The sequence below is a fragment of the Micromonospora sp. PTRAS2 genome, from assembly GCF_054052245.1.
This window is the reverse complement of record NZ_JBSWBU010000001.1, coordinates 227,836-282,330: the sequence shown is the minus strand read 5'-3', so window position 1 is coordinate 282,330 and position 54,495 is coordinate 227,836. Positions and strand designations below refer to the sequence as shown.

Annotated in this window: 56 protein-coding genes, 1 pseudogene and 1 riboswitch (1 of these 58 only partly in view); of the genes and pseudogenes, 33 read left to right on the top strand and 24 right to left on the bottom strand. The window is 75.4% G+C overall.

Going from position 1 to position 54,495, the window contains the following annotated elements; translation table 11 throughout:
* Window positions 1-110 precede the first annotated feature (110 nt).
* Window positions 111-794 (top strand): dienelactone hydrolase family protein, encoded by a 684-nt coding sequence (locus tag ACVMYR_RS01340; RefSeq protein ID WP_363629514.1) that lies wholly within the window; start codon window positions 111-113, stop codon window positions 792-794.
* 48 nt (window positions 795-842) lie between these two features.
* Here ACVMYR_RS01340 and ACVMYR_RS01335 read toward each other — a convergent pair whose 3' ends face one another.
* Window positions 843-2,093 carry an AI-2E family transporter gene (locus ACVMYR_RS01335; protein WP_457120914.1) on the bottom strand — a complete coding sequence of 417 codons (1,251 nt, stop codon included), beginning with the start codon at window positions 2,091-2,093 and terminating at the stop codon, window positions 843-845.
* Between the two features lie 187 nt (window positions 2,094-2,280).
* On the opposite strand from ACVMYR_RS01335, the gene ACVMYR_RS01330 reads away from it, so the two are divergent.
* The 3 genes from ACVMYR_RS01330 (at window position 2,281) to ACVMYR_RS01320 (ending at window position 4,217) form a co-directional block, all read left to right on the top strand.
* Entirely contained in the window at window positions 2,281-2,466 is a 186-nt protein-coding gene (locus ACVMYR_RS01330; RefSeq protein ID WP_077935818.1) for an antitoxin, read from the top strand.
* 286 nt (window positions 2,467-2,752) lie between these two features.
* Window positions 2,753-3,955, top strand: a complete 1,203-nt coding sequence (locus ACVMYR_RS01325; RefSeq protein WP_396788867.1) for a cytochrome P450 — start codon at window positions 2,753-2,755, stop codon at window positions 3,953-3,955.
* A gap of 19 nt (window positions 3,956-3,974) precedes the next feature.
* Window positions 3,975-4,217, top strand: a complete 243-nt coding sequence (locus ACVMYR_RS01320; RefSeq protein ID WP_077935820.1) for a ferredoxin — start codon at window positions 3,975-3,977, stop codon at window positions 4,215-4,217.
* Between the two features lie 97 nt (window positions 4,218-4,314).
* Here the strand turns inward: ACVMYR_RS01320 and ACVMYR_RS01315 are convergent, their stop codons facing one another.
* From ACVMYR_RS01315 to ACVMYR_RS01305, 3 genes are all read right to left on the bottom strand, one after another.
* Complete coding sequence (locus ACVMYR_RS01315; RefSeq protein ID WP_457120913.1) at window positions 4,315-4,938, bottom strand: hemerythrin domain-containing protein; 624 nt, start codon at window positions 4,936-4,938, stop codon at window positions 4,315-4,317.
* Window positions 4,939-5,009: 71 nt separating this feature from the next.
* On the bottom strand, window positions 5,010-5,417 hold the full coding sequence (locus tag ACVMYR_RS01310) for a pyridoxamine 5'-phosphate oxidase family protein (RefSeq protein WP_043961593.1): 408 nt from the start codon (window positions 5,415-5,417) through the stop codon (window positions 5,010-5,012).
* 87 nt (window positions 5,418-5,504) lie between these two features.
* Entirely contained in the window at window positions 5,505-5,837 is a 333-nt protein-coding gene (locus ACVMYR_RS01305) for a YkvA family protein (protein ID WP_457120912.1), read from the bottom strand.
* A 121-nt stretch (window positions 5,838-5,958) separates the two neighbouring features.
* On the opposite strand from ACVMYR_RS01305, the gene ACVMYR_RS01300 reads away from it, so the two are divergent.
* The gene (locus ACVMYR_RS01300) at window positions 5,959-7,122 is read left to right on the top strand and encodes an FG-GAP repeat domain-containing protein (protein WP_457120911.1); all 1,164 of its coding nucleotides are present in this window, start codon (window positions 5,959-5,961) and stop codon (window positions 7,120-7,122) included.
* Between the two features lie 88 nt (window positions 7,123-7,210).
* Here ACVMYR_RS01300 and ACVMYR_RS01295 read toward each other — a convergent pair whose 3' ends face one another.
* The gene (locus ACVMYR_RS01295; protein ID WP_353899737.1) at window positions 7,211-8,029 is read right to left on the bottom strand and encodes a hypothetical protein; all 819 of its coding nucleotides are present in this window, start codon (window positions 8,027-8,029) and stop codon (window positions 7,211-7,213) included.
* 241 nt (window positions 8,030-8,270) lie between these two features.
* Entirely contained in the window at window positions 8,271-8,693 is a 423-nt protein-coding gene (locus tag ACVMYR_RS01290; RefSeq protein ID WP_457120910.1) for a hypothetical protein, read from the bottom strand.
* A gap of 259 nt (window positions 8,694-8,952) precedes the next feature.
* On the opposite strand from ACVMYR_RS01290, the gene ACVMYR_RS01285 reads away from it, so the two are divergent.
* Window positions 8,953-9,564: a lipocalin family protein gene (locus ACVMYR_RS01285; protein WP_457120909.1), complete on the top strand. Its 612-nt coding sequence runs from the start codon at window positions 8,953-8,955 to the stop codon at window positions 9,562-9,564.
* A gap of 97 nt (window positions 9,565-9,661) precedes the next feature.
* On the opposite strand, the gene ACVMYR_RS01280 is transcribed toward ACVMYR_RS01285, so the two are convergent.
* From ACVMYR_RS01280 to eccB, 6 genes are all read right to left on the bottom strand, one after another.
* Window positions 9,662-11,959, bottom strand: coding sequence for an FtsX-like permease family protein (locus ACVMYR_RS01280; protein ID WP_457120908.1), 2,298 nt, complete (start codon window positions 11,957-11,959; stop codon window positions 9,662-9,664).
* Window positions 11,956-12,726, bottom strand: a complete 771-nt coding sequence (locus tag ACVMYR_RS01275; RefSeq protein WP_457120907.1) for an ABC transporter ATP-binding protein — start codon at window positions 12,724-12,726, stop codon at window positions 11,956-11,958. The genes ACVMYR_RS01280 and ACVMYR_RS01275 overlap by 4 nt, the downstream gene beginning before the upstream one ends.
* On the bottom strand, window positions 12,723-13,247 hold the full coding sequence (locus ACVMYR_RS01270) for a PadR family transcriptional regulator (protein ID WP_091283060.1): 525 nt from the start codon (window positions 13,245-13,247) through the stop codon (window positions 12,723-12,725). Before ACVMYR_RS01270 ends, ACVMYR_RS01275 begins: the two co-directional genes overlap by 4 nt.
* 103 nt (window positions 13,248-13,350) lie before the next feature.
* Window positions 13,351-14,562 (bottom strand): WXG100 family type VII secretion target, encoded by a 1,212-nt coding sequence (locus ACVMYR_RS01265; RefSeq protein ID WP_457120906.1) that lies wholly within the window; start codon window positions 14,560-14,562, stop codon window positions 13,351-13,353.
* Window positions 14,555-14,923 carry a hypothetical protein gene (locus ACVMYR_RS01260; RefSeq protein ID WP_077935833.1) on the bottom strand — a complete coding sequence of 123 codons (369 nt, stop codon included), beginning with the start codon at window positions 14,921-14,923 and terminating at the stop codon, window positions 14,555-14,557. The genes ACVMYR_RS01265 and ACVMYR_RS01260 overlap by 8 nt, the downstream gene beginning before the upstream one ends.
* 139 nt (window positions 14,924-15,062) lie before the next feature.
* Window positions 15,063-16,475, bottom strand: coding sequence for a type VII secretion protein EccB (gene eccB / locus ACVMYR_RS01255; protein WP_077935834.1), 1,413 nt, complete (start codon window positions 16,473-16,475; stop codon window positions 15,063-15,065).
* A gap of 185 nt (window positions 16,476-16,660) precedes the next feature.
* Here eccB and ACVMYR_RS01250 point away from each other — a divergent pair, with 185 nt between their 5' ends.
* The gene (locus ACVMYR_RS01250; protein WP_457120905.1) at window positions 16,661-17,845 is read left to right on the top strand and encodes a type VII secretion protein EccE; all 1,185 of its coding nucleotides are present in this window, start codon (window positions 16,661-16,663) and stop codon (window positions 17,843-17,845) included.
* Window positions 17,846-17,865: 20 nt separating this feature from the next.
* On the opposite strand, the gene eccD is transcribed toward ACVMYR_RS01250, so the two are convergent.
* The gene (gene eccD, locus ACVMYR_RS01245; RefSeq protein WP_396788875.1) at window positions 17,866-19,263 is read right to left on the bottom strand and encodes a type VII secretion integral membrane protein EccD; all 1,398 of its coding nucleotides are present in this window, start codon (window positions 19,261-19,263) and stop codon (window positions 17,866-17,868) included.
* A gap of 200 nt (window positions 19,264-19,463) precedes the next feature.
* On the opposite strand from eccD, the gene eccCa reads away from it, so the two are divergent.
* From eccCa to ACVMYR_RS01195, 10 genes are all read left to right on the top strand, one after another.
* Complete coding sequence (gene eccCa, locus ACVMYR_RS01240; protein WP_396788876.1) at window positions 19,464-23,426, top strand: type VII secretion protein EccCa; 3,963 nt, start codon at window positions 19,464-19,466, stop codon at window positions 23,424-23,426.
* Between the two features lie 84 nt (window positions 23,427-23,510).
* Complete coding sequence (locus tag ACVMYR_RS01235) at window positions 23,511-23,930, top strand: YbaB/EbfC family nucleoid-associated protein (protein WP_228986355.1); 420 nt, start codon at window positions 23,511-23,513, stop codon at window positions 23,928-23,930.
* 19 nt (window positions 23,931-23,949) lie between these two features.
* Entirely contained in the window at window positions 23,950-24,243 is a 294-nt protein-coding gene (locus ACVMYR_RS01230; protein WP_077935838.1) for a hypothetical protein, read from the top strand.
* 31 nt (window positions 24,244-24,274) lie between these two features.
* Entirely contained in the window at window positions 24,275-25,000 is a 726-nt protein-coding gene (locus tag ACVMYR_RS01225; RefSeq protein ID WP_091283072.1) for a hypothetical protein, read from the top strand.
* 12 nt (window positions 25,001-25,012) lie between these two features.
* Window positions 25,013-25,270: a hypothetical protein gene (locus tag ACVMYR_RS01220; protein ID WP_396788878.1), complete on the top strand. Its 258-nt coding sequence runs from the start codon at window positions 25,013-25,015 to the stop codon at window positions 25,268-25,270.
* Between the two features lie 205 nt (window positions 25,271-25,475).
* Window positions 25,476-25,784: a WXG100 family type VII secretion target gene (locus tag ACVMYR_RS01215; RefSeq protein ID WP_043961610.1), complete on the top strand. Its 309-nt coding sequence runs from the start codon at window positions 25,476-25,478 to the stop codon at window positions 25,782-25,784.
* A gap of 28 nt (window positions 25,785-25,812) precedes the next feature.
* On the top strand, window positions 25,813-26,094 hold the full coding sequence (locus tag ACVMYR_RS01210) for a WXG100 family type VII secretion target (RefSeq protein WP_043961611.1): 282 nt from the start codon (window positions 25,813-25,815) through the stop codon (window positions 26,092-26,094).
* Window positions 26,095-26,175: 81 nt separating this feature from the next.
* Window positions 26,176-27,552: a type VII secretion-associated serine protease mycosin gene (gene mycP / locus ACVMYR_RS01205; protein WP_457120904.1), complete on the top strand. Its 1,377-nt coding sequence runs from the start codon at window positions 26,176-26,178 to the stop codon at window positions 27,550-27,552.
* A gap of 37 nt (window positions 27,553-27,589) precedes the next feature.
* Window positions 27,590-28,129, top strand: a complete 540-nt coding sequence (locus tag ACVMYR_RS01200; RefSeq protein WP_077935842.1) for a hypothetical protein — start codon at window positions 27,590-27,592, stop codon at window positions 28,127-28,129.
* A gap of 17 nt (window positions 28,130-28,146) precedes the next feature.
* Window positions 28,147-29,460 (top strand): WXG100 family type VII secretion target, encoded by a 1,314-nt coding sequence (locus ACVMYR_RS01195; protein ID WP_457120903.1) that lies wholly within the window; start codon window positions 28,147-28,149, stop codon window positions 29,458-29,460.
* A 22-nt stretch (window positions 29,461-29,482) separates the two neighbouring features.
* On the opposite strand, the gene mycP (ACVMYR_RS01190) is transcribed toward ACVMYR_RS01195, so the two are convergent.
* Together mycP (ACVMYR_RS01190) and ACVMYR_RS01185 are read right to left on the bottom strand one after the other, a co-directional pair.
* The gene (gene mycP, locus ACVMYR_RS01190) at window positions 29,483-30,679 is read right to left on the bottom strand and encodes a type VII secretion-associated serine protease mycosin (protein WP_228986356.1); all 1,197 of its coding nucleotides are present in this window, start codon (window positions 30,677-30,679) and stop codon (window positions 29,483-29,485) included.
* A gap of 110 nt (window positions 30,680-30,789) precedes the next feature.
* Window positions 30,790-31,098, bottom strand: a pseudogene (locus tag ACVMYR_RS01185) (helix-turn-helix transcriptional regulator); the annotation flags it as partial.
* A gap of 193 nt (window positions 31,099-31,291) precedes the next feature.
* On the opposite strand from ACVMYR_RS01185, the gene ACVMYR_RS01180 reads away from it, so the two are divergent.
* Window positions 31,292-32,002, top strand: coding sequence for a carbonic anhydrase (locus ACVMYR_RS01180; RefSeq protein WP_091283118.1), 711 nt, complete (start codon window positions 31,292-31,294; stop codon window positions 32,000-32,002).
* Window positions 32,003-32,120: 118 nt separating this feature from the next.
* Here the strand turns inward: ACVMYR_RS01180 and ACVMYR_RS01175 are convergent, their stop codons facing one another.
* Window positions 32,121-33,146 carry a coiled-coil domain-containing protein gene (locus ACVMYR_RS01175; protein WP_043961613.1) on the bottom strand — a complete coding sequence of 342 codons (1,026 nt, stop codon included), beginning with the start codon at window positions 33,144-33,146 and terminating at the stop codon, window positions 32,121-32,123.
* A gap of 4 nt (window positions 33,147-33,150) precedes the next feature.
* Window positions 33,151-33,281: riboswitch (cyclic di-AMP (ydaO/yuaA leader) on the bottom strand.
* Between the two features lie 166 nt (window positions 33,282-33,447).
* Window positions 33,448-34,887 carry a YibE/F family protein gene (locus ACVMYR_RS01170; RefSeq protein WP_457120902.1) on the bottom strand — a complete coding sequence of 480 codons (1,440 nt, stop codon included), beginning with the start codon at window positions 34,885-34,887 and terminating at the stop codon, window positions 33,448-33,450.
* Between the two features lie 359 nt (window positions 34,888-35,246).
* Between ACVMYR_RS01170 and ACVMYR_RS01165 the strand changes: the two genes are divergently transcribed.
* The 3 genes from ACVMYR_RS01165 (at window position 35,247) to ACVMYR_RS01155 (ending at window position 38,797) form a co-directional block, all read left to right on the top strand.
* Window positions 35,247-37,268, top strand: coding sequence for a heavy metal translocating P-type ATPase (locus tag ACVMYR_RS01165; protein ID WP_457120901.1), 2,022 nt, complete (start codon window positions 35,247-35,249; stop codon window positions 37,266-37,268).
* Window positions 37,269-37,372: 104 nt separating this feature from the next.
* The gene (locus ACVMYR_RS01160; protein ID WP_396788882.1) at window positions 37,373-38,056 is read left to right on the top strand and encodes a hypothetical protein; all 684 of its coding nucleotides are present in this window, start codon (window positions 37,373-37,375) and stop codon (window positions 38,054-38,056) included.
* A gap of 84 nt (window positions 38,057-38,140) precedes the next feature.
* The gene (locus ACVMYR_RS01155) at window positions 38,141-38,797 is read left to right on the top strand and encodes a DUF305 domain-containing protein (RefSeq protein ID WP_396788883.1); all 657 of its coding nucleotides are present in this window, start codon (window positions 38,141-38,143) and stop codon (window positions 38,795-38,797) included.
* 226 nt (window positions 38,798-39,023) lie between these two features.
* On the opposite strand, the gene ACVMYR_RS01150 is transcribed toward ACVMYR_RS01155, so the two are convergent.
* Window positions 39,024-39,326 (bottom strand): metal-sensitive transcriptional regulator, encoded by a 303-nt coding sequence (locus ACVMYR_RS01150; RefSeq protein ID WP_091283084.1) that lies wholly within the window; start codon window positions 39,324-39,326, stop codon window positions 39,024-39,026.
* 148 nt (window positions 39,327-39,474) lie between these two features.
* Between ACVMYR_RS01150 and ACVMYR_RS01145 the strand changes: the two genes are divergently transcribed.
* From ACVMYR_RS01145 to ACVMYR_RS01105, 9 genes are all read left to right on the top strand, one after another.
* Window positions 39,475-39,684, top strand: coding sequence for a heavy-metal-associated domain-containing protein (locus tag ACVMYR_RS01145; RefSeq protein WP_043961619.1), 210 nt, complete (start codon window positions 39,475-39,477; stop codon window positions 39,682-39,684).
* Between the two features lie 31 nt (window positions 39,685-39,715).
* Window positions 39,716-40,729, top strand: a complete 1,014-nt coding sequence (locus tag ACVMYR_RS01140; protein WP_457120900.1) for a hypothetical protein — start codon at window positions 39,716-39,718, stop codon at window positions 40,727-40,729.
* Between the two features lie 12 nt (window positions 40,730-40,741).
* On the top strand, window positions 40,742-43,015 hold the full coding sequence (locus ACVMYR_RS01135; protein ID WP_091283088.1) for a heavy metal translocating P-type ATPase: 2,274 nt from the start codon (window positions 40,742-40,744) through the stop codon (window positions 43,013-43,015).
* A gap of 74 nt (window positions 43,016-43,089) precedes the next feature.
* Window positions 43,090-43,263: a CsbD family protein gene (locus tag ACVMYR_RS01130; protein ID WP_457121280.1), complete on the top strand. Its 174-nt coding sequence runs from the start codon at window positions 43,090-43,092 to the stop codon at window positions 43,261-43,263.
* 168 nt (window positions 43,264-43,431) lie between these two features.
* Window positions 43,432-43,953: a hypothetical protein gene (locus ACVMYR_RS01125; RefSeq protein ID WP_457120899.1), complete on the top strand. Its 522-nt coding sequence runs from the start codon at window positions 43,432-43,434 to the stop codon at window positions 43,951-43,953.
* Window positions 43,954-44,102: 149 nt separating this feature from the next.
* Window positions 44,103-44,357 (top strand): hypothetical protein, encoded by a 255-nt coding sequence (locus tag ACVMYR_RS01120; protein ID WP_431891874.1) that lies wholly within the window; start codon window positions 44,103-44,105, stop codon window positions 44,355-44,357.
* 49 nt (window positions 44,358-44,406) lie between these two features.
* A complete protein-coding gene (locus tag ACVMYR_RS01115; RefSeq protein WP_091283488.1) occupies window positions 44,407-44,745 on the top strand; it encodes an ArsR/SmtB family transcription factor in 339 nt (112 codons plus the stop codon).
* A complete protein-coding gene (locus ACVMYR_RS01110; protein ID WP_431891877.1) occupies window positions 44,742-45,020 on the top strand; it encodes a hypothetical protein in 279 nt (92 codons plus the stop codon). The genes ACVMYR_RS01115 and ACVMYR_RS01110 overlap by 4 nt, the downstream gene beginning before the upstream one ends.
* A 125-nt stretch (window positions 45,021-45,145) precedes the next feature.
* Window positions 45,146-46,672 (top strand): alpha/beta fold hydrolase, encoded by a 1,527-nt coding sequence (locus ACVMYR_RS01105; RefSeq protein WP_457120898.1) that lies wholly within the window; start codon window positions 45,146-45,148, stop codon window positions 46,670-46,672.
* A 7-nt stretch (window positions 46,673-46,679) separates the two neighbouring features.
* Here the strand turns inward: ACVMYR_RS01105 and ACVMYR_RS01100 are convergent, their stop codons facing one another.
* The 3 genes from ACVMYR_RS01100 to ACVMYR_RS01090 all read right to left on the bottom strand — a co-directional run bounded on the left by ACVMYR_RS01100 (window position 46,680) and on the right by ACVMYR_RS01090 (window position 49,628).
* Entirely contained in the window at window positions 46,680-47,891 is a 1,212-nt protein-coding gene (locus ACVMYR_RS01100) for an RNA polymerase sigma factor (protein ID WP_457121279.1), read from the bottom strand.
* Between the two features lie 68 nt (window positions 47,892-47,959).
* Window positions 47,960-48,319 (bottom strand): YciI family protein, encoded by a 360-nt coding sequence (locus ACVMYR_RS01095; protein WP_457121278.1) that lies wholly within the window; start codon window positions 48,317-48,319, stop codon window positions 47,960-47,962.
* 19 nt (window positions 48,320-48,338) lie between these two features.
* Window positions 48,339-49,628 (bottom strand): DUF2786 domain-containing protein, encoded by a 1,290-nt coding sequence (locus tag ACVMYR_RS01090; protein WP_457120897.1) that lies wholly within the window; start codon window positions 49,626-49,628, stop codon window positions 48,339-48,341.
* Window positions 49,629-49,813: 185 nt separating this feature from the next.
* Here ACVMYR_RS01090 and ACVMYR_RS01085 point away from each other — a divergent pair, with 185 nt between their 5' ends.
* Window positions 49,814-50,725 (top strand): DUF3152 domain-containing protein, encoded by a 912-nt coding sequence (locus ACVMYR_RS01085; RefSeq protein ID WP_457120896.1) that lies wholly within the window; start codon window positions 49,814-49,816, stop codon window positions 50,723-50,725.
* 248 nt (window positions 50,726-50,973) lie between these two features.
* Window positions 50,974-51,276: an STAS domain-containing protein gene (locus ACVMYR_RS01080; protein ID WP_457120895.1), complete on the top strand. Its 303-nt coding sequence runs from the start codon at window positions 50,974-50,976 to the stop codon at window positions 51,274-51,276.
* Window positions 51,277-51,370: 94 nt separating this feature from the next.
* On the opposite strand, the gene ACVMYR_RS01075 is transcribed toward ACVMYR_RS01080, so the two are convergent.
* The 3 genes from ACVMYR_RS01075 to ACVMYR_RS01065 all read right to left on the bottom strand — a co-directional run bounded on the left by ACVMYR_RS01075 (window position 51,371) and on the right by ACVMYR_RS01065 (window position 53,728).
* Complete coding sequence (locus tag ACVMYR_RS01075) at window positions 51,371-52,138, bottom strand: GAF and ANTAR domain-containing protein (RefSeq protein ID WP_396788893.1); 768 nt, start codon at window positions 52,136-52,138, stop codon at window positions 51,371-51,373.
* 148 nt (window positions 52,139-52,286) lie between these two features.
* The gene (locus ACVMYR_RS01070) at window positions 52,287-52,742 is read right to left on the bottom strand and encodes an ATP-binding protein (RefSeq protein WP_396788894.1); all 456 of its coding nucleotides are present in this window, start codon (window positions 52,740-52,742) and stop codon (window positions 52,287-52,289) included.
* Between the two features lie 86 nt (window positions 52,743-52,828).
* Window positions 52,829-53,728, bottom strand: a complete 900-nt coding sequence (locus ACVMYR_RS01065; RefSeq protein ID WP_396788895.1) for an SDR family oxidoreductase — start codon at window positions 53,726-53,728, stop codon at window positions 52,829-52,831.
* A gap of 326 nt (window positions 53,729-54,054) precedes the next feature.
* Between ACVMYR_RS01065 and ACVMYR_RS01060 the strand changes: the two genes are divergently transcribed.
* A protein-coding gene (locus ACVMYR_RS01060) for a glycosyltransferase family 2 protein (RefSeq protein WP_077935870.1) crosses the window boundary here: on the top strand, window positions 54,055-54,495 show its start. It continues 1,101 nt past the right edge of the window; the window shows 441 of its 1,542 coding nt (coding positions 1-441); the start codon lies at window positions 54,055-54,057; the stop codon falls past the right edge of the window.

The following is a 54,495-nucleotide window of genomic DNA, read 5'->3' as shown; positions in this document are numbered from 1 at the left end:
ACCGACCGCAACGCTAGACCTTGCCGCCGATGTCAAGGCAACGGCGAATCCCGGCCGCCGGGGCGGGTAAGCGACGCCGGACGAGGCGGAAGCCGTGGGGAGGATGTGCGATGGCGGCACGGGGACAGGTGGGCACGACGACCCGGGGTGGCGAGGTCACGATCCCGGCGGGTGACGCCGGGCTGCCGGCCGACGTCCTGGTCCCGGCCGGGGCCACGGGGGTCGTGCTCTTCGCGCACGGCAGCGGCAGCTCCCGGCACAGCCCCCGCAACACGGCGGTGGCGGGGGTGCTGAACGGGCGGGCGCTCGGCACGGTGCTGGTGGACCTGCTCACGCCGGAGGAGGACCGGGTCGACGCCCGTACGGCCGAACTCCGGTTCGACATCGGGCTGCTCGCCGACCGGCTGGCCGCGATCGTCGACTGGATGGCCGTCGAGCCGACGCTGGCCCGGTTGCCGGTGGGCCTGTTCGGCGCGAGCACCGGTGCCGCCGCCGCGCTGGTCGCCGCGGCGGCCCGCCCCGAGCGGGTGCGGGCCGTGGTCTCCCGGGGCGGCCGACCGGACCTGGCCGGCGCCGCCCTGCCCCGGGTGGCCGCCCCGACGCTGCTGCTGGTGGGCGGGCTGGACGAGCAGGTGATCACGCTCAACGAGCAGGCGAAGGCGGAGCTGGGCGACGTCGGCGAGCTGCGGGTGGTGCCCGGCGCGACCCACCTGTTCGAGGAGCCGGGCGCGCTGGAGCAGGTAGCCGACGCGGCGGCCGACTGGTTCGCCACCCACCTGCGCCCGCCCACCTGACCGCGCCCGCGCCCCGGGCCCGCCGGGTCCGAGCGGGGTAGGCGGGTCTCAGGCCGGTGCGGGCGGTCGGGCGGCGGCGGCCTGCCGGTGCCGCTGCACGGTGTCGATCACCCGGTACACGACCGCCGTGATCGGCACCGAGACGAACGCCCCGGCGATGCCGGCGATCAGCGTGCCGGCCGTCACCGCCACCAGGACCACCGCCGGATGCAGCTGGACCTGCCGCTTCATCACCAGCGGCTCCAGCAGGTTGCCCTCGATCTGCTGGACGGCGATCACGGCGGCCAGCGTGAGCAGCGCGACGGTCGGCCCCTTCGCGGCGAGCGCCACCAGCACCGCCACCGCCCCGGCCACGGTGGCCCCGATGATGGGGACGAACCCGCCGAGGAAGGTGATCAGGGCCAGCGGCAGGGCGAGCGGCACCCGGAGCAGCACCAGGGCCAGGCCGATCCCGAGCGCGTCGATCGCCGCGATGATCATCGTCCCCCGGCTGTACGCGCCGAGCGTCCGCCAGCCCACCCGGCCGGCCTCGGCGGCGACGTCCCGGTTGGGGCCGGCCGTGCGGCGCAGCACCCAGTGCCACATGGACCGGCCGTCCTTGAGCAGGAAGAAGAGCAGCACCAGGGAGAGCAGGACGGAACCGGCGACCTCGGCGGCCGTCCGCGCCCCGCCGACCGGGTCGGGGGCGCCGCCCAGCCCGTCCCGGGTCTGCCGGATCAGCTTGTCGAGCTGGTCGTCGGTCACCGGGAGGGTGGAGGTGACGAAGTCCCGCGTCCGCTGGAGACCCTGGTCCAGCTCCTGGCTCAGCTCGCTGAACTGGCTGGCGGTCAGGTTCCACACCAGCACCCCGACGCCGACCAGGATGCCGAGCAGGAACAGCACGGTGAGCAGGGCGGCCAGCGCCGCCGGCAGCCGGAGCCGGCGCAGCAGGAGCAGCACCGGGTCGAGCAGGGCGGTGAGGAAGAGCGTCGCGGCCAGCGCGATCGCCAGCGGGGCCAGCAACACGGCGATCTTCCCGACCAGGTACAGCCCGGCGACAACCACCACCAGGCAGGCGCTCCACAGCACGGCCGAGCGGACCAGCCACGGCAGCCCGGCCCACGCCTGGCGCGGCCACGCGCCGCTGGCGTCGACCGCGACCCGCCGGGCGAGCTGCCCGTCGTCCGTCGTCGGCGGGGTGTCTCGCTCGTCTCCCGTCGCCGACTGGCTGTGTCGCCCGTCGTCCGTCGTACCCCCGGCACCGTCGTCGACCACGTCACCCTCCCACTTCTCGGCGAGTCCCCCGTACCCGAACCTCACCTCCCCGACACCCGCCCCACCTCGTACCAATCTTGACGGTTGTCGTTCGGGCGGAACGCGAACTGTCCAAGGTCGGCGGGCGCGGCCGACCCGGCGGCGGTTTGTGCGGGTGGGGGGAGGGAACGCTTCGGTCAGGACCCCAGCGGAGGGATCCAGCAGAGGGATCCAGCCCGAGGAGGAGAAGCGCGTGAGTGACTTCATGGACAAGGCCAAGGACCTCGCCGACAAGCACGACAAGCAGGTCGACCAGGGCATCGAGAAGGCCGGCGACATGGCCGACCAGCGCAGCGGCGGCAAGTACGACAAGCAGATCGACAAGGGTGTCGACATGGCCCAGCGGCGCACCGGCGAGGGCGACACCTCGCCGCGCTGACCCCGACCCGCCTCCGGTCCCGGGCCGCCACGCCAGGCGCCCCGGGACCGTCGTGTCGGAGCAGCCGTCGCGCCGGGGCGGCCGTCGCGTCGGAGCGGCCCACCGCGCCGGGGCGGGCCAGGGGGAACTCTCGTCAAGGCGACCCGGGCCGGAAATCCGGCCCCGCTCACTGGCCGATCATCGAACTCTCTCGCTACGATCCGTATTCGGGGCATGACTCCAGGTGGGTCGCCCCGGCGGACCGGGCGGCCCGACGGCGGGGCCGCGGACGAGAGGGAGTCATCCGGTGACCGACACATCCGAGGCGACGATCCAGCGCTACCCGTTCGGCGATCCCGACCGGCTCAACCTCGATCCGCGCTACGCCCGGTTGCGCCGGGACGAGCCGCTGATCCGGGTCCGCCTGCCGTACGGCGAACCGGCGTGGCTGGCCACCCGGCACGCCGACGTTCGTACCGTGCTCGGCGACGCCCGGTTCAGCCGGGCCGCCGCCGTGGGGCGCGACGAGCCGCGCAACACCGCGCGGCAGATCCAGGGCGGCATCCTGTCCATGGACCCGCCCGACCACACCCGCCTGCGCCGGCTCGTGGCCCGCGCGTTCACCGCGCGCCGGGTCGAGGAGCTGCGGCCCCGCACCCGGCAGATCGCCGACGAGCTGGTCGACAACCTGCTCGCCGCCGGCCCGCCGGCCGACCTGGTGGAGCACGTGGCCACCCCGCTGCCGATCCGGGTCATCTGCGACCTGCTCGGGGTGCCGGTCGCCGACCAGGATCGGTTCCACACCTGGTCGGAGGCGATCGTCTCGACCACCTCGCTCAGTCCGGAGCGGATCCAGCAGTACATCGACAACCTGTTCGCGTACATGGGTGAGCTGATCGCGCGGCGGCGCGACGAACCCACCGACGACCTGATCGGCGCGATGGTCCGGGCCCGCGACGCCGACGACCGGCTCAGCGAGGAGGAGGTGGTCCAGCTCGCGGCGGGGCTGCTCGCCGCCGGCCACGAGACCACCGTCACGCAGATCCCCAACTTCGCGTACGTCCTGCTGCAGCACCCCGACGAGTGGGCCCGCCTGCGGGCCGACCGGACGCTGGTGCCCCGCGCGGTCGAGGAGCTGATGCGCTTCGTCCCGCTCGGCGCGACCGCCGCCTTCGCCCGCTACGCGAAGGAGGACGTCGAGATCGGCGGCGTGCTCGTGCGCGCGGGTGAGCCGGTGGTCGTGTCGATCCCGTCGGCCAACCGCGACGAGACGGTCTTCGCCGACGCCGACCGGCTCGACCTGGGACGGGAGGTCAACCCGCACCTGGGCTTCGGGCACGGGGTGCACCACTGCGTCGGCGCCCAGCTCGCCCGGATGGAGCTTCAGGTGGTGCTGGACACGCTGCTCGACCGCACCCCGGGGCTGCGCCTGGCGGTGCCCGAGCCGGAGCTGGTCTGGAAGAGCGGCCTGCTGGTACGCGGCCTCACCGCGATGCCGGTGGCCTGGTGAGGGGGAGGATCAGGTGAGCATGGAGGAAGGGCAGTCCGGCCCGGGGTGGCGGCTGCACGTGGACCCGACCCGGTGCATCGGCTCGGGCATCTGCGCCGGCACGGCACCCAGGCACTTCGGCCTGGTGGACGGGTTGTCCCGCCCGCTGGCCGAGCGGGTGTCCCCGGCGCAGGCGGTGCTCGACGCGGCCGACTCCTGCCCGATGGAGGCGATCCTCGTCTCCGAGGCGGACAGCCGCCGGCGGATCGCCCCCGAACCCTGACGGGCGACGCACCCACCATCCACTGAGGACGAATGCATCGCCACCTGCCGGGTCGCCCGGGGGGAGGGCCCGGCAGGCGGCGGCGCGAGTCCTGTCGTCAGAGCTGCTTCTCGCGCAGCTCCTCCATGGAGGTGGGCCGGCCGCTGAGGGCGTCCCGGAGCCGGTCCACCAGGCCGGTGCCGGGGGCGAGCAGCCGGTTCGCCGGCGGGTGGTCCGGCGCGGCCGGGTGCGGCCGGGTCGGTGCCGACCTCTTCGCCGCCTGCACCCTGCCGGCCAGCTCCACCAGTTCCTCCCGGGCCATCGCGGCGCGCAGCCGGGGGAACAGGTCGGACTCCTCCTCCTGCACGTGGTGGCGGATGGCCTTGGTCAGGTGGGCCAGCAGCGGCTCGAACCGGGCCTCCGACGGGTCGACCGACTCCAGCTCCTTCATGGTCCGCTCGGCTTCGGCGTGCTCGGCGATCTCGTGCTCGGCGAGCTGGTCGCCGTCGGGCAGCGCCCGGCGGGCGGCCGGGTAGACGTACTGCTCCTCGGCGACCGAGTGGCGGACCAGTTCGGCGATCACCACGTCGGCGAGCTGCCGGCGGTGCTCCGGGGCGCCCTGCCGGCCCTCCAGCTCCACGAAGATCGCCTCCACCTCGCGGTGGTCGGCGACGAGTACGTCCACGACGTCCTGGTCGGTCACGCCCTGCGGGTGGTCGGTCCTGCTCTGCGGGTCGGTCATGTCGGTGCCCCTTACCGGTTGCGGGTCGGTCGGTGCTGAGGCTGGTACCCCGACGCGACCGTCCGAACCGGTCAGAGACTGCCCAGCACCCGGGTCACGGCGATCTCGATGACGACCCGCTGCGGATTGGGGCGCGGGACGCGGTAGCGCTCGGCGTACCGGCGCTCGGCCTCGGCGACCGACGCCGGGTCGGCGCGCAGCACCGCCCGACCCTCCACAGTCAGCCAGCGCCTCCCGTCGACGTGACAGACCGCCACCGGGGTGCCCGCCGCGCCGGCCGCCGCGACGTGCCGGGCCTTGGCCGACGTGCCCGATGTGATCACCCGGGCCAGGCCGGCGGCCGGGTCGAGGGTCATCCCGACCGGTACGACGTGCGGGGTCCCGTCCGCGCGCAGCGTCGTCAGGGTGGCCAGGTGCCGCTCCCGGCAGAACGCGAGGACCCGTTCGTCGTGGATGCCCAACCGATGGTCGCCCGGCATTGTCCCGCCCCCGTCCGATCCGGCCGCCCCGCGCGGGCCCCTGTGCGGCCTATTCGTGCGGGGCCCGGCCCCGATCATGGCACGGGCTCAGCCGACCGGGCGGCGCGTCCTGCCTTCCTGGGGCCCGGGCTGGCCGGGGAGCTGCCGCTGGGCGGCGCGGTGCTGCCGGACCAGCCGGCCCAGGTAGAGCAGGGCGGCGGCGAGCACCCCGATGTCGTCGAGGTAGATCGGGTCGGGGAGCACGTCGATCGGGAAGATCGTGTAGGCCAGCGCGCCCCAGAAGGCGACCTTGCCGCCGACGCCCAGCGTGCCGAGCAGCTTGCGGGTGCGGACCACCCGTACGGCCAGCACGATGGCGCCGACGAGCGTCGCCGCCACGACGACGCCGGCGACGACCAGCAGCCAGGTGCGCTCCGTCATGCGCCCACGCTAGCCGACCGGGGGCGAAGGAGGGCGGCAGAGTTTGCGCCGTCGGCGCTCAGGGAAGAGGGGGTGCCGACAGTGATCGATGGGTGACCGTACGGTGACGGGGGATTTCGCGATGGACAGACGTGCCTGTGTCGGGTTGGCGGCGACGCTCGCCGCGGTGGCCGGGGCGGCGGTGCCGGCAGGCGCCGGGGCCGCGAGCAGCGGAACGTTCGCGCCCCCGCAGTATCTCGCCAGCGGGTCGACGGCCACCAACGCCGTCGCCGTCGCCGACGTCACGGGGGACGGCCGGCCCGACATCGTCGTCGGCGTCGACGCCGTGGACGGCACGCAGACGAGCTCGGTGCTGCTCTTCGCCCAGCGCGCCGACCACAGCTACGGCGCTCCGACGAGGATCGTCGCGCACGGCGGCTACAACAGCGACGTACGCCTCGCGGTCGCCGACATCGACGGCGACGGACGCATGGACGTGGCGCTGTCGTCGTCCGCCGGGGTCGACCTGCTGTACCAGCGGGACGGGCGGCTCGCCGCACCCGTGCTCGTCGCGGGGAGCGCCGGAGACGTCGCGATCGCGGACATGACCGGGGACGGCCGGCCGGACCTGGTGGTCAGCGCGCGGCCGGGCGAGGTGCGGATCCACGCGCAGACCGCGACGGGTGCCTTCCCGGTCCACTCGACGGTGACCGGGCCGTACCTGGCCGGTGCCCCGGGCGAGCAGGTGTTCGCCGCCGACCTCAACGGGGACGCCCGGCTCGACGTCGCGCAGTTCTACCGGCACGGCACGTGGGTGCGGCTGCGCCGCGCGGACGGCTCCTTCGGACCGGCGACGACGTACCGGACGCCGGAGGACGGCAACGGCTACCGCCGGGTCAGCAACGGCGCGGCGGTCGGTGACGTGACCGGCGACGGCCGGGCCGACCTGGTGACGAGCGTCGACGGCAACAGCCCCGACTCCGCCGTCCAGGTGTTCACCCAGGGCGCCGGTGGGCTCGCCACGACGCCGGTGCGCTATCCGGCCTACGACATCGCCTCCGGTCTCGCCGTCGGTGACCTCACCGGCGACGGTCGCAACGACCTGGCGGTCGTCCACGACAGTTGGCTGGCGGTGAGCGTCCACCTGCAGCAGCCGACCGGGGCGCTCGGCGGGTACACGACGAACCGGGTCGACGGCGTCGGGCCCCAGCGGGACGGGGTGGCCATCGGCGACGTCACCGGGGACGGCAAACCGGACGTCGTCGCCGTCGCCTACGACAAGGTGGCCATCCTGCGGCAGCTCTGAGCCCCGTGCCGGCCGCCCCGACCCGCCCGGCGGCGGCCGGCACGGGACCCGGGGCGCGGCGGCCACCCGCACCGCCGGGCGAGGCCGCTCAGGCCGGGACGGCGGCCCGGCCCCGCGCCACGGCCGGCTTCTGCCGGGCGACCACCGGCATCTCCCGGGTCTGCTCGGCGGCCGGCGACGGCTCGTCGCCCACCCCGGGCAGCAGCGACTCCTGCTCCTGCGGGGCGGGCACGGTCGCGGCGAAGGCCTCGTCCCGCAGGCTGCGCGCGGCGACGGCGGCCTGCTCGGCGGCCCGCCAGGCGGCCTGCTCGCGCTCCTGGGCGGCCTCCTGCCGGGCGCGCAGGTGGTCGCGTACGGCGCGGCGCAGCACCAGCTCCTGGTCGACCGGGTGCAGCCGGGGGTCCCACCCGTTGCGGTGCGCGAACACGTCGCTGAGCTGCTCCTCCGACAACTCCCGACGCCAGTACGCGTCCAGCGCGGCCCGGTGCAGGTAGCGCTCGCGGTCGGCGTACTCGGCGGGGGTGCGCTCGGTGTGCGGGCGGGGCAGGGCCGTGGCGGCGGCCAGCCGGCGGACGTCGGCCTCCGCCGCCTCGTACGCCTGCCACGCGGCCTCGACCTCGTCCTGCGCGGACAGCCACTCGGCCCGCATCCGGCCGGCGGTCGCGGCGGCCCGTTCCGCCGCGGTCGCCACCTCGTCGGCGTACCGGCGCTGGGCGCGTTCCTCGGCGGCCTCCTCCAGGAGGCTGGGCATGGCGGCCTCGCGGATTCGCCCGCCGATCACGGAGCGGAACAGGTCGGGCCGGGCGACCAGGCCGGCCACGGCGACGACGGCGAGGACGAGCAGGGCCAGCCAGATCGCGGCGGCCCGGGGCACGTCGAGCAGGACGGAGGAGAGGGCGGTCTGCATGAGGGGCACCTCGGAGGGGACGAAGTGGACTGACGGTCGGGGCCCGCGGTGCGGGCGGGGGCCGCGCGTCGACCGGTGCCGGACGGGCCCTGCCGGGGTCGTCACCGGGGCGGGTGACGGCGGGCGGGGTCGTCGGCGGCGCGGGGCGCGGCGGGTGGCGGGCTCGCGGCGGGCCGGTGCGGTGCCGGTGCGGCGGTACGACGCCGGGGCGGACCGGATCGGCGGCTGGTGGCGGCCCGGGTCAGTGCCGGGGCGGCCCGCGCCGGACGACGGTGCCGGCGGCCGGGTCGACGGCGGGCCGGTCGGCCGGGACGGCCGCCACGGGCCCGCCCACCGGGGCGGGGACCGGCCGCCGCGCGTCACCGACGACCGGGCGGGCGCGCTGGGCGGCCGAATCGGTGCGCGGCTCGGCCGTCGCGGCGGGGCCCAGCGAGTCGACCCGGCTGGCCACCACGACGGGGTGGGCCGGGCCGGTGGCCGCGGACGCCATGGCGGGAGCGCCGGCCGTGAGGGCGGCGACGCCGCCGAGGCCGACGGCGAGGACCAGGGTGGTCAGCGCGAGGCGACCCAACTCCCCGATGCGGCGCAGCCTCGACCGCCACGAGAGGCGCGACCCGCGCAGCGTCGCCGGCAGGGACGGCCGGGCGAACGCTACGGACTGCACGACACCAACCTATCGCCGTTGCGGCCCGTCCGCAGCCTCCGCGGTCGGCCCGGCTGGTGACCCGGGCCACGACCCGCCGCAGTGGACAGAGGTGCCCCGTCGGGATACGACGGTCGTGCCGCCGCCGGATGCATCGACAGCCATGAGAATGCTGACAGTTTCCCGGCGGCGGCCCCGGGCATCTGTCGGGCAGCGCGGCCCCGCCGTCGCCCGTGGGGTGCCGCACCCCACGGTGGAGCCCAAGACCGGAGGAGACCCCATGGGAGTACGTCGACAGGTGGCGCACGCCGTCGCCGCCACCGCCCTGCTCGTGGCCGCGACGGTGGCGGCCACCGGCGCGCCCGCCAGCGCCGCGCCGTCGGTGGACGCGGCGGCGGTGACCCCGGTGGCGGCGGTCGACCTCCAGCGCTACGCCGGAGACTGGTACCAGGTCGCCGCGATCCCGGCGATCTTCGAGATCCAGTGCTTCAAGAACGTGCAGGCCCGGTACGACGTCCAGCCCGACGGCACCGTCGGGGTGCGCAACACCTGCCGGACGATCCTCGGCACCACCAGCGCGGTCACCGGCCGGGCCCGCAGCGAGAACCCGCCGGCCAACTCGGTGCTGACCGTCTCGTTCCTGGAGGTCGGCGGGCGCTGGCTCTACTTCGGTGGGCCGAACTACGTGGTCATGGGCCTCGACGCGGACTACCGCTGGGCCGTCGTCGGCGACCCGGACCGCCGCACCGGCTTCGTGCTGTCGCGCGGGCCGGCGCTGGGCGGCGCCGAACTGGCCGAGGCGAAGGCGGTGCTGACCGCCAACGGCTACGACCTCTGCGACTTCCGCACCACCCGGCAGGACGGCGGGGCCGACGCCGGCAGCTTCTGCTGACCGCCCGGCCGGCCCGTCGACGCCCGGCCCGCCGGCCGGGGCGCGACGGGCCGGCCGCCCGGCCCGCGCCGGCCCTCGTCGGCCGGACCGGCCGGCGTCACTCGGTCCGCAGGCCCGTCGGCCGGGTCAGCCGCCACAGGGCGGGCAGGCTCGCGCCGGTGACCAGCAGCACCACGCCGCTGCCGAGGGCGACCCCGAGGCCGACCACCGGCCAGCTCACCGAGACCGGCGCGCCGACCATGCGCAGCAGCACCGCCCCGAGGCCCAGGCCGAAGGCGACGGCGAGGCCGAGCCCGACGAGCACCGGCACGGCCGCCTGCCACAGCACCGACAGGCCCAGCGTGCGGCGCGGGGTGCCGACGGCGGCCAGCATGGCCAGCAGGCGGCGGCGCTCCCGCAACTGCTCAAGCATGCCGACGAGCATGCTCGCGCCGAGCAGCAGCAGGGTCACCGCGACGCCGACGACGAGGCCCCGCTTGACGTTGACGAACTGCGTGGCCTGGCGTTCCTCGTCCAGCGCCATGACCCGGGCGCGCACGTCCACCTCGGCGGCGGCGTTGCGGACCCGCTCCAGCGCGTCGGGGTCGTCCGGGTCGAGGCTGAGCAGCGCCTGTGCTCGCAGCCCGGTCCAGGCGGCGTCGGCCGCGCCGGGGGTGACCAGCAGGCCCGCGCCGGTCCAGCCGGCGGGGTCCGGTATCGCCGGCACGGTGCGCAGCCGCCGTGGCAGGGTCCAGGCCGTCTCGTTCGGGCTCACGGTCACCCGGTCGCCGGGGCCGAAGCCGGTGAGCTGCTGCTCGCCGGCCGGCGGTTGGGCGAGGAAGACGTCCCCGTCGGCGCAGGGGCCGAGCCGCGCGTACTCGGCCAGGGTGGCGCAGTCGCCGATGCGTACGTCGGCGGTGCGGTTGGCCGCGCCCCTGCCGAGCGCGAAGGTGCCCGACGTGCCCGCGCTGCGGGTGACGCCCGGCGCGGTGGCCAGCCGGGCCAGCGCCGCGCCGGGGTCGGGCAGCTCGTCGAAGCTGACGATCACCTGGGCCCGGGAGGTGTCCTGGCCAGTGCGGGTGGTGAACCGCGCCTCCACCCCGGCGACGAGCATCTGCAGGCCGATGCTGCCCGCCACCGCCACCGCCACGCCGCTGACCAGGCGCGCGGAGGTGGCGCTGTCCAGTTGCAGCCGGCGCACCGCGAGCTGCCACGGGACCGGGCCGCCGCGCAGCCGGCGTACGGCGAGGTCGACCAGCCAGGGCAGCAGGGTGACCGTGCCGACCAGCAGCAGCACCGCCCCCGCCGCCACCTGGTAGTCGGCGGTGTCGGCGCGGCCCTCGCCGACGCCGGTCAGCGGGTAGAGCAGGGCCAGCCCGGCGGCCGGCAGCAGCAGCCGCCACCACAGGCGGCGACGCACGGCCGGGCCCTGGCGGCTCACCCCGAGGGGCTCGACGACGACCCGGCGCAGCGCGACGAGCGCCACCAGCACGGCGAGCACCGGCACCGCGACCGCGACCGCCGCCACCAGGGTCGGGGTGGGGCGCAGGTCCGCCGCGTACACGCTGATGTCGCGCAGGGTGACCAGCGGGGCGAGCTGGCGGCCGGCGGCGAACAGGACGCCGCCGACGGCGAGGCCGAGCACCGCGCCGGCCGCCGCCTCGCCGGCGGCGATCCGGCGGATCATCGCGGTGTCCGCGCCGAGCAGGCGCAGGGCGGCGAGCCGGCGGTCCCGGCGGTCCCCGCCGAAGCGGACCGCCGCGCCGACGAAGACGACGATCGGCAGCAGCAGCACCACGACGACGACCACGACGAGGACCATCAGCACGGGCGAGAACTCCTCGCCGGGCTCCCCGCCGCCGAAGTGGTCGCGCCGCACGGCCCACTCGTCGGTCAGGTCCGCGCTGCCGAGATAGAAGGCCAGCTCACCGGGGCCAGCGAGGCCCTGCGCGCCGATCGTGCCGGCGACCCGCGCGCCGCGGAGCCGGGGCGCGAACAGCGGGCCGTCGGGCGAGTCGAGCAGGTCCCGCAGCGCCGGGGAGACGACCACCTCACCGGCCGTGGGCAGCCTGGTCAGCCCCGGCGGCACCGGCGCGGCGGGGCCCTCGGCGCGCAGGATCCGGCCGCGCACCGGGCGGTCCCGGAAGGCGGTGTCGGCAAGGGCGACGAGCACGGTATTGGCGGCTGCGACCTTCTCGGGTCGCCACCCGGTGTCGTTGCGGGCCTCGTTGCGGACGGCCCGGGCGTCGAGCGCGCCCGGCACGGCGGCGGCGAGCAGCAGCATGGCCACCCCGATGCCGACGCCGAGCGCGGTCAGCGCCGCCCGCGTCCACCCGTCCCGGCCGCCGGTGACGACCATCCGCGCGCCCAGCCACAGGTCGGCCAGCGCCCGGCCCCGCTTACGCGGCCCGGTCACGCGGCCGGCTCCAGGTTGCGGGTGCGGCCGTCGCGCACCACGACCTCCCGATCCGAGTACGCGGCCACCCGCGCCTCGTGGGTCACCAGCACCACGGCGGCACCGGTGTCCCGGGCCGCCCCGGTCAGCAGCCGCATGACCCGCTCGCCGTGCAGCGAGTCCAGCGCGCCGGTCGGCTCGTCGGCGAAGACGACCCGGGGGGCGGTGACCAGCGCCCGGGCCACGGCGACCCGCTGGCCCTGCCCGCCGGAGACCTCGCCGGGGCGCTTGCCGGCCACGTCGCCGACCTCCAGCCGACCGAGCCACTCGGCGGCGCGCCGCTCCGCCTCCCGCCGCCCGACCCGTTCCAGCCGCAGCGGCAGGGCCACGTTCTCCAGGCAGGTCAGCTCGGGCACGAGCTGCCCGAACTGGAACACGAAGCCGAACTGCCCCCGCCGCAGGGCGCTGCGCTCCCGGTCCGACATGGTGGTCAGGTCCGCGCCCCGGTAGGTCACCCGCCCCGAGTCGGGGCGGACGATGCCGGCGAGGCAGTGCAGCAGGGTCGACTTGCCGGAGCCGGACGGGCCCAGCACCGCCAGCACCTCGCCGGCCCGGACGGTCAGCGACGCCCCGGCGAGCGCCGGGGTGGGGCCGAAGGCCCGGTGCAGCTCCTCGGCGACGAGCAGCTCCTCCGCCGGGGTCCCCCGGTCGTGGCCGTCCGCCGGCGTTGCGCCGTCGGCGCGTGCGCCCGTCATCGCCGCACCGCCGTCGGCGTGGATGCCCGTCATCGCCGCACCGCCTCGGCCAGCTCGTCCAGCCGGGCCGCCGTCAGCTCCAGCCAGCGCAGGTCGGCCTCCAGGTGGAACAGGGCGTGGTCGCAGATGAGCCGCTCGGCCAGGTCGCCGGAGTCCCGACGCCGGGTCAGCTCGCGCATCAGCCGCAGATGCTCGGCACGCTGCGTGTCGAGCAGGTCGGCGGCGGAGCGGCCGGTGAGCAGCGCCAGCACCACCTTGGTGTAGAGGACGCTGTGCAGGTACGGCTCGGGCTTCTCCGGCTGGGACAGCCAGCGCCGCACGTCGGTCACCCCGGCCTCGGTGATCGCGTACCGCTTGCGGTCGGGGCCCTCGCCGGCCTCGACCGAGTCCACCTCGACGAGGCCGTTGCGCAGCAGCCGGGACAGGGTGGCGTAGACCTGGCCGAAGTGCAGCGGGCGGGCCTGGCCGAAGCGCTCGTCGTAGGCGCGTTTCAGGTCGTAGCCGTGGCGGGGGGTGGACTCCAGGAGCCCGAGGAAGGTCTGACCGATCGACATGGCCGCGACTATACACACCATGTATACGCATGGTGGATAGGCAGGTCGGAAGAGGGGCCCTCCCCGTCGGGGAGGGCCCCGCAGCGTACGCGTGGCGGAAGCGTCAGCCGGCGTCGAGCACCGGAGGGACTCCCGGGTCGCCGTCCCGCCAGACCATGTCGTCCTCCGTCAGCCAGGTCAGCCGCTCGTCGGACTCGTCGTCGTCGGCCCGCCCGCGCCCGCCGAGCACGCCCGCCCGGCCGCCGCCGGTGCCGTTCGCACCCACCCGGCCCACGCCCGTGGCCGCCCGGTGCTCGGCCCCCGCCAGGCCACCCGCCGGCCGGGCCGCCACCGTCGCGCCCGTGCGGGCCGATCCGGCCAGGGAGCCGGTGCCGCCGCCGAGCACGCCGACCGGCGCCCCGGCGGGCGCGCCGAAGAGCAGCCCCGCCCCGGCCCCGGCCGACGCGGCGGCCGTCACGCCGCCCGCCGTGCCCACCGGGCCAGCCGGCACGCCGCCGCCGAGCGGCGCAGCGCCGGCCAGGGACGTGCCGGTGTCGAGGTCGGTGCCGCCGGTCCCGTCCGTGCCGCCCGGCGACGTCGACCCGTCGTCGTTCCCGCCCGTCGTCCCGGTGTTCGGCCCGTCCGTCAGGTTGCCCGGGGCGTCCACCGTCGCGTGACCCGTCGTCGGGGTGCCGAAGCCGCCGCCCGGCGCGCTCCTCGGGGCGTGGGCCCCGGGACCGGCCGTCGGCGTCGACGTGCTGGTGCTCGGGTCGTACGGCAGGTCGCCGTCCGGCGGCGGCGGGTCGACCAGCCGGCCGTACGCCGACAGGTCGTAGCCGGCCGCCAGCTCGGCGACCACCTGGACCATCCGCCGGTGCGCCTTCTCCTGCTCGGCCTTGTCCTGCTCGTGCCCCAGGAAGCCGCCGACGATCGCGCCCGGCAGGCCACCGGTGAGGCCGCCCGTGATCGCCCCGGAGACCGTCTTGTCGTGGTCGTCGGTCTCGGCCGGGCTCTCCGCCTGCTTCTGCGCGGCGCGCAGGTCGGTGGCCATCAGCGTCAGCCCCTGCCGCACGTCGGCCATCCCCTCGGAGAGGGTCGTCGAGTAGTCGACGATCAGCGACACCCGCCGCTGGAACTCCCGGCCGGCGTCGCCCGTCCAGCCGTTGGCCAGCTTCTCCAGGTCGGCGCGCAGGTCGCGGGCGAGGTCGTCGAGGGTGCCCTTCATGGAGCTCCAGCTGCTGGCGAGACCGTCGATCTGCTCGGGGTCGCCGGCCCGCACGGCGTCGTAGAGCCGCTGGTGGCTGACGTTCTCGTAGCGCGCCGTGTATTCAGACACGAGGGTCGTCCCTCCCGTTCAGCGCGTCGTCGACCCCGGTCAGCGCGGCGGCGATGTCGGCGGCGTTGGCCGCGTTGCGCGCCTCCGTGGTCCGGTAGTTGGTCAGGATCGTGCCGGTCGCGCTCTGCGCCGCCTTCACCGCGTCGCGCAGCCGCTCGACCCGCTGCGCGTAGCTCGTCTGCAGGGCCGAGTAGCGGCGGGCGTTGCTGGTCGCGTCGGCGAACGTGCCCAGATCCGGCGGCCGGCACTGCAACTCGGTGGTGAGCTTCCTGAGCACGGCCTCGGCCTCGGTGAGCCGCGCGGCCAACCGTCGCTGGAAGTCCTCCAGGGACAGTACGTCGACTGTCGTGCGCCCGGTCATGGCATTCCCCGTACGTCGTCGATAACCGTTGGCGAGGATCAGGTTAGTGGACGGCGACCAGACCGGGCGACCCGTGACGACGCCCCACGGCAGCGGCTGCGTGCCCGTGCGGCAGCGCCGACGTGCCCGGCGGCAGCGGCTACGTGCCCGGGGCGAAGTAGGCGAGCGCGTCCTGGCGTTCCAGGGCGGGACCCGTCGGGATGAGGGCCAGCAGTGACGCGGGCACCGCCAGCGGCTGCACCCCGCCGTAGCCGAGGGCGGTCAGCGCGTCGCCGGACCGGGTGCCCAGCGGGTGGCGTACCCCCTGGGCGGTGACCAGGTAGACCGTCGAGCCCGGCGCGCCCGCGCCGCCCTCCCCGGCGCCCGGCGCGGCCTGGACCAGCACGCCCCTGCCGCCCGGCAGCAGCACCTGCTCGGCGGTGCGGACCGCGTCGCGGGCCCCCTGCCGGACCGGGGTCGCGGCCGGGCCGGTCAGCTCGGTCGGCACCCGGTCGAAGACCTCCAGGGTGGTGGTGGGCGGCGCGTCGGCCGCCGACCTGCGGTAGGTGGCGCAGAGCACCGTCCGGCCCGCCTGCACCGGGTGCAGCGTCGGCAGGGTGCGCGGCGTGCCCTCCGGCTCCACCCGCTGCCGGGTCAGCAGCCGGCCAGCCTCGTCCGGGGTGATGTCGGTGATCCGGCCGCCGTCGCGCAACAGCAGCAGGGCGCTGACCTCGCCGATCGACGCCAGCCCCTCCCGGGTCAGCACGTAGTGCTGGCCTGCGGCCCGGAACACGTCGCCGACCCGGGCCGGCCCGTCGCCCACGGCCTGCCGGCCGGTCTCGCCGTCGCCGGGCAGCTGCGGCTCGCGGAGCACCGGCCCCGCCGGCACGGCGTTGAGCAGCTGCTCGCCGACCGTGAGCGTGGTGGCCCCGGCCATCCGCAGCGCGGCGGTCGCCGGGTCCCCGCCGGCGATCCGCAGCCGGGCGTCGCCGGTGAGCAGGTAGCGCCGGCCGTCCACGGTGGCCAGCACCGCGCGGTCGCCCAGCGGCGTGCCGCCGGCGAGCGGCCGGTCGATCACCACGTGCGTGGTCGACCGGTCGGGAGCGGCCGGGTCCGGCACGTCGCAGACCGACCAGGGCAGCCCGACCAGCGCCTTCCGGTCGGGCAGCGCGTCCGGCGCGCCGACGATCCCGATGGTGCGCCCGCGCGGCCGGTCCGCGATGGACGCCCGCGACATGGTCCGCACCGTCGGGTCCGCCTCGTCGAGGACGAGCCGGGCCGAGGCGTAGTTCAGGGTCGGGTGCAGCAGACCGTCCACGTAGACGTACGTCGCGCCGGTCTCCCGCTCGATCACCAGCGTGTTTGCCTCCAGCGGCGCGGCGTTGCCGGTGAGCTGGCCGTATGCGCCGACGCCGCCGAGCACCACCGCCGCGGCGACCACGCTGCCGACCACGGCCAGCCCGAGCCGCCGCATCGGCAGGTTCGTCGTCTCGGGGTCGCCGGAGAGCAGCGCGGAGACGATCCGGCGGGTGACGAAGCGGTACGCCTGCACCTGGTCGCGGCGGGTCCGCATGAGCTACCTCCGGCGGCGGGTCGGGCCGCGACGATCGAGCCCGACGACGGGGTGGGCCGTGGCGATCAGGTCCGAGCGCCGCCACGGGCTTCCCTACGATAAGGGGCCGCCGTCCACGCGGGGCGGGGGCCGCCGCCCGCCAGGCTGCCCGCCAGGAGAGCCGCTGTCGAGAAGGGACGCCACCGATGACGCAGGTCCAGGCGCCACCCGGTCGTACGGCCGCCGATCCGCCCGCCCGGCCCGCCCCGCCCGACCGCGCGGTGGTCCCCGCCGACCGGCGCAGCCGGGGCCGGCTCGGCCCGGTCGTCGTCGGCCAGCTCGTCGTGGCGGAGCTGGCCGCGCTGGCCGGCTACGCCGCGCTCGGTGGACCCCCGTGGCTGGTCGGCGTCGTCGGGGTCGTCGCGGTGGCGGCCGTCGCCGCCGCCTTCGCCCGCCGGGGCGGCCGCTGGTGGTACGAGGACCTGCTGCTGCGCCGCCGGCTGCGGCTGCGCCGGGAGGAGGCGCGGGCGGCGGCGGGCGGCGACACGGGCGAGGCGCGGCTGGCCGTCGTCGCCCCCGAGCTGACCATGATCGAGCTGACCGAGCGCGGCACCCGCCTCGGCGTCGGCCAGGACGTCCGGGGCTGGTTCGCCGCCGTGGCGCTGGACCCGCCGCCCGGCGCTCCCGCCGGCTCGATCGACGCGGCGGTGGTGGACCGGGCGCTGGCCGTGCTCACCGAGTTCACCGCGCCGGTGTCGCTGGCCCAGGTCGTCTCGCACACCCTCGTCTGGTATCCGGCACCGGGCGCGCCCCCGGCCGCCCACCGCACCGTCTGGGTGGCCGTACGGCTGTCCGTGCGCGACGCCCGCACCGAGGCGGTGACCCGGGGCGGCGGGACGCTCGGCGTGCACCGCACCGTCGCCGCCGCGGTCGGCCGGCTCGGCAAGGCGCTGCACGCCGCCGGCCTGCGCCACCGGGTCCTGGGCCGGGACGAGCTGCGCGCCGCGCTGGTCTCCGGGGCCGGCCTGGACCTGACGCCCGAGCCGCAGGCGGAGACCTGGACCGGGCTGCGCGGCGGCGGCTGGACCCAGCGCTGCCTGGCCCTGCGCGCCCGCGCCGGCGCCACCTGGGGGCCGCTGGTGGACGCCGTCACCGCCACCTCCGCACCGTCGCACACGTTCGCGGCCGTGGCCCGCCCCGGCGACCGGCCCGGCCCGCCGCTGCTGCGCGTCGCCGCCCCGGCCGACCACGTCGAGGCGCTGGTCACGGTGGTCCGGGACGTCGCCCGCCGGGCGGGCACGCCGGCCCGGCCGCTGGACGGCGAGCACGGCCCCGCCGCCTGGGCCGCCGCCCCGACGGCCCGCCGCGTCGTCGACCACCGACCCGACTGAGCCCTCCCCGCAGGGGCGGGTCAGGGGCGGAGGTTGACGATCCAGCCGTAGAGGCCGCAGACCCAGACCGCCAGGGGCACCAGGGAGATGATCAGCAGGACCTCGACGATGTCCAGCAGCCGCCCCCAGACCGGCGAGATCCGCTTGCCCGCGACGGTCAGCCCGTAGATCAGGCTGACCACGGCCGCCACCACCAGCCCGCCGAGGACCACGCCGAGCCGGACGGCCGCCCCGCCCGCGGCGAACGTGGCCGCCGCCGTGAGGCCCAGCCCGAGGCCCCCGGCCAGCAGCACCGGAACGCGTTGGGCGCGGCCGAGGAACGGCCGGGCGCGCAGCAGCGACAGCAGGGCCAGCACCAGGCAGAGCAGCACCGCCGGCAGCCGGCCGTCGAGGGCGAGCACGACCTCCCCGCCCAGCACCAGCAGGGCGACCGTCCACAGCAGGCCGGTGAGGAACTCGTCGGCCCGCTCGCTGCGCCGCAGCACGCCGCGGCCGTCGACGGTCTCCGTGTCGGTCTTGAGGTCGTCGGGGCCGGTCGGGATGGACGGCACGGGCAGCCGGGCCAGCCGGTAGGCCGCCATCGGCAGCGCCGGCAGGGTGGCGAACGCGACCGTGGCGACCACCGCGGCGGCGGCCGGCGCGCCCACCGAGAACGCCAGGCTCACCACCGCGCCGAAGCCGACCGCCCCGCCGACGGCGACCGCGCCGAAGAACAGCGGCAGCCGGTCGCCGACCGCCAGCGCGGCGACCGCGCCGAACACCACCACGGCGGTCGCGGCGAGCAGCACGTGCGGGCCGGCCAGCTCGCCCAGGCCCCGGTCGCCGGCCAGCACCAGCAGGCCGCCGACGGCGGCGTGGCCGAGGCCGACCAGGGCGAGCACCGCGCCGGTGCGGCTGTCGCCGGCCGCCCGGGACAGCACGGCCGCGCCGACCAGCAGGGCGACCGCCACCAGCAGGGCGGCGATCGCCCCGGGCAGCTGCGGCGGGCCCGTGAACAGCGCCGCCAGCGCGCCGGCCGACAGCGCCGCCGCCGCGAACAGCACCGCGAACGAGCGGCTCGTGCTCACCTGCCAGCTGCCGGGGCGCTGATTCGTCGCCGTGGCCACCGCGTCCACCACGTCGTCGAAGACGATCTCCGGGGCCGCCGCCGCGCGGGGGTTGAAGTAGAGCACCTCGCCGTCGCGGACGCCGAGCTGCGCGGCCGTACGCCCACCGTCGAGCGGCTGCCCGCCGAGCCGGGCGAGGCTCCAGCCGCCGTGCCGCACCCCCTCGTCGGCGAGGTCCTCACCCGCGTACCGCAGCAGCGTCGGCAGCAGGTCCGCCAGCGGCACGTCGGCGGGGAGGGCGAGATCCATCCTGGTCCGGGGCGCCACGATGGTGACCCGGCTCAGGCCGCCGGTCGCCGTCCTCGTCGCCACTGTGGCCTCCTCGCGTTCGCCTGCGCTCCACCCGCCCGGGCCGCCGCCGAAGTGGGTCCCCGACGCCCACGGGAGATTACCTACGATGGCCCCCACGTACGATGCCCACCCGACGGCCCGCGCCCGGTCGTCGCGCCACCCGGCCGCACGTCACGCCGCGCCGGCCGGCGTCCGGGCCGCTTCTGGGGGAGGAGAACGCCGTGAGCACCGTCGTGTTCCGTCGGCTTCCGCGTCAACCGGGGCCGGCCCTGCCGCGCGGCGAGGTGCTGCTGGAGTCCCCGCCGGAGCTGCCCGAGCCGACCCCCCGGGGCATGGGCCAGCTCCTGATGATCCTGCCGATGGTCTGCGGCGTCGGCGCGATGGCGTTCCTCTACGCCGGCCGGGGCGGCGGCATGATGACGTACGTCGCGGGTGGGCTCTTCGGGGTCTCCATGCTCGGCATGGCGATCGGCTCGCTGAGCAGCGGCGGCAACGACAAGGCCGAGCTGAACGCCGAGCGCCGCGACTACATGCGCTACCTGGCCCAGATGCGCAAGCGCACCCGGCGCGCGGCCGAGCAGCAGCGGGCCGCCATGACCTGGCGGCACCCGGAGCCCGACGCGCTCTGGTCGATCGCCGCGTCCCGCCGGCTGTGGGAACGCCGGGTCACCGAGGACGACTTCGGCGAGGCGCGGATCGCCGTCGGCCCGCAGCGGCTGGCGGTGGAGATCGTGCCGCCGGAGACGAAGCCGGTGGAGGACCTGGAGCCGATGAGCGCGATCGCGCTGCGCCGGTTCGTCCGCGCCCACTCCACGGTGCCGGACCTGCCCACCGCGCTGTCGGTGCGGGCGTTCTCCCGGGTGGTGCTGCGCGGCGAGCGGGAGCCGGTGCTCGACCTGGCCCGGGCCACGATCGGTCAGCTCGCCACCTTCCACGCCCCGGACGACCTGGTCGTCGTCGTGGTCGCCGCCGACGACCGGCAGCCGGCCTGGGACTGGGTGAAGTGGCTGCCGCACGCCCAGCACCCCGGCCGCACCGACGCCGCCGGGGCCCGCCGCCTCGTCTTCGCCACCCTCGCCGAGGCCGAGGAGTCCCTCGCCGACGAGCTGGCCGGCCGGGCCCGGTTCAGCCCGGACGCCAAGCCGCTGACCACCGCGCCGCACCTGGTGGTGGTCGTCGACGGCGGCGAGGTCGCCGCCACCTGCCAGCTCACCGGGCCGAGCCTGCTCGGCACCACCGTCGTCGACCTCTCCGGGGCCGTCCCCCGCGACGCCGGCCGCTGGCTGCTCTGCCTCGACGTCGGCGACGGCACCGCCGTCGACCTGGTCCGGGGGGCCACCACCACCCGGCTGGGCCGCCCCGACCGGCTCACCGCCGCCGCGGCCGAGGGGCTGGCCCGGCAGCTCGCCCCCTACCGCCTCTCCCAGCAGCAGGCCGGCGCGGAGGAGCCGCTGGCCCGCAGCACCGAGCTGCCGGACCTCCTCGGCGTCGGCGACGCCGCCGCCGTCGACGTGCGGCAGACGTGGCGGCCGCGCAGCCACCGCGACCGGCTGCGCATCCCGCTCGGCGTCGGCCCCGACGGCAACGTCGTCGAGCTGGACTTCAAGGAGTCCGCGCACGAGGGCATGGGCCCGCACGGCCTGGTCATCGGCGCGACCGGCTCCGGCAAGAGCGAACTGCTGCGTACGGTGGTCGCCGCCCTCGCCGTCACCCACTCCTCGGAGGAGCTGAACTTCGTCCTGGTCGACTTCAAGGGCGGCGCGACGTTCGCCTCCCTGGACGCGCTGCCGCACACCAGCGCGGTGATCACCAACCTCTCCGACGAGCTGCCGCTGGTCGACCGGATGCGCGACGCCCTGGCCGGCGAGATGAACCGCCGCCAGGAGGTGCTGCGGGCCGCCGGCAACTACGTCTCCCGCTACGAGTACGAGAAGGCGCGGGCCGCCGGCGAGGCGCTGGAGCCGATGCCGAGCCTGCTCATCATCTGCGACGAGTTCAGCGAGCTGCTCGCCGCGAAGCCCGACTTCATCGACCTGTTCGTGATGATCGGCCGGCTGGGCCGGTCGCTGGGCGTGCACCTGCTGCTGGCCTCGCAGCGGCTGGAGGAGGGGAAGCTGCGCGGCCTCGACACGCACCTGTCGTACCGGATCGGCCTGCGCACCTTCTCGGCGGTGGAGAGCCGGATCGTGCTGGGCGTGCCCGACGCGTACGAGCTGCCCAGCGCCCCCGGCCACGGCTACCTCAAGACCGACACCGCCACCATGCTGCGGTTCCGCGCCGCGTACGTGTCCGGCCCGTACCGGGCCCCGGGCGAGCAGGCGCGTTCGGCGCAGGCGCTGGTGCGCCGCCGCATCGTGCCGTACGGCACGGAGTTCGTGCCGGTGCCCGCCCCGGACCTGACGGCGGAGCCGGTGGCCGAGCCGGAGCAGCCGGCCGAGGGCAAGGCCGTGGCGATGCTCGACGTGCTGATCGGTCGGCTCGCCGGCCAGGGCCGCCCCGCCCACCAGGTGTGGCTGCCGCCGCTGTCGGAGCCGCCGAGCCTTGCGGACCTGCTCGGCCAGCTCGCCGTCGACCCGACGTACGGCCTGACCACCGCCGGCTGGGCGGGCCGGGGCCGGCTCACCGTCCCGGTCGGGGTGGTCGACCGCCCGTACGAGCAGCGGCGCGACCCGATGATGGTGGAGCTGGCCGGCGCGGGCGGCAACGTGGTGATCGTCGGCGCGTCGCTGTCCGGCAAGAGCACCCTGCTGCGGTCGCTGCTCGCCTCGCTGGCGCTCACCCACACCCCGCGCGAGGCGCAGTTCTTCTGCCTCGACTTCGGCGGCGGGGCGCTGCGTAGCCTGGACGGGCTGCCGCACACGGCGGGGGTGGCCGGCCGGCGGGACACCGAGGCGGTCCGCCGCACGGTCGCCGAGGTGGTCGGGATCATCGACGAGCGGGAGCAGCGGTTCGCCCAGCACGGCATCGACTCGGTGGCCGCGTACCGGCGTCGCCGGGCGGCCGGCGAGTTCGCCGACGACCCGTTCGGCGACGTGTTCCTCGTGGTGGACGGCTGGAACACCCTGCGCCAGGAGTACGAGGAGCTGGAGCAGACGATCACCAACCTGGCCAACCGGGGGCTGGGCTTCGGCATCCACGTGGTGATCACGGCGGTGCGCTGGGCGGAGATCCGGATCAACCTGCGCGACCTGCTCGGCACGAAGCTGGAGCTGCGCCTCGGCGACGCGGCCGAGTCGGAGATCGACCGGCGGGCCGCGCAGAACGTGCCGGAGAAGACCCCCGGTCGTGGCCTGACCCGCGACAAGCTGCACTTCCTGGCGGCGGTGTCGCGGATCGACGGCCGCCGCGACGTCGACGACCTGACGGAGGCGTCGGTCGCCCTGGCCGGGCACGTGGCGCGGGCGTGGCCGGGCACCCCCGCCCCGAAGGTACGGCTCCTGCCGCGCCGGCTGCCCCTGGCCGAGCTGGCCCGGGTGGCCGACCGGTCGGCGCCGGGCCTGCCGATCGGGGTGAACGAGCAGGCGCTCGCCCCGGTCCACCTGGACCTGGCCAGCGAGCCGCACCTGACGGTGTTCGGCGACGCCGAGTGCGGCAAGACCAACCTGCTGCGGGTGATCGCCCGGGGGATCGTCGAGCGCTACACCCCGGCGCAGGCCCGCCTGGTCATCGCCGACTACCGGCGTGGCCTGCTCGGCGCGGTCGAGGGCGAGCACCTGCTCGACTACGCCCCGTCCAACCAGGTCTTCGCCCAGGGGCTCGCGTCGATCCGCAGCGCCCTGTCCAACCGGCTGCCCGGCCCGGACGTCACCACCGCCCAGCTCCGCGACCGGAGCTGGTGGAAGGGGCCGGACCTCTACATCCTGGTGGACGACTACGACCTGGTCGCCTCCGGCGGCAGCAACCCGCTCAGCGCCCTGCACGAGCTGCTGCCGCAGGCCCGCGACATCGGCCTGCACCTGATCGTCACCCGCCGGATGGGCGGGGTGGCGCGGGCGCTGTACGAGCCGGTGCTGCAACGCCTGCGCGAGCTGGACTCGCCCGGCCTGCTGATGTCCGGCGCTCGGGAGGAGGGGCCGGTCTTCGGCACGCTGCGCCCGAGCCCGCAGCCGCCGGGCCGGGGCACGCTGGTGCGGCGGCGCGACGGCCAGCAGCTCATCCAGACGGCCTGGTCCGATCCGGCCTAGCCGCGTTCCGTCGGGGCCGGGGACGGACGCCGGGTGACCCGGTCCGGTAGCGTCGGGCCGATCGTCGATCGTGCAGAAGGGACCGTGGTGAGCACCTCGGGGGGATACGGGGGCGGCGGCGCCGTCGAGAACATGTTGCGTCAGGCACAGGAGCAGCAGCGCCGGTTGGCCGAGTTGCAGCGGCGGCGCGCCGAGCTGCGGGTGCCGGGGGAGAGCCCGGACGGCCTGGTCCGGGTCACGGTCGACGGCGAGATGAAGATCGGCGACATCGAGATCAACGCGCGGGCGATGCGGCTGGACAGCTTCTCCCTCGCGGAGTCGCTCCAGGCCGCGATCGACGCGGCGTACGCGGCCTTCGGTGAGCAGCAGCAGGAGCTGCTCACCGAGATGCTCGGCGGCTCCGAGCTGGTCAGGAAGGCCCAGGACGGCACCCTGACCCCCCAGGACTGGTTCCGCCGGTTCGGGGTGGACCTGGACGACCCGTTCCGCGGCCTGCGCCGCTGAGCCCGGCAGGGAGACACGGATGGCGAACAAGGTCGACGTCGAGGCGATCCGCAAGGCGGGCCGCAAGCTGGACGCCCCGGACGGCCCGATCCAGTACCTGCGCAACGTGCAGGCGCTGCTGGAGAGCGTGAAGCTGCCGAGCGGGTCGCTGACGTTCCTCGGCGGCGCGACCGTCGATGCGCACAACGCCTCGGTCGACGGCCACCTGGAAAACGTGAAGACCGGCGTCGAGCACCTGCACCGGGCGGCCGAGCAGCTCGAACAGACCGCCAAGAACTGGGAGAAGTCGGACCAGCCCTGGGTGGTCAAGTGACCGCCCGGGAGCACCACGGGGGGAGCAGCCGATGACGGAGATCCTGATCGCGAACGCGGCCGGAACGGTGACCGGCACGCACACCGTCGCCGCGGCGACGGCACCGGTGCGGGGGCTGCTCCCGGCGGCCCGGGCCAACATCGCGTGGCTGGTCGGCGCGGGCCTCCTCGGCGCGTGGATCGCCTACCTCGAGACGTTCGACAACGACGAGGTCAACAGGTCCATCAAGGAGTGGGGCGACGCCGCCCGGCTGCTCGGCGCGGACCAGTTCGGCGAGGCCCTCGGGCAGGTACCGCCGTCCGACGAGGAGTGGGACTTCGACGACCGGGACGCGTTCGAGCTCTTCCTCCGCAAGCTGGGGGCGGAGATCAACTCGCTGGCCGAGGCGTTCAACGCCAACAAGGAGAGCCTCACCGCCGCCCGCGACGCCTTCAACGACGCCGTGAACGCGCTGGTCGAGGCGCTCGTCCCGATCCTGATCGCGGTGATCGCGGCGGTCGCCCTCCAGGCGTTCCCGGCGACCGCGCCCATCGCCGAGGCGATCGGGGTGGCCGGGCTGACCGTGAGCGTGGCGATCCTCGCCCTGGTCTTCGGCGACATCAGCGCGCTGTTCACCAGCCTGATGGCGGGGCTGCAGAACAACAACCGGTTCGCCTTCGTGTCGGACTCCCGCCCCGGCTGGGCGGCCACCGGCGCCGACCCGGACATCAAGGACATCAAGATCGACTGGGTCAAGGACTCCAAGTTCTACCAGTGAGAGGCGGCGACCTTGTTTGCGCTCACCATGCTTTCCCTGGTCTGCATCCCGGCCTTTCTCGTGCTGGGGCTGATCGCCCAGCTCTCGAAGGCGACCTGGGCCAGGCGGGCCACCGAGATCGCGGCTCTCACGGGCGTCGCCGCGCTGCTGCCGGTGGTGATCGAGCGGGCCTTCGAGAAGCCGGTGCTCTGGCCGGTCGTGGTGCTGCTGGCCGCGATTCTGGTGTTCGGCGTGGCGATGCACGTGCGGTCCTACCGCCAGCCGTCCTGACGTTCGTGGACCGGGTCCGATGAGGACCTTCCCCCGCAGGAACCGCCCCGGCGCGGCGACGGCGGCGTGCTGACAGGGCTGCGCGGCGTGGACGGGGTCGGTTACGGTGCATCCTGAATGTCCGTCGGTGGGGTTGGTCGCCTTGCCACGGGGGAGGGGCGCGGCAGATTTCCGCCGCCACAACGATGACGGAAGGGTGTGAAGCATGGCGTTCGAGGTCGACGCATCGACTCTGCATACCGCGGCGAATGACGTGCGGTCCACGCGCGGCGATGTCGACGGTGAGCTCAAGAAGCTGTGGAACGTGGTCGACGACCTGGCGATGGCCTGGAAGGGGCAGGCATCCTCGGGCTTCCAGCAGCTCATGCTGCGCTGGAACGAGGACACGGCCAAGCTGCTGACCGCGATGGACAACATCGCCGACCTGCTCGACAAGTCCGGCACGACCCACCAGGTCAACGACGAGGAGCAGCAGCAGATGCTGGACAAGTTCCACGCTGCGCTGAACCCGTGACCGGCAGCCAGGCGTAGGGGAGGAAATCATGAGCATCAAGGTCGACTACGCGGTTCTCGAGAGCAGCAACCAGCAGATGACCGCCATCTCGCGGACCATCGACGAGAAGCTCGACACGCTGCGGTCCATGCTGAGCAAGCTGCACTGGGAGGGCGAGGACCGCACCGCCTACGAGCAGCACCAGGCGCAGTGGGACGCCGCCGTCCGGGACATCAACAAGATCCTGAACGACATCGGCGGCGCGGTCGGCATCGCCCGCGAGAACTACGTCACCACGGAGATGAGCAACTCCAAGGTGTGGAACAGCTGAGCTGACGCGGGAACGGCTCCGGTCCGGTCGAGCCGGATCGGAGCCGTTCTGCGTGAGGGCCGACGAGAGCCGGGGGGAACGATGCACACGGGGGGACACCGCCGACCGCTGCTGCGGTCCGCCGCCGCCACGCTGGTGCTGGTCAACCTCGCCGGTGGCGGCCTGCTCGCCGCGCCCGCCCCGGCGCGCGCCGCCGACACGGTGCGCGGCCTCCAGTGGCACCTCGACTCGTTGCGCATTCCCGAGGCGCACAAGCTGTCCCGGGGCAAGGGCGTCACGGTCGCGGTGATCGACGGCGGGGTCTACGCCGCCCACCCCGACCTGCGCGGTCAGGTCCTGAAGGGCACCTCGCTGTCCAGCGCGGTACGCGCCGACGGCCACGCCGACCCGGATCGCGAGCATGGCCACGGCACCGCGATGGCCGGCATCATCGCCGGTCGGGGCGGCGGGCCCATGCGCCTGCTCGGCATCGCCCCGGAGGCGAGGATCCTGCCGGTCGCGCTGGGCCAGCCCCGCGAATACGACATCGCGGGTGGCATCCGCTGGGCGGCCGACGCCGGAGCCGACGTGATCAACCTGTCCGTCGGCACCGCCGGCGACGATCCGCAGGTCACCGAGGCCGTCCGGTACGCGCTCGGCAAGGGCGCGGTGCTGGTGGCCGCCGCCGGCAACCGCAGCACCAACCAGGCCGTGCCGACTCCGGCCAACGTGCCCGGCGTGCTCGCGGTCGGGGGCACCGCGAAGAACGGCTCGCGGTGGGGCGGGTCGGTCACCGGCCCGGAGCTGGTGCTCGCCGCACCCGGTGAGCGGATCATCAGCTCGGTGCCGCCGCCGGTGTCTCCGAACGGGTACGGCGTGGGCGACGGGACCAGCGACGCGGCGGCGATCGTCTCCGGGGTCGCCGCGTTGGTGCGGTCCCGCTATCCCCGGCTCGACGCCGCGAACGTGGTCAACCGGCTGATCCGCACCGCGCGCGACCGGGGCGCACCCGGCCGCGACCCGGAGTACGGCTTCGGCGGGGTCGACGTGCTGGCCGCGCTGACCGCCACCGTGCCCGAGGTGGACGGCAATCCGCTGCTGACCGGCGCTTCCCCGAGGCCGGGCGACCCCGATGCCGACTCCCCGGCCGACGACTCCGACGACGGTCGGCCGGCGGTCTCCTTCGGCCTGGCGGACAACGCCCCGATCCAGCTCGCGCTCTGCCTGCTGGCGGTGCTCCTGGCCGGCGTGGTGATCGTGGTGCTGGTCGTGGTCAACCGCCGGGCGGCCCGCCGCCGGGTCCCGTCCGGCCCGCCGGGCCCTCGGCCGCAGAGCCCGCCGGGCGCGTATCCGCACAACCCGCCGGGCCCGCACGGGTACGCCCCGCCGCCGGGCCCGCACCCGCACGGGCCGCCGCCGGGTCCGGCCGGCGGGCACCCGCACGACCCGGCGGGGCCGCCGGGCCCGCAGCCGCGCTGACACCGACACCTGAGATACGGGGCCAGGGGAGGGCACCATGAGCGACGAACGGAACGACCCGGACCGGGTGGAGGTCGACCTGCCCGTGCCGTTGCCGATCAACCCGCTGTACCCGGGGATGGGCGACATCCGGGGGATCAGCTTCGACCGGACCGGCGTGGACCAGGCCGAGACGCCGAGCGGTGTGGTCGCCGGCAAGGGCGAGAAGGGCGTCCAGACGGAGTGGGACGCCGGCAACCTCGACTCGGCCATCACCTGGCTGGAGACGCACGCCAGCTACCTCCACCGGCTCTCCTACGACATGGCCGACATCTCCGAGAAGCTCGGGGGCGGCCAGGCCGTCGCCGGCAAGGGGCCGCTCGGCGGCTTCCCGTACGCCCTCCAGCTCGCCCAGCGGCACCAGCAGGTCTACACCGGCACGGAGGGCGGGCTGCGCACCCTCTCGGAAAACCTGTACTCGGCGGCCGAGGCGCTGCGCACGGTCAAGCGCAACTACGAGACCGCCGAGGGGGCCAACGAGATGACCGCGCAGGAGATGCAGCAGGCCTTCACCGACGCCGCCCGCGGCGGCAGCTAGATCGACGGGAGCGGAGCATGGGGGACAAGAGCTGGGAGGACATGGCCCGGGAGGTCCTCGTCGAGGGCCGCCCGGCCGACGTGCAGAGCGCCGCGCTGGGCTGGCAGGAGCTGATCAAGAACGTCGATCAGGTCCGGGAGAGCCTGGAGAAGAACGTCAAGGACCTCGGCGCGGTCTGGAAGGGCCCGGCGTACGAGTCGTTCAAGACGCACATCGAGGGGCTCGCCAAGAACGCCAAGTCGATCGTCGACGACATCGACAACCCGGGGCGGGGCAAGGTCAGCATCGTGACCACCCTGGAGACGGCCGCCCGCCAGCTGGAGGACGCCCAGAACAAGATGCCGATCCCGGCGGCCTGTGTCGGTGACGTCCTGGCCGCCCGCAACGGCGAGATCACCCTCGGGGTCGGGCTCTTCGAGACCCGGGTCACGGCGGAGGTCATGGGCAGCTGGCCGGCCGAGCAGCTCGGCAAGGTGGGCGACTGGGTGACCGGCTGGTTCTCCGACCAGGAGGGCGACGCCCGCAAGGTCTACGACGAGGTCAACGGCAACTTCAAGGACCGCACCATGGAGGCGCCGGGCACGGTGACCTCCAACAACCTGGGGACCGGCCCGACGGAGGTGCCGAACCTCGGCGGCGGCCCGGGCGGCGGGGGTGCCGGCGGGGTCCCCTCGGTGGGCGGCATGCCTTCCACCGGCGGCGTCGGCGGCGCATCCCCGACGGGCCTCGGCAAGCTGCCGGACGTCGGCGACGGCAAGCCCGACTTCGGGTCGACGACCCACCCGGACCTCACCCCGGTCACCGACCTCCCCGACACCGGGTCCGTGGACCCGGGCGGGCTGGACGACGGCTACGGGACCGGCCTGGCCGGTGCCGGCGGGCCGACCACCACCGGCCTCGGCTCGGGCGGGCTGGGCGGCGGCAGCGGCGCGGGTCTGTCCGGTGGTGGCGCGGGCGGCGGCATCCCCGGCGGCGGCGCGCTCGGCAAGACGGTCAGCCCCGGGCTGCCGCCGATGCTCGGCGGCGGTGCCGCCGGCGCGGGCCGGGGCGCCGGCCGGGGCGCGGGCGGCCGGCTCGGCGCGGGCAAGCCGGGCATGGGCGGCATGATGGCCCCCGGCATGGGCGGCGGTGCCGCCGGTGCCCGGGGCGCGGGCGGCCGGGCCGCCGGTGCCGGTCGGCCAGGTGGCGCGACGGCGGGCCGGGGCGGCGTGGCCGGCGCGGGCGGCGGGGCCGGCTACGCCGAGGAGGAGCAGGTGCGCAACACCTGGCTGGAGGAGGACGAGGACGTCTGGGGCGCGGGCGGCGACGCCACCCCCGGCATCCTGCGCTGACGGTGCGGCGGCCCGGCCGAGGTCATCCCCCGGCCGGGGTGGGGCGGCGGCCCGGCCGCCAGCCGCGGCGCCGTCCCCGGGCCAGGATCGGCCTGGCGGCCAGCAGCACGCCGGCCAGCACCGCGCCGGCCGCCGCCACCCAGACCGCCACGGCCCGCTGCCAGCCCAGCGGGTCCCGCGGCGGGGCGGGGGCGGCCAACGCCCCGGGCGGCGGGTCGCTGCGCGTGCCGAGCACGCTCGTCACCGCCCGGTACGGGTTCACCACCCCGTAGCCGACCTCGGCGTTGTGCCCGTCCGGGGGGTTGTCCGCCGTGCGGGTGAGCCGGTAGGCCACCCCGTCCGGTGTGAGGTCCGGATGCGCGGCGCGGACCAGCGCGGCCACCCCCGAGACGTACGCGGCGGCGAAGCTCGTGCCGCCCTGCGGCTCGGCGAGGTACCCCTGCCCCCGGGGCGCGGGGCCGACGATGTCCAGCCCCGGGGCGGCGATGTCCACGTAGTCGCCGCTGACCGAGCTGCCCACGTGGCCGCCCTGCGCGTCGACGCCGGCCACGGCGATGACCCCGGGATACGCCGCCGGGTACGCCGGCAGGTCCTGCTGCTGCTCCTGGCGGTTGCCGGCGGCGGCCACCACGACGACGCCCTTGGCGAGGGCGTACTCGACGGCGGCGGCCAGCTCGGGCCGGGGCAGGGTGACCAGGGACAGGTTGATCACGTCGGCGCCCTGGTCGACGGCCCAGCGGATGGCGAGGCCGATCTGCGCCGGCAGGCCCTCGTCGTTGGTGCGCCGGGTGTCCGGCAGCACGCGTACGGGCAGGATCCGGGCGGCCGGTGCGACGCCGGTGAACGGCGAGCCGGTGCCCTCCCGGCCGGCGATGATGCCGGCGACGATCGTGCCGTGTCCGGCCGCGTCGCACTGACCCTCGTTGGGGGGCAGCGCGTTGAAGTCCCGGCCGGGTCGCACCTGGCCCCGCAGTAGCGGGTGGGTGGCCGACACGCCGGAGTCGACGACCGCCACGGTGACGCCCTCGCCCCGGGTGACCCGCCAGGCCGCGCCCGGGTCGAGCCGGGTCAGCGCCCACGGTGCCGCGGTGGGCGCGGGGCTGCCGGTCGGCCCGCAGCTGGGGGCGGCCGACGCCGGGGCGGGCGGCACGACGGCGGTGGCGAGCAGGGCCGCCAGCGCGGGCAGCGCGCCCCGCCGCAGCCCGGCCCGCCCGGTCACCCGGCGTCCCCTTCGGCCCGGCCTGGGGTGTGCCCGCCCGGGGTGGTCCGCCCGACCTGGTCCAGGGCGCTCCGTCCGGTCTGGTCCGGGGCGTCCCGCTCGGGCTGGTCGGTGGTGAAGAGGGCGAGGAGGTCGCCGACCTGGCGGTCCGCCTCGGCCGGGTGGCGGAAGTGGCCGCTGGGGTTGACCGTGTACTCGTTGCGCCGGCCGACCCGGGTCCGCCGCAGGTAGCCGCCGGCCTCCAGGTCGGCCACGATCGCCTGCGCCGCGCGCTCGGTCACGCCCACCTCGTCCGCGACGTCGCGCAGCCGGGCGGTCGGGTTGCGGGCGATGGCGAGCAGGACATGGCCGTGGTTGGTGAGGAACGTCCAGTTCCGGGTGCTCCCGTTCCCACCTGCTGTCGTCGCCATGTCGGACATGTTAGGGCTCGGCGACGACGCCCACGCCCCTGGGCCGACGCGGGCCGGAGCGCGGGCCTGCGCAAGCCCTTCCCAAAGCAGGAAATGTGTATCACGTAACGCTTGACGTGCCTTTCGCTGCGTGTGACCGTGGGGGAACTGGTCGTGCGCGTGAATGACGAGGTGATGGGGCATGGAGCATTCCAGCATGTCGATGGCTCAGGCGGGCTCCGGCCAGCTAGACCCCCTCTCGTCCGTCGGGCGACCGGGCGAGCCGGGCGCTGCCTGCACCCCGGCCCGGGCCCTCGCCGAACTGCACGCCGGCAACCACCGTTTCGTGAGCGGAACGCCGCGCCACCCCAACCAGGACGCCGACCACCGGGCGGCCGTCGCCGACGGGCAGCACCCGTTCGCGGTGATCGTCGGCTGCTCCGACTCCCGCCTGGCCGCCGAGATCATCTTCGACCGTGGCCTGGGGGACCTCTTCGTGGTCCGCACCGCCGGGCACACCGTCGGCCCCGAGGTGTTGGGCAGCGTCGAGTACGCCGTGACCGTGCTGGGCACCCCCCTGGTGGTGGTGCTCGGCCACGACTCCTGCGGGGCGGTGCAGGCGGCCAAGGCGGCGGCCGGCACCGGCAGCGAGCCCGCCGGCAACCTGCGGGCCGTGGTGGACGCCGTGGTGCCCAGCCTGCACCGGGCCGCCGAGCGGGGCGTCGAGGGCATCGACGAGATCGTCGACATCCACATCGCGTGCACGGTCGAGGCGATGCTCGACCGGTCGCCCGTGCTGGCCGCCGAGGTCGACGCGGGCCGCTGCGCGGTCGTCGGGATGTCGTACCGGCTCAGTGCCGGCGGGGTGCGGACGGTGGCCGCCGTGCCGGCCGCCATGGCCGCGGACGCCACCCCGGCCCGCGCCGCCGCCTGACGCACCCCCGCCGCCCGGCGCTCACCCCCGGCCCTGACGCGCACCGCCGCCCGAGACACGACGAGAGGGGCCGCCCCCACAGCGGGACGGCCCCTCTCGTCGTGCGCGGCGCGCCGCGTCAGAGCAGCGACATGTGCACGTGGTCCGTGTGGTTGGACGGCCCGCTGTAGGACTTCCAGCCGGTCGCCGGGAACCAGATCTGCCGGTTCCAGATGACGTAGTAGATGCCGAGCCGGTCGGCGTTGCGGATCAGGAACGCGGCGAGGTTGTTGCCGTACATCCGGGTGTCGTTGTTGTGCCAGGGGGAGAACCCGCTGTTCTGGAGCGACCAGTCGCAGGCCCGGCCCTTGGGGTGTTCCCACGGCCCGCCCGGCCGGTAGCAGCCCACGAACCGGTTGAAGCCGGCCCGCTTGGTCTCCTTGTAGGCGTGCAGGGTGCGGGGCGTGATGCAGCCGGAGGTGGTGGGGTCGTTCTCGCTGCACGACTCGGGCCGCCAGTCGCCGTCCGACGTCCGGCCCGGCCCGATCCTCGCGACCGGGGAGGTGGCGTTGACCAGGCCGCCGGTGAAGCCCTTGCCGCCGACCAGGGCGAGTGCCTTCTCGGCGTCGAACTTCTTCTTCGCCATGACCGACGCCTGCTTCTGCTGCTCGCGGACCTCGGCGTCGAGCGCGAGCTTGGCCTGCTCGGCGCGGTTCTTCGCCGCGCTGACCTCGGCCAGCTTGTTGGCGTTGACCATGTTCAGCTCGTCGAGGGCCGAGGCGCGCTTGACGAACGAGTCCGGTGTGTTGCTCTCCAGCAGCATCGCCATCGCGCCGACCCGGCCGGTCCGGTACGACTGCGCGGCCATCTCGCCGACCTGCGGCGCGAGCGCGTCCAGCTCCTCCTGGGCCTTGCGCACCTCGTCGGCGAGCTGGGCCTGGCGCTTCTTGGACTTCTCGAGCTTCGACTTCGCCTGGGCGTAGTCCCGGTTCGTCGCCTCGATGACGTCGGTGATGAGCTGGGGCTCGTCGTCCTCCTCGTGCCCCGAGGGTTGGGGGGCGGCGGCGGGCAGGGCGAGCGCCGGGGCGGCCGGCCCGGCGACGACCGCCAGGGCAGCGAGCACGGCCACCACGGGTGTCAACCAGCGGTGCAGGGGTGCCGTCACAATGTTCCCTTCCATCGACCGCCGACCGGGTTAGCTGACGGGTTCGGGGCGGAAGCGGCCCCTACCGCTCGCGCGGATTCACCCCGGGCACCTGGTTCCCCGGCTCGCCTCGCGGCGATTGGGCGGCGGCACCGCAGGCGCCGCTTCGCGCCTTCGGCGGTGACCGGCAGCGAGGTTACCCGAGAGCCCATGCGGGGAGCTACGTCCGGATGCCGACTAAAAGCGTCATTTCGTAATCGCCATCGGTAATCAGTGATGCGCTTCTCAGGGCGGATGCCGCCACCGGTCACGCTGTGAAGTGTCACCATGCGGTGTCCGTGCCTCCTTCTCGGTGCGGCCGTCCGGCCGGGGGGTGGGTGGGGGCGTGGTCGTCGGGGACCCCCTCGGCCGCCCGGCCGCCGCCGAGCGCCTCCAGCGCGAGATTGCGGTCCGCGGTCCGCCGCCCGCCCCCGGGGGTACGCGCCGCCGGCACGTCCCCGCCGTCCGCCGGGCCGGGCCGGGACGCGGCGGTGTGCCCCTCAGCGGCGTGCCCAGTGGCGGTGTGTCCCGCCGCCGTGCGCCCCGCTGCGGTGACCACGGCGGCCAGCCCGGTGGTGAGCGGCACGGCGGCGATCAGGCCCAGCGTGGCGACCGCGCTGCGGACGATCTCCTGGGCGAGGAACTCGCTGGTCAGGATCTCGGTCACGGGGCGGGAGTCGGCGGTGAGCAGGAGCAGCAGCGGCAGCGACGCGCCCGCGTACGCCAGCACGATCGTGTTGACCGTGGAGGCGATGTGCGCCCGGCCGACGCGGGTGGCCGCCCGGTAGAGCTGCAACCGGGACAACCCCGGGTTGGCGTGCGCCAGCTCGGTGACCGTGGCCGCCTGGGTCACGGTGACGTCGTCGAGCACCCCGAGCGAACCGATGATGATGCCGGCCAGCAGCAGGCCGTGCAGGTCCACGTCGCCCCGGAACATCGACAGGGTGGTGGCGTCCTCGCTGCCGTACCCGGTGAGGTGGGTGGCCGCCGTGGCCAGGGTGCCCAGCAGGCCGGTGAGCACCAGGCTGCCCAGGGTGCCGAGGACGGCCACCGACGTCTGCGCGGTGACCCCGTGGGTGAGGTACAACACCACGAACATGATCAACGCGGAGCCGACGACGGCGATCGGCAGCGGCGACCCGCCCGCGCCGATGCCGGGCAGCACGAAGGTCAGCAGGATGGCGAAGGTGGCGGCGAGCCCGGCCAGGGCGGCCACCCCCCGCCAGCGGCCGAACGCGACGATCGCCAGCGCGAACACCACCGCCAGCCAGATCAGCGGGGCGCCGCGCTGGTGCTCGGCGATGTTGTAGGCGCTCGCCGCCGGGTCGGCCGGGTCGGTCAGCTTCACCAGCACGATCCGGTCGTCGACGGCGACGGTGGGCGCGCCGGGGCCGGTCGGGATCGGCGTCTCGACCTGCTGCCCGGCGTCGGGCCCCTGCTCCACCCGGACGGTCACCGTGCCGCACGGGCCGTCCGCGACGCCCGGCCCGCCGCCCTCCGGCGTCTCCGGCTGCGGCGGGCACTCCTCGGTGACCACCCGGGTCACCGTGCCGTGATAGCGGGGCACCGGCGAGCCGCCGTCGACCTCGGGGCCGCCGCCGCGGGGCCACAGGACGACCGCCGCGATCACGGTGAGCACGAAGAGGGGCACCACGGTCGCGACGAGGACCCGCCGCACCCTCGGTGGGGTGGGCGGGGCGGGTCGGTTGTGGTCGGCGCCCATCGACGATCTCCAAACGGTGTCAGCGCGGGGTACGGCTCGGCGGCCCGGACGGTTCAGCGTCGCGGGCGATCGATCCGGGCCGGCTGCCCGGACGACCGCACCGGGCCGGCCGCCGGAGGACCTGCCCGTCCCGCGGGCCGCCCGAAGCCCCGCCCCGCCCCACCGGCGGCCCGGTCTCCGCCCTGCGGGCCGCCCGGAGCGGGATCCCACGTCCCATCGCCCGGAATCGTAGCCACCCTCACCTGCGAACGCAGGTCGGCCGACACCATGTCGGCGACATGGCGGTGTTCCGGCCGCCCTGATACCGCCATCTGGCCGACATGCTGTCGATTCAGCGGGCGGCAGGGCATGTTGGAGACATGGCCCACGACGAGCACGCCGGGCACGCCGGGCACGACAAGCACGCCGGGCACGACCCGGAGATGTTCCGCCGCCGGTTCTGGGTCTGCCTCGCGCTGACCCTGCCGATCGTCGTCACCAGCCACATGGTGATGGACTGGTTCGGCTACTCGCTGGAGTTCCCCGGCCGGGCCCTGGTCGGCCCGGTGCTCGGCTCGGCGGTCTTCTGGTGGGGCGGGTGGCCGTTCCTGGTCGGCGCGGTCCGGGAGCTGCGCGACCGGGCACCCGGGATGATGCTGCTCATCGCGATGGCGATCAGCGTGGCGTACGCCGCGTCGCTGGCCACCAGCGCCGGCGCGTTCGACCTGGACTTCTGGTGGGAGCTGGCGGCGCTGGTCACCATCATGCTGCTCGGGCACTGGCAGGAGATGAAGGCGATCGGCCAGGCCCGGGGCGCCCTCGCGGCGCTGGCCGCGCTGCTGCCCGACGACGCGGAGCGGGTCGGGCCCGACGGCGGCACCGAGCGGGTCCCCGTGGCCGCGCTGCACGTCGGCGACGTGCTGCTGGTCCGGCCCGGCGGTCGGGTGCCGGCCGACGGCCGGGTCGTCGACGGGGCCGCCGAGCTGGACGAGTCCATGATCACGGGCGAGTCCCGCCCGGTCGCCCGGTCGGTCGGCGACCGGGTGGTGGCGGGCACGGTGGCCACGGACTCCGCGCTCCGGGTCGAGGTGCAGGCCACCGGCGAGGAAACCACCCTCGCCGGCATCCAGCGCATGGTCGCCGAGGCCCAGCGCTCCAGCGGCCGGGCCCAGGTGCTCGCGGACCGCTTCGCGGCCTGGCTGTTCTACGTCGCCACCGCCACCGCCGTGGTGACGGTCGTGGTCTGGTCCCTCCTCGGCGACACCGACGAGGCCGTCGTGCGGACCGTCACGGTGCTGGTCATCGCCTGCCCGCACGCGCTGGGGCTCGCGATCCCGCTGGTCATCGCGCTGTCCACGGCGGTGGCGGCGCGCTCCGGCATCCTGGTGAAGAACCGTCTCGCGCTGGAGCGGATGCGCACCGTCGACGCGGTGCTGTTCGACAAGACCGGCACCCTCACCCGGGGCGAGCACGCCGTGACCGGCGTCGCGGCCGTCGCGGGCACCGGCGAGGACGAGCTGCTGCGGCTGGCCGCCGGCGTCGAGGCGGACAGCGAGCACCCGCTGGCCCGCGCGATCGTCGCCGCCGCCGAACAGCGCGGCGGCCCCGCACCGGCCACCGGCTTCCGCGCCCTGCCGGGCCGTGGGGTGCGGGCCACGATCGACGGCACGGAGTACGCCGTGGGCGGGCCTGCCCTGCTGCGCGAGCTGGGCGTGGGCCTCCCCACCGAGCTGGAGCAGGCCGCCGCCGACTGGGCGGGGCGAGGGGCCGCCGTGCTGCACCTGGTCCGCCTCCCCGGCACGGTGCTCGGCGCGCTCGCCCTCGCCGACGAAGTACGCCCCGAGGCCCGCGAGGCGATCGCCGAGCTGCGTGCCCAGGGCATCCGCACCATCGCGATGATCACCGGGGACGCCCGGGCGGTGGCGGACGCGGTCGCCGCCGATCTCGGCTTCCGTGCCGGTGTGGACGAGGTCTTCGCGGAGGTGCTGCCGGCCGACAAGGACGGGAAGGTCACCGAGCTGCAACGACGTGGGCTGACGGTGGCGATGGTCGGCGACGGGGTCAACGACGCCCCGGCGCTGGCCCGCGCCGACGTGGGCATCGCCATCGGGGCCGGCACGGACGTGGCGATCGAGTCCGCCGGGGTGGTGCTCGCCTCGTCCGACCCACGCGGGGTGGCGGCGGTGGCCCGGCTCTCCCTGGCGTCCTACCGCAAGATGGTGCAGAACCTGGCCTGGGCGGCCGGCTACAACGTGGTGGCCCTGCCGCTGGCCGCCGGGGTGCTGGCCTGGGCCGGGGTGGCGCTGAGCCCGGCGGTCGGGGCGATCCTGATGTCGGCGTCCACGATCGTGGTGGCGCTGAACGCCCAACTGCTCCGTCGGGTCCGCCTCACCCCCGGCTGATTCCGGCCGGGGCCGCAGCCCGGCTCGCGGTGCCGGGTCACATTCCGCGCCCGCATCCGCGAGGCGAGGTGAGTCGACCCCGGGCGAGGCTCTAGCGTGGTGGTGTGGGGACGACGGCGGTGACGGGCGGGCGGTGGGGTCGCCTCGCGCTGCTGCTCTGCACCCTGATCGGCCTCGCCGCCATGCACACCCTCGGCCACGGCGCACACTCCGGCGGCACCCACGCCGGCCACGACGGGGCAGCACCGCGCGACGGCCACCCGGCCCCAGCGGCGTTCGCCGACGGCACGGGCGGTCCCGTGGCACTCGTCGGCGGCATGGGCGGTCCCGTGGCGCCCGCTGTCCCCGTCGGGCTTGCCGGCGGCGCGGCTGTCCCTGTGGCGCCCGCTGTCTCCGTGGCGCTTGCCGGCGGCGCGGCTGTCCCTGTGGCGCTTGCCGGCGGCGCGGATGCGCTCTGGGCGTTCGCCGGTGGAATGGCCGTCCCCGTCGGCGGCATGGTCGCCGCCGTCACCCTGGGTGCCCGCGCCGGCTGTCCGGCCGGTGGGTGTGCGCCCGCCCGGCTGCTGCCGGACGGTGGCCGCGCCGACGGGCCGTCCGGGTGGAGCGCCTGCCTGGCGGTGCTCGGCGCGCTCGGGGTGGCCCTGCTCGTCGCCGTGCTCCTGCTGACCCGTGCCCGGGCACCCGGCCCGCCCGGCTGGCAGGCCGGTGGCGTGTCCGCCGGGCCGCGCGCCCCGCCATCCCGCCCGCTCGGCCTTCGGCTGGCCGAGGTCTCGGTGTCGCGTACGTAGGACGCCCCGGCGCGGTGCCCGGCTCTGCCGGTGACCCGTGTCTCCGTCCTGCCCTCGTACGTGACCGAGACCGAAGGATTCACCATGACCACTCGTACGACCGCGCGCCGCGCCGCCCTTGCCGGCGTGGCCCTGACCGCCGTCCTGGGCCTGGCCGCCTGCGGCTCCGCCGACCACGGTTCGCCCAGCCACGACCAGCCGGCCGCCGGCACCGCCGCTGCCGGCGCCAGCGCCGCCGGGACTCCGACGCGCGGGCCGGCCGCGTTCGGCGACGCCGACGTGATGTTCGCCCAGATGATGATCCCGCACCACCGGCAGGCCGTGGAGATGGCCGAGTTGGCCGAGACCCGCGCCGCGGACCCGGAGGTCAAGCGGCTCGCGGCCGCGATCAAGGCCGCCCAGGCGCCGGAGATCGCCACCATGACCGGCTGGCTGACGGGGTGGGGCCGGCCGGTCCCGTCGCCTGCCCCGGGGCACGGGCACGGCATGCCGGAGATGGACCACGAGATGCCGGGGATGATGTCCGAGGCGGACATGACGAAGCTGGCCGGCGCGCGCGGCGTCGGCTTCGACCGGCAGTTCCTGACCATGATGATCGCCCACCACGAGGGCGCGATCACCATGGCGAGGGAGGAGTTGGCCGAGGGGGCGAACCCCGAGGCCAAGGCGCTGGCCCAGCAGATCGCCACGAGCCAGCAGGGCGAGATCGACCAGATGAGGAAGATCCTCGGCCGGCTCTGACGGCCGGGCCCCACGCGTCATGCCGGCGAGGTGGGGGTGTCCGCAGCTCGGGATGCCCCCATGTCGCCGACATGAAGTCGATCAAGCGCCTGTCGGCGCGCGGGGCGAGCCGCGAGCGGCGCGGGGCGAGTCGCGCGGGGCGAGTCGCGAGCCGGGCTGCGCGGGCGGGGTCAGAGGGCCGGGCGGGGTCAGAGGGCCCAGCGGCGTCGGTGGGGCCGGGCGGGCGTCAGCCGCGCTTCATGAGGCGGCCGACGGCGGCCATCATCTCGGTGGCCATCTCGTCGGCCCGGCCCTCGACCGCGCCCTCGTGCAGGCAGTGCCGGGCGTGCCCGTCGAGCAGGCCGAGGGCGACCTTGTCCAGGGCCGCCTGGATCGCGGAGATCTGGGTGAGCACGTCGATGCAGTAGCGGTCCTCGTCGACCATCTTCTCGATGCCGCGGACCTGACCCTCCACGCGGCGGAGCCGCGCGAGCAACTGGTCCTTGCTGGCGGTGTACCCCCGGGTCGGGGCGGGCGTGGGGCCGGTCATGCGACCGAGATTACCATACCCCTCGGGGGTATGGTACGGTTCCCTGTGTCGGATACCCCCACCCGGTATTCCTGGCGTTCCTGAGACGGTGGTCCGCCTCGCGTTTACCCCCCGGGGGTAACGTGAGGTGCAGCGGAAGGAGAGAGCGATGGTCAGCACGACGTACGAGGTGCGGGGGATGAGCTGCGGGCACTGCGCCGGCTCGGTCGTCACCGAGGTCGGCGCGATCGACGGCGTCACCAACGTCAAGGTGGACCTGGAGGGCGGCCGGGTCACCGTCACCAGCGACAACCCGCTGGACACCGAAACCGTGCGCGCCGCCGTCGACGAGGCCGGATACACCCTCGTCGACGCGTGACGCCGCCCCCGCGGAGAAACTGAGGCACACGATGAACACGGCGACGAAGCTGAGCGGCTTCGCCCTCGGCCTGGCGGCGGTGTTCGGCGCGGCGTACGGGGTCGGCCAGGTGGTCGGCCCCGTCACCCCGGCCGCCGACGTCCGCCACGACGCCGACGACCCCGCCCACGGCACCACCACCCACGCCGACGCCGGGGACGCGCCGGCCGCCCACCTGCCGGGCGGGCTGCTCGTCTCCGACCGGGGCTACACCCTCGCCCCGCTGGCCGCACCGGCCGGCGAGTTCGCCTTCCGGATCACCGGCCCCGACGGGCAGCCGGTCACCCGCTACGAGGTCGCGCACGACAAGCGGATGCACCTGATCGTCGCCCGGCGGGATCTCTCCGGCTTCCGGCACGTCCACCCCGAGGCGGGGCCGGACGGCACCTGGCGGGTGGCGTCCCCGCTCGCCGGCCCCGGCGTCTGGCGGGCGTTCGCCGACTTCACGCCGGCCGGCGGGCCGGCGCTGACCCTCGGCGTCGACGTCACGGTCCCCGGCGCGCTCGACGCCCGGCCGCTGCCGCCGCCCGCCACCGCCACGACCGTCGACGGCTACACCGTCACCCTGGCCGGCACGGCCCAGCCCGGCCGGGTCAGCCGGCTCACCCTGACCGTCAGCCGGGACGGCGCGCCGATCACCGACCTGCAGCCCTACCTCGGGGCGTACGGGCACCTGGTGGCCCTGCGGCAGGGCGACCTGGCGTACCTGCACGTGCACCCGGAGGGCGTTCCCGGCGACGGGGCGACCCCGGCCGGGCCGGCGGTCACGTTCTCCGCCGAGTTCCCCTCGGCCGGGACCTACCGGCTCTACCTCGACTTCCGGCACGGCGACACGGTGCGCACCGCCGAGTTCACCGTCGTCGCCGGCACCCCCGCCGGAGCCGGCCCCGGCGCGTCGGGCACACCTACGACGACCGGCACACCTACGACGACCGGCACACCGGCCGCCACCAGCATCCCGACCGCCGACGCCGACCACGGCGCCCCCGGGCACGGGCACGACTGACGGGAGGCAGCGATGAGCTCGCCCACGCGACCGCTACCGGTCGCACCGAACCGCATCGAGCTGGCGATCGGCGGCATGACCTGCGCGTCCTGCGCCGCGAGGATCGAGAAGAAGCTCAACCGGATGGACGGCGTGACCGCCACGGTCAACTACGCCACCGAGAAGGCCACCGTCTCGTACGCCGACGACGTCACCCCCGACGACCTGATCGCCACCGTCACCAAGACCGGCTACACGGCCGCCCTGCCGCCCCCACCGTCGCCCTCGCCATCGCCCGAGTCGGCCACGGCCGCCGCCGAGCCGGTGGACGAGCTGCGCGGGCTGCGTACCCGGCTCTGGGTGTCCGTGGCCCTGGCCGTGCCGGTGGTCGTGCTCGCCATGGTCCCGGCCTGGCAGTTCGACTACTGGCAGTGGCTGTCGCTGACCCTGGCCGCCCCGGTCGTGGTCTACGGCGGCCTGCCGTTCCACCGGGCCGCCCTGATCAACCTGCGGCACGGCGCGGCCACCATGGACACCCTCGTGTCGCTGGGCACCCTGGCCGCGTTCGGCTGGTCGCTGTGGGCGCTGTTCCTCGGCGACGCCGGCATGCCGGGGATGACCCACCCGTTCCGGCTCGACATCACCCGCACCGACGGGGCCGGCAACATCTACCTGGAGGCGGCGGCCGGGGTGACCGTGTTCATCCTCGCCGGCCGCTACTTCGAGGCGCGCTCCAAGCGGACCGCCGGTGCCGCGCTGCGCGCCCTGCTTACGCTGGGCGCGCGGGACGTCGCCGTGCTGCGCGACGGCGTGGAGACCCGGGTCCCGGTGGACCGGCTCGCCGTGGGGGACCGGTTCGTGGTCCGCCCCGGCGAGAAGATCGCCACCGACGGGGTGGTCGACGAGGGCACCTCGGCCGTCGATGCCAGCATGCTCACCGGCGAGTCCGTGCCGGTCGAGGTCGGCCCCGGCGACACCGTCGTCGGCGCGACCGTGAACGCCGGGGGCCGGCTGGTGGTCACCGCCACCCGGGTCGGCGGCGACACCCAGCTCGCCCAGATGGCGCGGCTCGTCGAGCAGGCCCAGACCGGCAAGGCGGCCGTGCAGCGGCTGGCCGACCGGATCTCCGGGGTGTTCGTGCCGATCGTGATCGCGCTCGCCGCCGGCACCCTCGGCTGGTGGCTCGGCGCGGGGGCGGGCCCGACGGCCGCGTTCACCGCCGCCGTGGCGGTGCTGATCATCGCCTGCCCGTGCGCCCTCGGCCTGGCCACCCCGACCGCCCTGCTGGTCGGCACCGGGCGCGGCGCGCAGCTCGGCATCCTGATCAAGGGCCCGGAGATGCTGGAATCCACCCGGCAGGTCGACACGGTGGTGCTGGACAAGACCGGCACCGTCACCACCGGCCGGATGACCCTGGTCGACGCTCTGCCCGCCGACGGCGAGGACGCCGCCGAGGTGCTCCGGCTCGCCGGGGCGCTGGAGGCCGCGAGCGAGCACCCCATCGCCCGCGCCGTGGCCGCCGGTGCCGCCGACGCGGGGCCGCTCGCCCCGGTCACCGGCTTCGCCAACGTGGAGGGGCTCGGCGTCACCGGCACGGTCGACGGCCGCGAGCTGACCGTCGGGCGGCCCCGGCTGCTGCGGGAGCGCGGACTCGACGTACCGGATGAGATCGAGCGGGCGGTGACCGACGCGGAGGCCGCCGGCCGGACGGCGGTGCTGGCCGGCTGGGACGGCCGGGCCCGGGGGATGCTCGCGGTGGCCGACGTGGTGAAACCGACAAGCGCGGCGGCCGTCGCCGGGCTGCGCGCCCTCGGCCTCACGCCGATCCTGCTCACCGGCGACAACGCCACGGTGGCGCGGGCGGTGGCCGCCGAGGTCGGCATCGACGAGGTGACCGCCGAGGTGCTGCCCGCCGACAAGGTGGACGTGGTGAAGCAGCTCCAGGCCGACGGCCGCACCGTGGCGATGATCGGCGACGGGATCAACGACGCCGCCGCCCTCGCCCAGGCCGACCTGGGCCTGGCCATGGGCACCGGCACCGACGTGGCGATCGAGGCCAGCGACCTGACCCTCGTCCGGGGCGACCTGACGGCTGCCGTGGACGCGATCCGGCTGTCCCGCCGCACGTTGGCGATCATCAAGGGCAACCTGTTCTGGGCGTTCGCCTACAACGTGGCCGCTCTCCCGCTGGCCGCCGCCGGCCTGCTCAACCCGATGATCGCGGGCGCGGCGATGGCCTTCTCCTCGGTCTTCGTCGTCGCCAACAGCCTCCGCCTGCGCCGCTTCCGGCCGGCCCGCGTCGGTTGAGGGTTTGGCGGGCCGCGTCGGGGTACTGGATGGGTGTCGCACCACCCCAGTGACCAGGACGTTGGAGGTTCATGATGGGTTTCGATGACAAGATCGCCAACGCGTCCGAGGACGCCGCCGGCAAGCTGAAGGAAGGCGCCGGCCTGGCCACCGACGACGAGCGCCTGGAGGCCGAGGGCCGCAACGACCAGGCCAAGGCCAGCCTCAAGCAGGCCGGCGAGAAGATCAAGGACGCATTCAAGAGCTGAGTCGTACGTCCCGTCGCGCGCGCCGGGTCGGCCCCTGTTGCCGGCCCGGCGCGCGCGTTCGTGCCCGCTTGCGTCTGTGACCTCGGCGGGCCGACGTGCCGGGGTCGACGGCGGCCGGCATGCTGGGACGGTCCACCACCGAACGGGGAGAACATGTCTCGTCCTGCCGTGACCGCGCTCCGCGCCGCCGCCCTGGTGGCCGTGCTCGCACTCGCCGCCGGCTGCCAGGAGTCCGACGACACCACCGACGACCCGGCAGCCGCGCCCGCCACCGCCGCGCCCACCGCCTCCACCGCGCCGACCGATTCCGTTGAGCCGTTCGCCGCAACCTCGACGCCGTCGGCGTCCACGCCCGCCGTGACCGCCGCCAACACCGCAGAGGTGTGCGGGGAGGTCGACCGGCTGATCCTCGCCGGCAGCAAGAAGCTCGCCGCCGACTCGGCCGCCGTCACCCGGGACAAGGAGACCACCCCCGACGAGCTCAACGACCGGCTCAAGCGGACCATCGCGGGGCTGGCCGGCGACGTACGCAGGCAGGCGGCGCGCGCCGAGGACCCGGAGATCGAGAAGCTGATCACGGACGTCGCGAAGCAGCTCGACGGGGGCGCGAAGGCGGCCAGCCCGGCGAAGTGGCTGGGGGAGACCTTCGTCGACATCCCGCCGAAGCTGGCCCGGGACTGCCACGCCTGACCCAGGTGGATCTCTTTCTCTTGATCGCCAGGGCGCAGGGCAGCGGCAAGGACGTCACCACCGCGCCCCACGGGTCGTAGCGGACCAGGAACAAGGCGCGGCGGGTTCACCCATGGCTGGCCCGTCGTCTGACCTGGAAGGGCTCCGCTGTGAACGGCATCAGGTTCTCGACCGACCAGTACCGGCTGCCGACGTTCGAGGTCGACGACCAGCGCCTGCGGGTGCTCGGCGCCTGGTTGATCACCGACGTCTCCAAGCACCTGCTGGTCTGTCTGGACGCACTGGCAATGGTCGACGTGGGGCCGGCTGCACCCGTACCGGGGTCGCCTCTTCTGATCCGCCGTCGGTCTCGGGGACAACCCGGGGATCACCCCTGTCCGAAATCGGGGACCGTCCACTTGTGACCGCGCGACCAGCCCTGCTAACTTTCCTTTGCATGTGCAAGGGTTGGTTATGAGCGACGAGCCGCCCACCGGGGACGACCTCCTGCGGGTGCTGGCGACCCTGGCCAACCCGCACCGCCTCCGGGTGGTCGCCGCGCTGGCCAGGGAACGCGCCTACGTCAGCCGGCTGGCACGCGAGCTGGGCATCAGCCGGGCCCTGCTCCAGGTCCACCTGCGCAAGCTGGCGGCGGCCGGGCTGGTCTCCGCGCGCCTGGAGCTTTCCGAGGACGGGAGGGCAATGAAGTACTACGAGGTGAATCCGTTCGTGTTCACCCTCACCCCCGAGACCATCCGGCGGGCGGCCGAGACGCTGACCCCGCCGGACACGGCCGGACAGGAAGGGGAATGACCGGGATGAGCGGCCACGACTGGACCGAGGTGATCGGGGCGGCCGGCATCTTCACCCTGCTCGTCACCGTCGTCACGGTGGTCGTCGTGCAGCTGTCCAAGAACCGCCGGGCCAGGCTGTCCGGCGGGCGCGAGGACGACTACCGCCGGCTCGCCGAGGCGTCGGCGCGGGCCCAGGAGGCCAACGAGCGGCTCCTGGCCACGATCGACGCCCGGCTCGGCGAACTGGCGACCCGGACGGCCGCGCTGGAGCGCGTCCTGCGGGACGTCGACTGAGCGCCGGCAACCAACGATGGCCCTGGGCCGCCGAGCGGCAACTCGGCGACCCAGGTGAAGCAGCATCACCTCGCCCGTGGGCGAGTTCTCAGCGCAACGCTCCTTCGAGGAGAGGACAGCATCTCATGCTGCGTACCCGCAAATCCGCAGCCGGCGGGCCGGCGCTCGCCGGCTTCCGCCGGGCCGTCGGCGCGACACTGGCGGCGGCCGTCGCCGGCACGTTCCTCGCCGGCCCGCCCGGCGCGGCCCGCGCCGATCCGGCAGCAAAGCCGACGGTACGGCCGACCTCAGGGCCGACGGCGTTCGGGCCGATCCGTTGGGTGCCCTGCCCCGCCGACGGCTCCGCCGAGTGCGGCACCCTGTCGCTGCCGGTGGACTGGGCCGACCCGGCCGGCCCGAGGTTCGATCTTGCCCTGGCCCGCCGGCCGGCGACCGACCCCGCCGCCCGCGTCGGCGTGCTGTTCTTCGGCCCCGGCGGCCCGGGGGACTCCGGCGTGCAGAAGGTGGTGGAGAGCGTGCGGTTCAGCGCCGAGCAGCGCCGCCGCTTCGACATCGTCAGCTTCGACCCGCGCGGCGTCGGCCGCAGCAACCCGGTGGTCTGCGCGGCGGACCTGCTCGCCCGGGTCCCACAGGTGATCACCGACCAGGCGCAGTTCGAGGCCACCGTACGCGACAACGCGGAGCTGCGCGCGGACTGCCGGGCCCGCACCGGCCCCGTCTTCGACCACCTCGACACCCGCAGCGCGGTACGCGACCTCGACGCCGTCCGGGCCGCCCTCGGCGAGGAGCGGCTGACCTTCCACGGCAGCTCCTACGGCACGCTGCTCGGCGCGCAGTACGCCGACGAGTATCCGCACCGGGTGCGGGCCATGGTGCTGGAGAGCGTGATCGACCACAGCCTGCCGATGCGGCCGTTCCTGGCCAGCCAGGCCGCCGCCGCGCAGGACTCGTTCGACGAGTTCGTGGCCTGGTGTGACCGCTCCGCCGACTGCGTCCTGCACGGCCAGGACGTCCGGGCGCGCTGGGCGGAGTTGCTCGACCGGGCCGAGCGGGGCGAGCTGCCCGATCCGACGTTGACCCCGTTCGCGCTGACCGCCCGCGCCCAACGCGACCTCTACGGCCCCGACTGGGCGGTACTCGCCGGCCGCATCGCGACCTGGTCGGCAACCCCGGCGTCCGCCGCTGCCGCTGCCGCCGCCACCGCCGGCCCAGGGACACCGGCGACCGCAGCGAACCCGCTCGCCGTCTTCTGCCAGGACTGGAGCCTGCCCGTCGACAACTACACCGAGTACGCCCGGCTACTGCGCCGGCTCGCCGCGATCGCGCCCGACGTCCGGTATCCGATGGGGGCGCAGGCCGTCGCCCTGTGCCTCGGCGCGCCCGTCGGCAACCCGCAGCACCGGCTCCGGGGACGCACCGACGTGCCGGTGCTGGTGGCGGCCACCCGGCACGACCCGGTGAGCGAGTTCGACCGGGCCGCCGCCGTCGCCCGCCAGCTCCACGGGGTCCTGCTCGCGTACGAGGGGTGGGGGCACGGCAGCTACACCACCAGCCCCTGCATGGGCGCCACGATCGACCGCTACCTGATCGAGCTGGCACCCCCCGCCCCCGACACCCACTGCCCGGCGGTGGAACCGGCCGCGACCAAGTAGAACCCCGTCAGGCCAGCCGGGCGGCGCGGCCCTCCAGGTAGCGGCGCTCGGGGAGGCTGGTGGTGGATCGGGCCGCCGCTCGGTACGCGTCCCGGGCGGCGGCCGGGTCCCCGGCCAGCTCCAGCAGGTGGCCCCGCACGGCGGCCAGCCGGTGATGCCCGGCGACGCGCTCGTCGCCGTCGAGCGGGGCGAGCAGGGCCAGGCCGGCGCGCGGACCGTCCACCATGGCCACCGCCGCCGCCTCGTTGAGGGTGACCATCGGGTTCGGGGCGAGCCGGCCCAGCAGCCGGTAGAGCGCCACGATCTGCCGCCAGTCCGTCTCGGCGGCGCTCGGGGCCTCGGCGTGCACCGCCGCGATCGCCGCTTGGAGCTGGTACGGCCCGGGCGGCGACCAGGTCAGCGCCTCGGTCACCAGGGCGGTGCCCTCGGCGATCGCGGCCCGGTTCCATCGGCTGCGGTCCTGCTCGGCCAGCGGCACCAGTTCGCCGTCGGGGCCGGTGCGCGCGTCCCGGTGCGCGTCGGTGAGCAGCATCAGCGCCAGCAGCCCGGCGACCTCGCCGTCGTCGGGCAGCAGCCGGCGCAGCTCCCGGGTCAGCCGGACCGCCTCGGCGGTCAGCTCGGCGCGCTGCAGGTCCGGCCCGCTGGACGCGGTGTAGCCCTCGTTGAACACGAGGTAGAGCACCTGGAGCACGGCGCGCATCCGCTCGTCGCGTTCGGCGGGCGAGGGCAGGACGAACCGGGCCCCGGCCGCCTCGATCCGCTGCTTGGCCCGACGGATGCGCTGGCTCATCGTCGCCTCGGGCACCAGGTGGGCGCGGGCGATCTGGGCGGTGGTCAGCCCGCCGACCGCGCGCAGGGTCAGCGCGACCTGCGCCGACCGGTTCAGCGCCGGGTGGCAGCAGAGCAGGAGCAGCAGGAGGGTGTCGTCGCCGGTCGGCGGCTGCTCGTCGGGCGGCGGGGCCACCGCCGCGTACGCCGGCTCCCGGAGGGCCACCGCGACCTCGCGGTCCCGGCGGGCGTGCTCGCTGCGCCAGGCGTCGGTGAGCCGGCGGGTCGCCACGGTGAGCAGCCACGCCCGGGGGTGGTCGGGCACCCCGTCGGCGGGCCAGCGGGTCGCGGCGGCCAGCAGCGCCTCCTGCACGGCGTCCTCGCAGGCGTCGAACTGGCCGTGCCGGCGCACGAGCAGGCCGAGGACCTGCGGCGCGAGCCCGCGCAGCAGGTCACCGACGCCCGCACCGCCCGGCCCGGCGGAGCCGGTCGCGTCGCCGCCGACCGGCCCGGCACCGGTCACATCTCCGCCCCGGCCTCGTCCATGATGGGCCGCACCTCCAGCACGCCGAACCCCCGCACCACGTCCGGCCAGCCGGCGGCGATCTCGGCGGCCCGCTCGATCGACTCGCAGTCCACGGTGAGATAGCCGGCGAACTGCTCCTTGCTCTCCATGAACGGCCCGTCGGTGACCTCGACCCGGTCGCCGGCCAGCCGGGCCGTGCGGGTCTGCGACGGGTCGGCCAGCGCCTGCCCGCCGACCAGCTCGCCGGAGGCCGTCAGCTCCCGCATGATCTCGTCGACCTCGCCGAGGAGGGCGGCCCGGTCCTGCTCCGACATGCCGTCGACGAAGCCGGGGCGGTTCCAGATCAGCAGCATGTACTTCACGGCGTACTCCTCACGTGTCGGCCGCGCCCCGTCGGCGCGTCCCGGCAGGGGGTCGGAGCCGGTGCGCCGAACCCGACACCCGGGCCGGAGCGGATCCGCCCGGGTGCAGCGCCGCCCGGTCGGCGGCGGAGGTGCCGGACGCCCAGCCCTCCTCGTCGGCGACGGTGAGCCGCTTGCTGGTCACGCCGGGGAACAGGTCGTCCAGCCGCTCCCGCACGGCGGTCGCGCGGGACGCGAGCACCGGCAGCAGCCGCTCCCCGCCCTGTTCCCGGGCCGCCTCCCGGCCCGCCTCGTCGGCGGCGGCCCGCAGCCGCTCGCCGATGCGCAGCGCGAACGCGTTGAGGAACGACTCGTCGTACGCCTTCGTGCGCCGGCTGCCGCCGCGCACCCGGCGCTCGGTGCGCCCCCGCAGCATCGCGGCGGTGGCCTGCACCAGCAGCGACGTGTAGAGCAGCTCGACGGCCGCCAGGTCGGCCGGGAAGCCGAGCACCGTGGCGAAGCCCAGGTCGTCGGACCACACCGACTCGCAGCGGTTCGCCGCCGCCACCTCCTGCACCAGCAGCGCCTTCGCCCCCGGGTACGGCGGCTCGGTGCCCAGCCGCACCCCGCCGGGCGCGTCGCCCCGCTCGGCCGTCGCCTCGACCAGGGCCGCGTCGATGCTGTGCCGGGCCATCAGCTCCTGCGCCTTGCCGGTCAGCGCCTCCGCCTCCGCCGGGAAGGTCGTCGACTCGGCCTTGGCCAGCAGCGCCCGCACCCGGTCGAGCATCCGTGACCCGCTGCCGCCGCGCCCGACGGCCGTGGCCGGGGCGGCCACGCCGGGCGGCGGGCGCAGCACCGCGATCGGCGGGAGCCCCTCCACCAGCGCCAGCACGTCGACGGCGTCGCGCAGGGCGGCGATCCGGTCGGTGCCCTCCCGGGCCGCCCAGGCCGTCAGGTGCCGCCGGTCGTCGTCCCACCACACGGCCGCGTCGAGGCTGGCGAGCTGGTCGTCCCACCAGGTCGGCACCGGATCGGGCTGGACCCTGCGCTGGGCGGCGGCCAGGTCGGCCACGAGCCGCCCGGCCGCCGGGCCGAGCCGGCGGGTCGCGATGCGGACCAGGTCGACGGGCTGCCAGCCCCGGGGCCAGAGCCGGCCCACGCCGCCCACCAGGCGCGCGGTCAGGGCGGCGTCGACCGCCGCCGGCCCGTCGGGCACGCCGGCGCCGACCACCAGGCGGTCCAACTGCCGCTCGGCGGCGCGTACGTCGGTGCCGCGCGCCGCCGCGAGGGCGTCGGCGACCAGCGCGTCGGCGTCCGGCACGAGCTGCTCCTCAGGGTCTGGTGGCGGAACGTCCGCTGGTCGGGGCGGAGCCGTCGACCAGGTGCCGCCGGGAAACCGTACCGCCGGAGCAGCACCCGCCGGGCGTGAGCGCCGCCACGGCCGACGAAATGACCGCCGGACGCCTCATCCGCTCCGGGTCGCCGTCCGTATCCATCCGTGCACGGGTGCGGAATCCCTCCGTGCACCGACAGCGGATCGACGGGACGGAGCGCGAGTTGTCGAGTCGTACCCATGCCAGGTCCGGCCCGGGTGGCCACCGCCGGCGGCGCGCCGCCACCCGGAACGGGCCGGTGGTCGCGTGCGTCGCCCTGGCCGTGGTCGCCCTGGCCACGGCCGGCGCCGGGGCCGTCCGCCGGGGCGGGCCGGACCAGGCGACCAGGCCGGTCGCGGCCGCGGGGGTCGCCGCGCCCACCCTCGCCTCGCCGACCACCCGGGCCCCGGCCCGGCCCGCGACCCCGGCCGCGCAGGCGCCCGCCGACATCACCTTCCCGCCCCGGGGTACGGGCGACTTCCGCGCCGCCACCCTCCGGGGCGCCGTCGCCGGGCGCTCCGGTGAGCTGCTGCGGTACCGGGTCACGGTGGAGGAGGGGATCGACGGCGTCGACGTGGAGCGGTTCGGCCGGGAGGTGGGCGCGATCCTCGCCGACCCCCGGGGCTGGACCGGGGCGGGCCGGTGGCGGCTGCAACGCGTCGGCCCGGACGACCCGGCCGACTTCACCGTCGCGCTCACCACACCGGTGACCCGGGGTGTCCTCTGCGGGGACGTCACCGACCACTACACGTCCTGCCGCAACGGTGACCGGGTGGTGATCAACGTGGCCCGCTGGGCGGGCGGTGTGCCGCAGTTCACCGGCGACCTCGCCACCTACCGTAGGTATCTGCTCAACCACGAGGTGGGCCACCGGCTCGGCCGGGGACACGAGCTGTGCCCGCGCGAAGGGGGACCCGCCCCGGTCATGCAGCAGCAGACCCTGGGCCTGCACGGCTGCCTCCCGAACGCCTGGCCCGAGGTGGACGGTGCCGTGTTCACCGGCCCGCCCGGTCAGTACGACGACCCGGTGCCGGACGGCTTCTGAGGTCCGGCCCCGGCGGCCCGTTCGGACGGGGTGGTGCGCTGCCGGCACGCTGGGTGAGTGCGATCGACGCAGATGACGGCTACCCTGGGGACGACCGGCACCCGCCTTCTGCTACGAGGGATCGCTGCCGGTGCCGATCAGGGGAGTTCCCGTTGGGCCCCGCCACGCCGCTGTCCGTTTCGTTGCCACCCCCCGGTGGCCTGTCGATCGGCCCGTTCACGGTCGCCGAGGGTCGGGGGCGACTCGTCGTGACCGGGGAGATCGACATCGCCACCTCGGGTGAGCTGGCCTCGGTCCTCGCCGACCTGCTCGACGGCGCACCGCCGGCCGCCCTGGAGCTCGACTTCGGCGGCGTCCGGTTCCTCGACTCCTCCGGCATCCTGGTGCTGCTGCGTGCCCAGGGCCGGGCCGCCGACCGGGGCTGCCGCCTCACCGTCGCCGACGTGCAGCCCACGGTCCGCCGGGTCCTGGAGATCACCGGCGTGCTGGAGCTGCTCGGCCTGGGGATCATCCCGGCCGAGGCCGCTGACGACGCGACGCCGGCCCGCTGACGACGCGACGCCGATTCGATGACGAGGCACCGCAGACCCGCTGACGACGCACCGCCGATTCGATGACGCCGGCCGCCCGGGTCGGCGCTCCCGGTCACGGCCGGTCGACCAGCTCGCCGGTCTCGATCAGGTCGCGGGCGACGTCGAGCAGTTTCACGTTGAGCCGCTGGCTGGCCCGGACGAGCAGCTCGAACGCCTGCTCCCCGGTCAGCCGGTGCCGCTCCATCAGGATCCCCTTCGCCTGACCGATCAGGTCCCGCACGTCCAGCGCCTGGGAGAGCTGCGCCAGCCTCCGGGCGTCCCCCATCGCCACGGCCGCGTGCGCGGCGAAGAGCACCCCGATCCGCTCCGACGCGTCGGTGAACGCCCCCGGCTCACGCGCGTAGAGGTTCAGCGCGCCGAGGTTGTCCCGGGCCAGGTAGAGCTGGAACGACAGCATGCTGCGTACGCCCAGCCCGTCGATCCGGCGGACGAAGTCCGGCCAGCGGGTCTCCGCGGCGACGTCGGGCATCCGCACGGTGTGGTGCTCGAAGAGCGCCGTCAGGCACGGGCCCTGACCCGTGTCGTACTGCGCCTGGTCGACCCGGCGGACCAGATTGCCCGTCGCCGCGCTGGTCACCACCCGGTGCCGGCCCTCTACCTCGGTGATCGCGGCGTGCCAGGCGCCCGGCACGGTGCCGACGGCGCACCGGACGATCCCGTGGAGGGTGGCGTCGAGGCCGGGTTCGTCCTGGAGCGCGCGGGCGATCTCGGCGAGGCGGCCGGCGAGGTCGTCGTCCGGCCCGGCGGTGCGCGGCCGGCGGCTCGACGTGGCCCTGATCCGGCGTGACCGGATCGGGTCCGGGCGGCTCTCGACGTCCATGACGGCCCCCTTCCGCCGCCGGCCCCTTCCCCTCTCGCCGACGGCCGTGGACCGATACCCGGGTGGCCGTCCGGCCAATCCCCGCCGACCTCGGCGGCCCACTGCCTGCGAGCGTCCCGCCCTCGTCAGCGGATGCCGCCTCCCGTCGTCAGCGGGTGCCGCCCGCCTCGTCGGCCTCCCGCCGGGGGAAGGACGCCCAGATGTGCTTCGTGCCTTCGGTGGCGTACCAGCCGACGTCCAGCGAGAAGGCGCGGGCGAGCTGGAGGCCACGACCGCCGGCCCCCAGCGGTCGGGTGTCGGCCAGCTCGGGCACGGTGGTCAGGTCGTGGTCGGCGACGTCGAGGATGAACAGGTCGTCGTCGCGCAGCAGCCGGACGGTGGTCGGCGGCAGCCCGTGCAGCAGGGCGTTGGTGGCCAGCTCGGTGGCCACGAGCACGATCCGTTCGGGGATGTCGTCGAGCTCCTCGCCCTCGGCGAGCGCATGCCCGGTCAACGCCTCGTGCAGGGAGGCGCGCAGGCCGCGCAGCTCCGCCCCGGTGGACAGCGCCCAGGTCCGCATCTCGACGGCGCGGGGCGGTGGCGGCGACGTCCGCAACGATCCCATGAGCGGGCAGTACCCTGCGCGCCCGCCGTTCACACGACCCACGGCCGGGCCCGCCGGGGGTGGGCGGGCCCGGCCGTGGGTCGCGGTCAGGCCAGCGGCTTGCCGCCGGTCACCCCGAGCACCTCGCCGGTGACGTAGCTGGACTCCTGCGATGCGAAGAAGACGTACGCGGGGGCCAGCTCGGCCGGCTGGCCGGCCCGGCCCAGCGGGACGTCCCCGCCGAACGACTCGACGGCCTCCTCCGGCATGGTGGCCGGGATCAGCGGCGTCCAGACCGGCCCCGGCGCCACGCAGTTGACCCGGATGCCCCGGTCGGCCAGGTCCTGCGCCAGCCCCTTCGTGAAGTTGACGATGCCGGCCTTGGTGGTGGCGTAGTCGAGCAACTGCGGCGAGGGTTGGTACGCCTGGATCGACGCGGTGTTGATGATCGTGGAGCCGGGCGCCAGGTGCGGCACGGCGGCCCTGCAGAGCCAGAACATCGCGTACAGGTTGGTCTTGAGGACCCGGTCGAACTGCTCGGTGGTGATGTCGGTGATGCCGCCCTCCTGCGCCATCTGGTGGGCGGCGTTGTTCACCAGGATGTCCAGCCCGCCCAGCTCGTCCACGGCCCGCCGGACGATCTCCACGCAGTGTTCCTCCTCGCGGATGTCGCCGGGCACGGTCACCACGGTGCGGCCGGCCGCACGGACGAGGCGGGCGGTCTCCTCGGCGTCGTCCTTCTCCTCGGGCAGGTACGTGATCAGCACGTCCGCGCCCTCCCGGGCGAAGGCGACGGCGACGGCGCGGCCGATGCCGGAGTCCCCGCCGGTGATGACGGCCCGCTTGCCGGTCAGCCGTCCGGTGCCCCGGTAGCTGTCCTCGCCGTGGTCGGGCGCGTCGGGCATCCGCCCGGTCCGCCCGGGGGCCGACTGCTGCCCGCCGGTCTGCTCGTCGGGGGTGGGGAACTGCTCCTGGGGGTCCCGCCTGTCGTACTGGTCGTGGGTCACGGCCGCATCCCTTTCCTCCGGGGCCGGTGGTACGACAGTGAACTTCCCCGGTCGGACGTGCCCAATCGCGTCACACGGCGACAATCGCCCATCCCGGCGCGTGTCGCGGCGACCGGCGGGCGGCAGGGGGGTGCTCACCCGCCGTGGCCCGGACCGCTACCGTGTTCCGTGTTCCGGACCGGGGCGAGGCAGTCCAGGTGGAGCGGGACGGGCCGGCCGGCGTAACGGCATGGACACACGTGGGGCACCGCAGGGTGCCCGTTCCGGTCCATGATGTTCGTCGGTTGTTCGCATACCGGTTCACGGACTTGACGGGGAAGAAGACGATGACGGCCAGTACGAATGTTCCCAAAGTCAGCGTGGTGGTGCCGGCCTACAATTCCGGCCCGCACATCGAGAGGCTGATCGCCTCTCTGTTGCGCCAGTCGCTGCAGCCGGGGGAGTTCGAGGCGGTCTTCGTCGACGACGGCTCCACCGACTCGACCGGGGCCCGGCTGGACGAGCTGGCCGCCGCGCACCCGCACATCCGGGTGGTGCACATCGACAACTCCGGTTGGCCGTCCCGGCCGCGCAACGTCGGCGTCGCCAACGCCCGCGGTGAGTACGTCTTCTTCTCCGACGACGACGACTGGTTCGGCGACGAGGCCCTGGAACGCCTCTACGCGTACGCCGTGGAGAACGACGCGGACATCGTGATCGGCAAGATGGCCGGCCACGGGCGCTCGGTGCCGCGCGAGCTGTTCCGCCGGGACCGTCCGGACGCCACG

Bases quoted from the DNA above. Each gene is read 5' to 3' on its own strand.
- ACVMYR_RS01340 (WP_363629514.1), top strand. From the start codon at position 111: ATGGCGGCACGGGGACAGGTGGGCACGACGACCCGGGGTGGCGAGGTC.
- ACVMYR_RS01320 (WP_077935820.1), top strand. From the start codon at position 3,975: ATGGAGGAAGGGCAGTCCGGCCCGGGGTGGCGGCTGCACGTGGACCCG.
- ACVMYR_RS01315 (WP_457120913.1), bottom strand. From the start codon at position 4,938: ATGACCGACCCGCAGAGCAGGACCGACCACCCGCAGGGCGTGACCGAC.
- ACVMYR_RS01310 (WP_043961593.1), bottom strand. From the start codon at position 5,417: ATGCCGGGCGACCATCGGTTGGGCATCCACGACGAACGGGTCCTCGCG.
- ACVMYR_RS01305 (WP_457120912.1), bottom strand. From the start codon at position 5,837: ATGACGGAGCGCACCTGGCTGCTGGTCGTCGCCGGCGTCGTCGTGGCG.
- ACVMYR_RS01300 (WP_457120911.1), top strand. From the start codon at position 5,959: ATGGACAGACGTGCCTGTGTCGGGTTGGCGGCGACGCTCGCCGCGGTG.
- ACVMYR_RS01295 (WP_353899737.1), bottom strand. From the start codon at position 8,029: ATGCAGACCGCCCTCTCCTCCGTCCTGCTCGACGTGCCCCGGGCCGCC.
- ACVMYR_RS01285 (WP_457120909.1), top strand. From the start codon at position 8,953: ATGGGAGTACGTCGACAGGTGGCGCACGCCGTCGCCGCCACCGCCCTG.
- ACVMYR_RS01275 (WP_457120907.1), bottom strand. From the start codon at position 12,726: ATGACGGGCATCCACGCCGACGGCGGTGCGGCGATGACGGGCGCACGC.
- ACVMYR_RS01270 (WP_091283060.1), bottom strand. From the start codon at position 13,247: ATGTCGATCGGTCAGACCTTCCTCGGGCTCCTGGAGTCCACCCCCCGC.
- ACVMYR_RS01260 (WP_077935833.1), bottom strand. From the start codon at position 14,923: ATGACCGGGCGCACGACAGTCGACGTACTGTCCCTGGAGGACTTCCAG.
- eccB (WP_077935834.1), bottom strand. From the start codon at position 16,475: ATGCGGACCCGCCGCGACCAGGTGCAGGCGTACCGCTTCGTCACCCGC.
- ACVMYR_RS01250 (WP_457120905.1), top strand. From the start codon at position 16,661: ATGACGCAGGTCCAGGCGCCACCCGGTCGTACGGCCGCCGATCCGCCC.
- ACVMYR_RS01230 (WP_077935838.1), top strand. From the start codon at position 23,950: ATGGCGAACAAGGTCGACGTCGAGGCGATCCGCAAGGCGGGCCGCAAG.
- ACVMYR_RS01225 (WP_091283072.1), top strand. From the start codon at position 24,275: ATGACGGAGATCCTGATCGCGAACGCGGCCGGAACGGTGACCGGCACG.
- ACVMYR_RS01215 (WP_043961610.1), top strand. From the start codon at position 25,476: ATGGCGTTCGAGGTCGACGCATCGACTCTGCATACCGCGGCGAATGAC.
- ACVMYR_RS01210 (WP_043961611.1), top strand. From the start codon at position 25,813: ATGAGCATCAAGGTCGACTACGCGGTTCTCGAGAGCAGCAACCAGCAG.
- mycP (WP_457120904.1), top strand. From the start codon at position 26,176: ATGCACACGGGGGGACACCGCCGACCGCTGCTGCGGTCCGCCGCCGCC.
- ACVMYR_RS01200 (WP_077935842.1), top strand. From the start codon at position 27,590: ATGAGCGACGAACGGAACGACCCGGACCGGGTGGAGGTCGACCTGCCC.
- ACVMYR_RS01195 (WP_457120903.1), top strand. From the start codon at position 28,147: ATGGGGGACAAGAGCTGGGAGGACATGGCCCGGGAGGTCCTCGTCGAG.
- ACVMYR_RS01180 (WP_091283118.1), top strand. From the start codon at position 31,292: ATGGCTCAGGCGGGCTCCGGCCAGCTAGACCCCCTCTCGTCCGTCGGG.
- ACVMYR_RS01170 (WP_457120902.1), bottom strand. From the start codon at position 34,887: ATGGGCGCCGACCACAACCGACCCGCCCCGCCCACCCCACCGAGGGTG.
- ACVMYR_RS01165 (WP_457120901.1), top strand. From the start codon at position 35,247: ATGGCCCACGACGAGCACGCCGGGCACGCCGGGCACGACAAGCACGCC.
- ACVMYR_RS01155 (WP_396788883.1), top strand. From the start codon at position 38,141: ATGACCACTCGTACGACCGCGCGCCGCGCCGCCCTTGCCGGCGTGGCC.
- ACVMYR_RS01150 (WP_091283084.1), bottom strand. From the start codon at position 39,326: ATGACCGGCCCCACGCCCGCCCCGACCCGGGGGTACACCGCCAGCAAG.
- ACVMYR_RS01145 (WP_043961619.1), top strand. From the start codon at position 39,475: ATGGTCAGCACGACGTACGAGGTGCGGGGGATGAGCTGCGGGCACTGC.
- ACVMYR_RS01140 (WP_457120900.1), top strand. From the start codon at position 39,716: ATGAACACGGCGACGAAGCTGAGCGGCTTCGCCCTCGGCCTGGCGGCG.
- ACVMYR_RS01135 (WP_091283088.1), top strand. From the start codon at position 40,742: ATGAGCTCGCCCACGCGACCGCTACCGGTCGCACCGAACCGCATCGAG.
- ACVMYR_RS01130 (WP_457121280.1), top strand. From the start codon at position 43,090: ATGGGTTTCGATGACAAGATCGCCAACGCGTCCGAGGACGCCGCCGGC.
- ACVMYR_RS01115 (WP_091283488.1), top strand. From the start codon at position 44,407: ATGAGCGACGAGCCGCCCACCGGGGACGACCTCCTGCGGGTGCTGGCG.
- ACVMYR_RS01110 (WP_431891877.1), top strand. From the start codon at position 44,742: ATGACCGGGATGAGCGGCCACGACTGGACCGAGGTGATCGGGGCGGCC.
- ACVMYR_RS01105 (WP_457120898.1), top strand. From the start codon at position 45,146: ATGCTGCGTACCCGCAAATCCGCAGCCGGCGGGCCGGCGCTCGCCGGC.
- ACVMYR_RS01095 (WP_457121278.1), bottom strand. From the start codon at position 48,319: ATGCTGCTGATCTGGAACCGCCCCGGCTTCGTCGACGGCATGTCGGAG.
- ACVMYR_RS01075 (WP_396788893.1), bottom strand. From the start codon at position 52,138: ATGGACGTCGAGAGCCGCCCGGACCCGATCCGGTCACGCCGGATCAGG.
- ACVMYR_RS01070 (WP_396788894.1), bottom strand. From the start codon at position 52,742: ATGGGATCGTTGCGGACGTCGCCGCCACCGCCCCGCGCCGTCGAGATG.